At 61.5% G+C, this 57,093-nt stretch carries 56 protein-coding genes and 1 pseudogene (1 of these 57 cut by a window edge); 54 read left to right on the top strand and 3 right to left on the bottom strand.

Features of this window, described 5'->3' with window-relative positions; genetic code table 11:
- The 54 genes and pseudogenes from L9B60_RS05060 to L9B60_RS04795 form a co-directional block, all read left to right on the top strand.
- A protein-coding gene (locus L9B60_RS05060; RefSeq protein WP_249676936.1) for a flagellar hook-associated protein 3 crosses the window boundary here: on the top strand, positions 1-196 show its 3' end. It extends 1,367 nt beyond the left edge of the window; 196 of the gene's 1,563 nt are visible here — the last part of the coding sequence; its start codon lies off the left edge, out of view; its stop codon occupies positions 194-196.
- Between the two features lie 105 nt (positions 197-301).
- Positions 302-3,877, top strand: coding sequence for a glycosyltransferase (locus L9B60_RS05055; protein ID WP_249676934.1), 3,576 nt, complete (start codon positions 302-304; stop codon positions 3,875-3,877).
- Between the two features lie 57 nt (positions 3,878-3,934).
- A complete protein-coding gene (locus tag L9B60_RS05050) occupies positions 3,935-5,782 on the top strand; it encodes a CDP-glycerol glycerophosphotransferase family protein (RefSeq protein WP_249676933.1) in 1,848 nt (615 codons plus the stop codon).
- 20 nt (positions 5,783-5,802) lie between these two features.
- Entirely contained in the window at positions 5,803-6,261 is a 459-nt protein-coding gene (locus tag L9B60_RS05045; protein WP_249676932.1) for an FAD synthase family protein, read from the top strand.
- A gap of 11 nt (positions 6,262-6,272) precedes the next feature.
- Positions 6,273-6,899: an SDR family NAD(P)-dependent oxidoreductase gene (locus L9B60_RS05040; RefSeq protein ID WP_249676931.1), complete on the top strand. Its 627-nt coding sequence runs from the start codon at positions 6,273-6,275 to the stop codon at positions 6,897-6,899.
- Between the two features lie 91 nt (positions 6,900-6,990).
- Positions 6,991-7,992, top strand: a complete 1,002-nt coding sequence (gene pseB, locus L9B60_RS05035) for a UDP-N-acetylglucosamine 4,6-dehydratase (inverting) (protein WP_249676930.1) — start codon at positions 6,991-6,993, stop codon at positions 7,990-7,992.
- Positions 7,989-9,146, top strand: a complete 1,158-nt coding sequence (gene pseC / locus L9B60_RS05030) for a UDP-4-amino-4,6-dideoxy-N-acetyl-beta-L-altrosamine transaminase (protein ID WP_249676929.1) — start codon at positions 7,989-7,991, stop codon at positions 9,144-9,146. Before pseB ends, pseC begins: the two co-directional genes overlap by 4 nt.
- Before the next feature lie 34 nt (positions 9,147-9,180).
- Complete coding sequence (locus tag L9B60_RS05025) at positions 9,181-9,801, top strand: pseudaminic acid biosynthesis-associated methylase (protein WP_249676928.1); 621 nt, start codon at positions 9,181-9,183, stop codon at positions 9,799-9,801.
- Positions 9,798-10,505: a pseudaminic acid cytidylyltransferase gene (pseF, locus tag L9B60_RS05020; protein WP_249676927.1), complete on the top strand. Its 708-nt coding sequence runs from the start codon at positions 9,798-9,800 to the stop codon at positions 10,503-10,505. The genes L9B60_RS05025 and pseF overlap by 4 nt, the downstream gene beginning before the upstream one ends.
- Positions 10,502-11,563 carry a UDP-2,4-diacetamido-2,4,6-trideoxy-beta-L-altropyranose hydrolase gene (gene pseG / locus L9B60_RS05015; RefSeq protein ID WP_249676926.1) on the top strand — a complete coding sequence of 354 codons (1,062 nt, stop codon included), beginning with the start codon at positions 10,502-10,504 and terminating at the stop codon, positions 11,561-11,563. The genes pseF and pseG overlap by 4 nt, the downstream gene beginning before the upstream one ends.
- A 15-nt stretch (positions 11,564-11,578) precedes the next feature.
- Complete coding sequence (pseI, locus tag L9B60_RS05010; RefSeq protein WP_249676925.1) at positions 11,579-12,631, top strand: pseudaminic acid synthase; 1,053 nt, start codon at positions 11,579-11,581, stop codon at positions 12,629-12,631.
- 247 nt (positions 12,632-12,878) lie between these two features.
- Positions 12,879-13,805, top strand: coding sequence for a ketoacyl-ACP synthase III (locus L9B60_RS05005; protein ID WP_249676923.1), 927 nt, complete (start codon positions 12,879-12,881; stop codon positions 13,803-13,805).
- A 136-nt stretch (positions 13,806-13,941) separates the two neighbouring features.
- Entirely contained in the window at positions 13,942-15,234 is a 1,293-nt protein-coding gene (locus L9B60_RS05000; protein ID WP_249676921.1) for a motility associated factor glycosyltransferase family protein, read from the top strand.
- Positions 15,231-15,509, top strand: a complete 279-nt coding sequence (locus tag L9B60_RS04995) for a hypothetical protein (protein ID WP_249676919.1) — start codon at positions 15,231-15,233, stop codon at positions 15,507-15,509. Before L9B60_RS05000 ends, L9B60_RS04995 begins: the two co-directional genes overlap by 4 nt.
- 229 nt (positions 15,510-15,738) lie before the next feature.
- The gene (locus tag L9B60_RS04990; RefSeq protein ID WP_249676918.1) at positions 15,739-16,587 is read left to right on the top strand and encodes a flagellin domain-containing protein; all 849 of its coding nucleotides are present in this window, start codon (positions 15,739-15,741) and stop codon (positions 16,585-16,587) included.
- Positions 16,588-16,661: 74 nt separating this feature from the next.
- Positions 16,662-17,024 carry a flagellar protein FlaG gene (locus L9B60_RS04985; RefSeq protein WP_249679661.1) on the top strand — a complete coding sequence of 121 codons (363 nt, stop codon included), beginning with the start codon at positions 16,662-16,664 and terminating at the stop codon, positions 17,022-17,024.
- A gap of 94 nt (positions 17,025-17,118) precedes the next feature.
- Entirely contained in the window at positions 17,119-18,567 is a 1,449-nt protein-coding gene (fliD, locus tag L9B60_RS04980; RefSeq protein WP_249676917.1) for a flagellar filament capping protein FliD, read from the top strand.
- Positions 18,568-18,727: 160 nt separating this feature from the next.
- Entirely contained in the window at positions 18,728-19,123 is a 396-nt protein-coding gene (gene fliS, locus L9B60_RS04975) for a flagellar export chaperone FliS (protein ID WP_249676916.1), read from the top strand.
- Between the two features lie 23 nt (positions 19,124-19,146).
- Entirely contained in the window at positions 19,147-19,440 is a 294-nt protein-coding gene (gene fliT / locus L9B60_RS04970; RefSeq protein WP_249676915.1) for a flagellar protein FliT, read from the top strand.
- Positions 19,441-19,606: 166 nt separating this feature from the next.
- On the top strand, positions 19,607-21,082 hold the full coding sequence (locus tag L9B60_RS04965; RefSeq protein WP_249676914.1) for a sigma-54 dependent transcriptional regulator: 1,476 nt from the start codon (positions 19,607-19,609) through the stop codon (positions 21,080-21,082).
- 235 nt (positions 21,083-21,317) lie between these two features.
- The gene (locus L9B60_RS04960) at positions 21,318-22,541 is read left to right on the top strand and encodes a sensor histidine kinase (protein ID WP_249676912.1); all 1,224 of its coding nucleotides are present in this window, start codon (positions 21,318-21,320) and stop codon (positions 22,539-22,541) included.
- Positions 22,531-23,931, top strand: coding sequence for a sigma-54-dependent transcriptional regulator (locus L9B60_RS04955; protein ID WP_249676911.1), 1,401 nt, complete (start codon positions 22,531-22,533; stop codon positions 23,929-23,931). The genes L9B60_RS04960 and L9B60_RS04955 overlap by 11 nt, the downstream gene beginning before the upstream one ends.
- A 216-nt stretch (positions 23,932-24,147) precedes the next feature.
- Positions 24,148-24,477 (top strand): flagellar hook-basal body complex protein FliE, encoded by a 330-nt coding sequence (fliE, locus tag L9B60_RS04950; RefSeq protein WP_249676910.1) that lies wholly within the window; start codon positions 24,148-24,150, stop codon positions 24,475-24,477.
- 15 nt (positions 24,478-24,492) lie between these two features.
- Entirely contained in the window at positions 24,493-26,289 is a 1,797-nt protein-coding gene (gene fliF, locus L9B60_RS04945; protein ID WP_249676909.1) for a flagellar basal-body MS-ring/collar protein FliF, read from the top strand.
- The gene (gene fliG, locus L9B60_RS04940; protein ID WP_249676908.1) at positions 26,282-27,301 is read left to right on the top strand and encodes a flagellar motor switch protein FliG; all 1,020 of its coding nucleotides are present in this window, start codon (positions 26,282-26,284) and stop codon (positions 27,299-27,301) included. The genes fliF and fliG overlap by 8 nt, the downstream gene beginning before the upstream one ends.
- Positions 27,302-27,404: 103 nt before the next feature.
- Positions 27,405-28,169: a flagellar assembly protein FliH gene (gene fliH / locus L9B60_RS04935; RefSeq protein ID WP_249676907.1), complete on the top strand. Its 765-nt coding sequence runs from the start codon at positions 27,405-27,407 to the stop codon at positions 28,167-28,169.
- Positions 28,159-29,517 carry a flagellar protein export ATPase FliI gene (gene fliI / locus L9B60_RS04930; RefSeq protein ID WP_249679660.1) on the top strand — a complete coding sequence of 453 codons (1,359 nt, stop codon included), beginning with the start codon at positions 28,159-28,161 and terminating at the stop codon, positions 29,515-29,517. Before fliH ends, fliI begins: the two co-directional genes overlap by 11 nt.
- Before the next feature lie 6 nt (positions 29,518-29,523).
- Positions 29,524-29,973 (top strand): flagellar export protein FliJ, encoded by a 450-nt coding sequence (gene fliJ, locus L9B60_RS04925; protein ID WP_249676906.1) that lies wholly within the window; start codon positions 29,524-29,526, stop codon positions 29,971-29,973.
- Positions 29,974-30,059: 86 nt separating this feature from the next.
- Positions 30,060-30,365, top strand: a complete 306-nt coding sequence (locus L9B60_RS04920; protein WP_249676904.1) for an STAS domain-containing protein — start codon at positions 30,060-30,062, stop codon at positions 30,363-30,365.
- Positions 30,365-32,071, top strand: a complete 1,707-nt coding sequence (locus L9B60_RS04915) for a SpoIIE family protein phosphatase (protein WP_249676890.1) — start codon at positions 30,365-30,367, stop codon at positions 32,069-32,071. The genes L9B60_RS04920 and L9B60_RS04915 overlap by 1 nt, the downstream gene beginning before the upstream one ends.
- 73 nt (positions 32,072-32,144) lie before the next feature.
- Complete coding sequence (locus L9B60_RS04910; RefSeq protein WP_249679659.1) at positions 32,145-32,438, top strand: Hpt domain-containing protein; 294 nt, start codon at positions 32,145-32,147, stop codon at positions 32,436-32,438.
- Between the two features lie 72 nt (positions 32,439-32,510).
- Entirely contained in the window at positions 32,511-33,896 is a 1,386-nt protein-coding gene (locus tag L9B60_RS04905; protein ID WP_249676889.1) for a flagellar hook-length control protein FliK, read from the top strand.
- 131 nt (positions 33,897-34,027) lie between these two features.
- The gene (gene fliL, locus L9B60_RS04900; RefSeq protein ID WP_249676888.1) at positions 34,028-34,522 is read left to right on the top strand and encodes a flagellar basal body-associated protein FliL; all 495 of its coding nucleotides are present in this window, start codon (positions 34,028-34,030) and stop codon (positions 34,520-34,522) included.
- 9 nt (positions 34,523-34,531) lie between these two features.
- Positions 34,532-35,500 carry a flagellar motor switch protein FliM gene (gene fliM, locus L9B60_RS04895; protein WP_249676886.1) on the top strand — a complete coding sequence of 323 codons (969 nt, stop codon included), beginning with the start codon at positions 34,532-34,534 and terminating at the stop codon, positions 35,498-35,500.
- Positions 35,501-35,558: 58 nt separating this feature from the next.
- Positions 35,559-36,029 (top strand): flagellar motor switch protein FliN, encoded by a 471-nt coding sequence (fliN, locus tag L9B60_RS04890; protein ID WP_249676885.1) that lies wholly within the window; start codon positions 35,559-35,561, stop codon positions 36,027-36,029.
- Positions 36,030-36,509, top strand: coding sequence for a flagellar biosynthetic protein FliO (gene fliO / locus L9B60_RS04885; RefSeq protein WP_249676884.1), 480 nt, complete (start codon positions 36,030-36,032; stop codon positions 36,507-36,509).
- Positions 36,509-37,261: a flagellar type III secretion system pore protein FliP gene (gene fliP / locus L9B60_RS04880; protein ID WP_249676883.1), complete on the top strand. Its 753-nt coding sequence runs from the start codon at positions 36,509-36,511 to the stop codon at positions 37,259-37,261. The genes fliO and fliP overlap by 1 nt, the downstream gene beginning before the upstream one ends.
- 24 nt (positions 37,262-37,285) lie before the next feature.
- Positions 37,286-37,555 (top strand): flagellar biosynthesis protein FliQ, encoded by a 270-nt coding sequence (fliQ, locus tag L9B60_RS04875; RefSeq protein ID WP_249676880.1) that lies wholly within the window; start codon positions 37,286-37,288, stop codon positions 37,553-37,555.
- Positions 37,552-38,337 (top strand): flagellar biosynthetic protein FliR, encoded by a 786-nt coding sequence (gene fliR / locus L9B60_RS04870; protein WP_249676878.1) that lies wholly within the window; start codon positions 37,552-37,554, stop codon positions 38,335-38,337. Before fliQ ends, fliR begins: the two co-directional genes overlap by 4 nt.
- Positions 38,338-38,340: 3 nt before the next feature.
- The gene (gene flhB, locus L9B60_RS04865; RefSeq protein ID WP_249676875.1) at positions 38,341-39,477 is read left to right on the top strand and encodes a flagellar biosynthesis protein FlhB; all 1,137 of its coding nucleotides are present in this window, start codon (positions 38,341-38,343) and stop codon (positions 39,475-39,477) included.
- Positions 39,478-39,710: 233 nt separating this feature from the next.
- On the top strand, positions 39,711-41,840 hold the full coding sequence (flhA, locus tag L9B60_RS04860) for a flagellar biosynthesis protein FlhA (RefSeq protein WP_249676873.1): 2,130 nt from the start codon (positions 39,711-39,713) through the stop codon (positions 41,838-41,840).
- An 11-nt stretch (positions 41,841-41,851) separates the two neighbouring features.
- Positions 41,852-43,171: a flagellar biosynthesis GTPase FlhF gene (gene flhF, locus L9B60_RS04855; RefSeq protein ID WP_249676871.1), complete on the top strand. Its 1,320-nt coding sequence runs from the start codon at positions 41,852-41,854 to the stop codon at positions 43,169-43,171.
- 122 nt (positions 43,172-43,293) lie between these two features.
- Entirely contained in the window at positions 43,294-44,127 is an 834-nt protein-coding gene (gene fleN / locus L9B60_RS04850; RefSeq protein ID WP_008374846.1) for a flagellar synthesis regulator FleN, read from the top strand.
- Positions 44,124-44,867, top strand: coding sequence for an RNA polymerase sigma factor FliA (fliA, locus tag L9B60_RS04845; RefSeq protein WP_249676868.1), 744 nt, complete (start codon positions 44,124-44,126; stop codon positions 44,865-44,867). Before fleN ends, fliA begins: the two co-directional genes overlap by 4 nt.
- Before the next feature lie 193 nt (positions 44,868-45,060).
- Positions 45,061-45,435, top strand: coding sequence for a chemotaxis response regulator CheY (locus tag L9B60_RS04840; RefSeq protein WP_249676866.1), 375 nt, complete (start codon positions 45,061-45,063; stop codon positions 45,433-45,435).
- 19 nt (positions 45,436-45,454) lie between these two features.
- Positions 45,455-46,243 carry a protein phosphatase CheZ gene (locus L9B60_RS04835; protein WP_249676864.1) on the top strand — a complete coding sequence of 263 codons (789 nt, stop codon included), beginning with the start codon at positions 45,455-45,457 and terminating at the stop codon, positions 46,241-46,243.
- A 28-nt stretch (positions 46,244-46,271) separates the two neighbouring features.
- Entirely contained in the window at positions 46,272-48,440 is a 2,169-nt protein-coding gene (locus L9B60_RS04830) for a chemotaxis protein CheA (RefSeq protein ID WP_249676861.1), read from the top strand.
- Positions 48,441-48,483: 43 nt separating this feature from the next.
- On the top strand, positions 48,484-49,608 hold the full coding sequence (locus L9B60_RS04825; protein WP_249676859.1) for a protein-glutamate methylesterase/protein-glutamine glutaminase: 1,125 nt from the start codon (positions 48,484-48,486) through the stop codon (positions 49,606-49,608).
- On the top strand, positions 49,608-50,348 hold the full coding sequence (locus L9B60_RS04820) for a flagellar motor protein (protein WP_249676856.1): 741 nt from the start codon (positions 49,608-49,610) through the stop codon (positions 50,346-50,348). Before L9B60_RS04825 ends, L9B60_RS04820 begins: the two co-directional genes overlap by 1 nt.
- A gap of 11 nt (positions 50,349-50,359) precedes the next feature.
- Positions 50,360-51,257, top strand: a pseudogene (gene motD, locus L9B60_RS04815) (flagellar motor protein MotD).
- Between the two features lie 59 nt (positions 51,258-51,316).
- Positions 51,317-52,105 (top strand): ParA family protein, encoded by a 789-nt coding sequence (locus L9B60_RS04810; protein ID WP_249676854.1) that lies wholly within the window; start codon positions 51,317-51,319, stop codon positions 52,103-52,105.
- On the top strand, positions 52,105-52,995 hold the full coding sequence (locus tag L9B60_RS04805; RefSeq protein ID WP_249676851.1) for a CheW domain-containing protein: 891 nt from the start codon (positions 52,105-52,107) through the stop codon (positions 52,993-52,995). Before L9B60_RS04810 ends, L9B60_RS04805 begins: the two co-directional genes overlap by 1 nt.
- A gap of 66 nt (positions 52,996-53,061) precedes the next feature.
- Entirely contained in the window at positions 53,062-53,541 is a 480-nt protein-coding gene (locus L9B60_RS04800; protein WP_027981645.1) for a chemotaxis protein CheW, read from the top strand.
- The gene (locus L9B60_RS04795) at positions 53,542-53,934 is read left to right on the top strand and encodes a DUF2802 domain-containing protein (protein ID WP_249676849.1); all 393 of its coding nucleotides are present in this window, start codon (positions 53,542-53,544) and stop codon (positions 53,932-53,934) included.
- A gap of 691 nt (positions 53,935-54,625) precedes the next feature.
- Here the strand turns inward: L9B60_RS04795 and L9B60_RS04790 are convergent.
- The 3 genes from L9B60_RS04790 to fliK form a co-directional block, all read right to left on the bottom strand.
- Positions 54,626-54,982, bottom strand: a complete 357-nt coding sequence (locus tag L9B60_RS04790) for a thioredoxin family protein (RefSeq protein WP_249676847.1) — start codon at positions 54,980-54,982, stop codon at positions 54,626-54,628.
- A gap of 107 nt (positions 54,983-55,089) precedes the next feature.
- The gene (locus L9B60_RS04785) at positions 55,090-55,407 is read right to left on the bottom strand and encodes an EscU/YscU/HrcU family type III secretion system export apparatus switch protein (RefSeq protein WP_249676845.1); all 318 of its coding nucleotides are present in this window, start codon (positions 55,405-55,407) and stop codon (positions 55,090-55,092) included.
- A complete protein-coding gene (gene fliK / locus L9B60_RS04780) occupies positions 55,404-56,963 on the bottom strand; it encodes a flagellar hook-length control protein FliK (RefSeq protein WP_249676843.1) in 1,560 nt (519 codons plus the stop codon). The genes L9B60_RS04785 and fliK overlap by 4 nt, the downstream gene beginning before the upstream one ends.
- Positions 56,964-57,093: the final 130 nt, after the last annotated feature.

Genomic DNA, 57,093 nt, shown 5'->3' with positions numbered 1-57,093 from the left:
CACCGGCAATGCGATCACTATCCAGACCACCGAGAACACTTCGCTGGGCCTGGCGAACAAGACCACCCAGTCGGACATCGGCGACACCGACATGGCCACGGCCTCGATCAACCTGACCCTTCAGCAGACCATGTTGGAGGCATCCCAGGCTGCCTTCGCCAAGATTGCCCAGTTGAGCCTGTTCAACAAGATCTAAGCCTTTTCGCGGCGCCATTCACGGCCCTTCAGGGGGCTGAGCCTGGCGCCGCTTTTTTATCCGCACCCCGGTTGCCTTTGGCAATCGAACGTCGAGTCCCGTGGCATGAAATCCACCCCCCTAGTCAGCATCGCCATTCCCGCCCACGACCCGAAGAACTTCCCTCGGGCCTTGAAAAGCGCCGTGAACCAGAATTACCCGCACCTGCAAGTGCTGGTGTGCGATGACACGGTGGGCGATGAAGTGCGCGAGGCGGTTGAAAGCGTCCGTGCCGGGCTGGGTACCAATGTCACCCTGCGCTATGTGCGCAACGCCCGGGCGTTGGGGCGCACCGCCAATATCGAGCAGTGCGTGCGCCTAGCCAAGGGTGAGTTCATCAAGGTCTTGTTCGATGAAGACTGGTTGATGCCCGAGCACACGCCGTTGCTGGTGGAGGTTCTGGTGCGTTACCCGGACGTCAGTGTCGCGGCCACCCAGCATTACCTCTCCGATGCCGAAAATCGCATCATGCCCAACCGCATGGAAAACTTCGGCTACGTGTCCGGTGATGCGCGCTTCAATGGTTTCGACCTGTTGTCGATGTTCGAGGTGTGGCCCACCAACTTCATCGGCACCTTGAGCAGCGTGTTGCTGCGCCGGGTCGACGTCGCCCGGTACATGCCGGCGTTGACCAACCCGCAGGCGGCGTTCGAGGCGCTGCTGGACATGACCTTGTACAGCTTGCTGCTGCGCCAGGGCAACCTGGCGATCGTCGACAAATTCCTGGCGGTGGAGCGCCTTTCGCCACTGCGCCACGCCGACATCGCCGACTACGCCACCACCCGTAAGGATGAGCTGGAGGGCATGTTGCAGTTGCTGGCCGGCCGCGACTGCGAGCGTGCGGAAAAGGTCGGTGGCGTACGCCACAGCCTCATGCTCGGTGCAGAGGCCGACCCTGAGTGGAAGGAAGTGGCCCTGGGGCGCATGTTTGGTGTGCAGGCCGATACCATGCGTGAATACGTGGGTGTGGATTGCGATGATTACGACGCAGTTTACGAGCAGTGGCTGGCGTGCCGAGACTTCAGTGCCGATCAACGCCAGCATCTGCCTGCACGGGTTGAGCACTGGGCACGCCAAGCCAAGATCGTTACCATTGTGGTCGACAGCCTGGGTGACCATTCGCTACAGGCGACCCTGGATAGCCTGGCGGCACAAATCTGGTCGACCGAGGCTATCGTGGTGCTGTCGAGCACCGCGCAGGAGCCGACCGTCGTTGGTAACGTGTTGAGCGTACCGCTGCAGTCCGATTGGCCGTTGCAGCTCAACGGCCTGCTGCCGGAACTTGACGGTTATGACTGGTTTTGCCTGTTGCGTGCTGGCGATCGACTAAGCGAGCACGCGTTGCTGCTGCTGGCGGAGCGCATCGCCGAGCGGGCCGACATGCAGGCCTGTTATTGGGACGAGGATGCCCTAGAGGTGGTTGGCCACCGCGCCCCGGTTTTTCGTCCAGGCTTCAACTTGGACCTGCTGCGCAGCTACCCTTATGTCGGGCGAGGCCTGGCTTTTAGCCGTGAGGGCTTGATCGGGCAGGGCGGGTTCGCCGCCGGCCTTTTGGAACTGGGCCCGCACGACCTGATTTTCCGCTTGGTGGAGCAGCACGGCACCGATTGCATCGAACACATCGGTGAGGTGTTGCTGCACGCCGTGCCGCATTTTTCCGCCTGGTTGGCCGAACCTAGCGTACGCGACGGCAATGCTCATCTCGTTGGCTTGCACTTGCAACGCCTGGGCCTTGAGCATGAGATAACGTCAGCCGACATCCGCCTGATCAACAGGGTTAGCTATCGCCATCGCGAGCAGCCTCTGGTGTCCATCGTGATTGCCAGCCAAGGCCGCCTGGGTGCCTTGCAACAGTGTCTGGAAAGTTTGCTGGAGCGTACTGCCTACAGTCAGTACGAAGTGTTGATTGTCAGCAGCGCCAATGAGACTGCCCAGGTAGGTGATTGGCTGCAGGCCATGGCTGCCGTGGGGAGCGCCAAGCTGCGGGTCATTCCGGCACCGGCCGACAGCGCCTTGCCAGCGATGCTGAACCTGGGCGCCGTTCAGGCGCGGGGGCAATTCCTGTTGACCCTGAGCCAGGACTGCACGGTGATCGATGCCGGTTGGTTGCAAGAAATGTTGCAACACGTGCAGCGCAGCGAAGTGGGCGTCGTGGGGGCGCGCTTGCAGGGGCCGGGTGGCACCATCGAACATGCTGGCCTAGTGCTTGGCCTGCGCGGTGCGGTGGGCTCGGTTTTTGTAGGCGAGCCAGTCAATGCGGCAGGCTACATGCACCGCTTGCAGGTGGTGCAAAACTACAGCGCGGTCAGTCTGCAATGCCTGTTGATCGGCACGGCGCTGTTTAGCGAGTTGGGCGGCCTGGCCGAGAGTGATCTCGGCCATGGTTTCGCTGACGTTGATCTGTGCCTGCGGGCAGCAGAGTCAGGCTACCTGACCGTATGGACCCCCTTCGCTCAATTGCAGGTGCAACGTCACGAGTACGCCGCTTCGTCGGCCGAGGTCCAACAGTGGCGGGAATCTCAGCGCGTGGCGTTTAAGCGTTGGTTACCAAAGCTTGCGCGAGACCAGGCCTACAACCAGAACCTGAGCCTGCAAGGTGCCAGCTTTACAATGAACGTGGGCTTGCGCAACGGATGGCAGCCATTCGCTCGGCACACCTTGCCGCATATTTTAGGGCTACCGATCAACAAGGGCGCCGTAGGCCACTATCGATTGATCCAGCCACTGATCGAAATGGAGCGAGCGGGGCTTGCCTCCACCATGATCAACTTCGGTACGCCTTCGATCCTGGAGCTTGAGCGGATCGCGCCGGACACCATTGTCTTCCAAGGGCGCTACAGCGCTGGCCCCGTGGAAGGCATCGCGCAGGTCAAAGAGTTTTCCAAGGCTTTCCGGGTGTTCGAGATCGACGACTACCTGCTTGACGTGCCCGAGCAGAACGAACACCGCCGTTACCTGGCCAAGGATATCCGCGAAACCCTCAAGCGGGGCGTTGGCCTGTGTGACCGATTGGTGGTATCGACCGAATCATTGGGCGAAGCCATGGCAAGCATGCACAGTGACATCGTCGTGGTGCCGAACATGCTTGCCCCGGATCGCTGGGCACACCTTGAGAGCCAGCGCCGCGTGGGGCGCAAGCCTCGCGTCGGCTGGGGCGGTGGCACCAGCCACACCGGCGACCTGTTGCTGATAAAGGACGTGGTCAAGGCATTGGCCGACGAGGTGGAGTGGGTATTCCTGGGCATGTGCCCGCCGGAACTGTACCCCTACGTGCACGAGTACCATCCTTCGGTGCCCTTGGACGTTTACCCGCAGAAAATGGCCAGCCTGAATTTGGATCTGGCGCTGGCGCCGCTGGAGCAGCATATTTTCAACGACTGTAAAAGTAACCTGCGCTTGCTGGAATACGGCGCGTGCGGCTTCCCCGTGGTGTGCACCGACACCCGTAGTTACCGCGGCAACTTCCCCGTGACGCTGGTCAAGACCAACAGCACTCACGAGTGGTTGGAAGCTATACGTATGCACTTGGCCGACCTCGATGCCAGCGCACGACAAGGCAATGCCCTTCGCCAGGTGGTGCATGACAAATTCATGCTGCACGGGGATGCTTTGAAGCAGTGGCTGAACGCATGGCGAGGTTGATTGGCCCTTGCCAGTCAGATGTGCATTCTTTGAACGTATTTGAGTAGGACGCAGGCGATGAGCGAGTCACAACAACACGATGGCAGTGCAAACGATATTTTGCGCCTTATCCCCTTAACAGCCGTCTCGCTGATCGATGTTTCTCGCGAGGCTGGCGCGCAGGCACAAACGCTGACGGCCCAGCGGCCCGAGGTCGAATACTTCGGTGACAACGGCAGCGGCGAGCAGGCCTTTGATCTCGACCAGATCGACGTGCAGTTCTACGTCGAACATCGCCAGCGCGATTGCTGGGTGCTGGGCGATGCGTTGGCACGAGTGCGTGACCCTTGGGCCGTGCTGCAGACGATCGCCGGCGTTCTGCCTGCCGACGGTTGCGTGGTCGCCGTCATTCCCAACGCGCAACACTGGTCATTGCAGGCCAAGCTTGCCATTGGCGATCTGCGTTATGAACAAAGCGGTTTGTTGTCGCGCGAGTACCTGCGCTGGTTCACCCGCGAAACCATGCTTGAACTGTTCGACAGCGCAGGGCTTGAGTTGGTCGAGGGGTGGCCACGCACAGTGGAGGACGAGTTCGGCGCCGGGTTCGTTCAACAAATTGGCGAGATGGCCAAGCTTGCCGGTGTTGATCCGCAAGGTGCGATGAACGACGCCTTGCCACTCGACTACGTCGTACGCGCCTGCCTCAAGGCAGATGCACGAGCTGACCATAAGCGCGGCGCTCAGCTCCCGGTGCTGAGCAAGGAGGAGTTTGCCGCACAGGACGGCTACACGCCCAAGCTCGATACCGCTTGGGCATTTCCGGTGTGCGCGTTCGATCATTTGCTCACCGGTAACGATCGGGCGGTGTTCGAAGCAGTTAAAAACAACCCAGGTATTCGCAAGGTTATCCTCACCCGTAGCCTTCCCGTGGACCTGGGCGGTGTCAACGTGCACGTGCTACCGCTCAATAGTAGGCTTGGGCAGCAGGCGCTGATGGAATGCCGCTACGTGTTCGTCAAGCATTCGCCTACGGTCAACGCCGTTTTTCCGCTCGATAGCAAGCAGCATCGAATCATCAATCTGTGGCATGGCATCGCGCTCAAGCGCATCGGCATCGCTTCGCTGGACAACCAGAATGTCTTAGAGTGGACGACGCGAGAGCACGCCAGCTGCCACAGTGTCATTGCGTCATCGATGGTGGACCGCATGGCGATGGCCTCTGCGTTTTACCCGCTCAATTTCCATAACATCTGGGTGACGGGGTTGCCGCGCAACGACGTGGTGCTGTGCGCCGAAGCGTTGTTGCCACAGGACTTTCAGCAACAGCTGACAGACCTGCGTCAATTGTTGGGCGGGCGACGCCTGGTGCTGTTCGCGCCAACCTTTCGCAATGGCCAGGGCAACAGTTACTACCAGGTCAGCGACGAAGAACGTCAGCGCCTGGCCGATTGCCTGTTCAAGCACGGAGCTGTGCTGGGGGTGCGCGAGCATATGGCTGACAGCGCGCAAAGTTTCTCCAAGCGGCTGCTGGGCGAGGGCATGCCGACCCTCGATTTGGGCCGTCTGCACTTCTCCGAAATAGAGTTGCTGTATCGCGAAGCGGACATGCTGGTAACCGATTATTCCAGCGCCTTTATCGACTTCATGCTGACTGGCAAGCCCCAAATCTGTTTTGCCTACGACCTTGATCGCTATGAAAGTGTTGAGCGCGGGTTGTTCTATCCGCTCGACATGGCTTTTCCCGGCCCCATCTGTGGTGACTTCGACAGTTTCCTGGCGGCGCTGGAGAAGGGCCTGGCCGGCGATGAGCTGGAGGCCCGGAATTTGTATGAGCACAAGCGGCGCATGTTCTTCGACTATGTCGACGCTGGCAGCACAACGCGCCTGCTGAAACTTATTACGCAGGAAACGGGCTTGAGCCTGTAACGATCAGTGGGGAAGAACCTATGAAGACTGTCGTCTACGTGTCGGGAACCTTTGATCTGTTCCATAACAATCATCTAAAGATGATCAGTTATGGCAGGGGGTTGGGCGAAACGTTGATCGTTGGGGTCAGTACGGATGAACTGGTATCGTCTTATAAGAAGCCACCGATCATCCCGTTCGAAGAAAGAATTGCCATTATCGACGGCTTGAAATATCCGGACCTGGTCATACCGCAACGAACGCTGGATCATACCCTCACCGTCAAAAAGTTGAATATAGATATTTTTGTCATCGGTGACGATTGGTACCCGAAGTACGACTACCTGAAAGAGTTGGGGGTCAAGGTGTTCTACTTCCCCTATGGTTCGGGCATCAGTTCCAGCGCGCTCAAGGAGCGTGTGTACGAGCAGTACAAGAAACTGCTGGTCGAGGTGGACAGCCACCCGATTCCAAACCCGGACGAGCATCAACACCAATAAGGGTGAGTGAAATGCGCAAAAGCCTGTTGATCGTGGGTGGCGGCAGCGATATGGCGTCCTATGTACGCGAACGTCTTTCGCAGAGGTACGACATTACTGCGCCGTCTCGCAGCGAATTGGACATCACCTCGCGCAGCGCGCTGGAAGCGTTTTTTGAAACCCGCTCATTCGATATCGTCCTCAATTGCGCAGGCACGCTGTACGAGTGCGAGTTCCTGGCGTCCGACCCCGAGCAGTGGGTCAATGATATTTCCGTGAACCTGATCGGCACCTATTTGCTGGCGCGGGCAGCGTTGTTGAAAAATAATGACGCCCGTCTTTGTCTGCTTTCTTCCACGGCAGCCTTCAATGCCTACACCAACTGGTCATCGTACTGTGTTTCAAAGGCCGGTGTGGTCAAACTGCATGCAACACTGCATAAATCCGGGTTCGATGTGGTGACACTTTGCCCGGGTGCGATCGACACCAAGTTTCGCCATGGCACCGGTGTAGTCAACCCCAACGTGATGTCGATCGAGGAGGGCTGCCGGCCTGTGCTTGATGCGATAGAGGGCGGGTATCAAAAGGGCGATATTGTTTTTTATCGCAAGAATGATGTGCAGCTCAATCCAGACTTCGCGGTAGACAAAGCCGAGTAGTTATTTGTGCTCGCACGGTGGCCCAGATTTTGCTGCGTTGCTGTTTAATGCTGCGCGCGGTCAGAAATGCGTCACCACTCAGGGCACAACAATGTTCAACGGCAAATCCCTCTTCATCACCGGTGGTACCGGCTCGTTCGGTCGCAACTTCATCCAGCGCCTGCTGGAGCAGTACCAGCCCAAGCGCGTGGTGGTGTTCTCGCGCGATGAGCTCAAGCAATACGAAATGCAGCAAACCTTCAATGCCCCGTGCATGCGCTATTTCATCGGTGACGTGCGCGACGCCGAGCGCCTGCGCGTGGCCATGCGTGGCATCGACTACGTGGTACATGCCGCCGCGCTCAAGCAGGTGCCGGCCGCCGAGTACAACCCCACCGAGTGCATCCGCACCAACGTCAATGGCGCCGAGAACGTGATTGCAGCCGCCATCGACAATGGTGTGAAAAAAGTGATCGCGCTGTCCACCGACAAGGCGGCGAGCCCGATCAACCTGTACGGCGCCACCAAGCTGCTGTCGGACAAATTGTTCGTGGCCGCCAACAACATTGCCGGTGAACAGCAGACGCGGTTCTCTGTGGTGCGCTACGGTAACGTCGCCGGCTCGCGCGGCTCGGTCGTGCCGTTCTTCAGTAAGTTGGTGGCGCAAGGCGCTCGCGAGTTGCCGATCACCGATGCACGCATGACCCGCTTCTGGATCACCCTGGACCATGGCGTGCAGTTCGTGCTCGACAACTTTGCGCGCATGCACGGCGGCGAAATCTTCGTGCCGAAAATACCCTCCATTCGCGTGGTCGACCTGGCCCAGGCTATGGCGCCGGCCCTGCCGCACAAGCTGGTGGGCATTCGCCCCGGTGAAAAGCTGCACGAACTGATGGTACCGCTGGACGATGCGCGCATGACCCTGGAGTTCGAAGACCATTTCACCATCCAGCCGTCGATCCGTTTCACCCACACCGACCTCGATTTCGCTGTCGACGGGCTGGGCGAACAAGGCCGTGCGGTGAGCGAAGACTTCGAATATCGCTCCGACACCAACCCGCACTTTCTTGACGTGGGCCAGATCAGCGAGCTGCACGGCGAGCTACCGGCATGATCCCTTACGGTCGCCAAAGCCTCGACCAGGCCGACATCGACGCGGTGCTGCAAGTATTGCACTCAGACTGGCTGACCCAAGGCCCGACCCTGGAGCGCTTCGAGGCCGCGGTGGCCGAGCGTTGCCAGGCGCAGCACGCGGTGGCCGTGTGCAATGCCACCGCGGCGCTGCATATTGCTTGCCTGGCGGCGGGCCTGGGCCCGGGCGACCGTCTGTGGACTAGCCCCAACACGTTCTTGGCGTCGGCCAACTGCGGGCGCTATTGCGGTGCCGAGGTCGATTTCGTCGACATCGACCCGCACACCTGGAACCTCGATGCCGGGCGTCTGGCTGCCAAACTGGAGCAGGCCGAGGCAACCGGTACTTTGCCCAAGGTTGTAGTGGCTGTCGCTTTCGCCGGGCAGAGCTGCGATCTGCACACCATTGCCAAGCTCGGCGAGCGTTACGGCTTTACCCTGATCGAAGACGCGGCCCATGCCTTGGGCGCCGACTATGCCGGTCGGCCGGTGGGCTGTGGTGCCCATGCGGCGATGACGATATTGAGTTTTCACCCGGTGAAAATCATCACCACGGGGGAGGGCGGCATGGTGCTGACCAACCGCCCCGAACTGGCCGAACACCTGCAGCGGCTACGTAGCCATGGTATGACCCGCGACCCTGCGCAAATGGACCAGCCCAGCCACGGCCCGTGGTATTACCAGCAGGTGGAACTGGGTTTCAATTACCGCATGACGGACATCCAGGCGGCTTTGGGCCTGTCGCAATTGGGCAAGCTGGACGCCTTCATCGCGCGCCGGCGCTACCTGGCCGAACGCTATGGCACGCTGTTGGCGGACTTGCCTTTGACCTTGCCGGCCGCGCAGCCGCAGGCACAATCGGCTTGGCACCTATACGTAGTCCGCCTGAAGCTTGAGCGCCTGAACGTCAGCCACCGGGAGGTGTTCGAAGCCTTGCGTGGCGCTGGCATCGGCGTCAACCTGCACTACATTCCAGTACACCTGCAGCCGTATTACCGCGACCAGGGTTTTGCCCCTGGCGACTTTCCCGAGGCCGAGGCTTATTACGCCCAGGCCATCAGCCTGCCGATGTTCCCGGCGCTGAGCGACGAGCAACAGGATCAGGTGATTGCACAACTGCGCCATTTGTTGGCCTGAGCGATTTTCATGTGTAGCTGCAAAGAGAAAGACCATGCGTGAATTGAGCGAACAGGAACACTTCTGGAGTGGCGACTTCGGCGACCAGTACGTGGTTCGCAACCAGAGCGACACGCATATCGCCAGCAACCTGGTGTTGTTCGCCAAGGCCCTGGCCAATACCAGCCCCATCAGTAGCCTGCTGGAGCTGGGCAGCGGCTCGGGCAACGCCCTCAAGGCCTTGCGCCAACTGCTTCCTGGTTGTGATCTATACGGCGCAGAAATCAACGCCAAGGCCTGTCACCACGCGCAGGCGGCGAACGTGGCCCACGTATGGCAGGGCTCTCTGTTCGACTACCCACGCGAGCGCACCTTTGAACTGACGCTGAGCAAGGGTGTGCTGATCCATCTGGCGCCGCAGATGCTGCCGGCGGCCTACGGCCAGCTCTATGAACTGAGCCAGCGCTACATCCTGATCTGCGAGTATTACAACCCCACGCCGGTGGAGGTGAGCTACCGCGGCCACGGCGGCAAGTTGTTCAAGCGTGATTTCGCCGGCGAGATGCTCGACCGCTACAGTGACCTGACATTGTTGGACTACGGGTTTTTCTACCGACGTGACTGCAATTTCCCGATGGATGACACCCACTGGTTCCTCTTGGAGAAACGCTCTTGAAAGCCGTCGCCATCATCCCCGCGCGCGGTGGCAGCAAGCGCATCCCGCGCAAGAACCTCAAGCTGTTCAACGGCACGCCGATGATCGTCGGCTCGATTAGCGCGGCGTTGGCGTCAGGGCTGTTCGAGCGAGTGGTGGTCAGCACGGACGACGAGGAAATCGCTGAGGTGGCCCAGGCCCACGGTGCCCAAGTGCCGTTCCTGCGCCCGGCGGCGTTGGCCGATGACTTCACGGGTACAACGGCGGTCATCCAGCATGCCCTGACGACGTTGCAGGGCGATGGGCATTACTACGATGCCGCCTGCTGCATCTACGCGACGGCACCCCTGTTGCAAGCGCGCTATCTGGGCCAGGGCCTGGCGTTGCTCAAACAGCACCCGGCCCAGTCGTTCGTGTTTTCGGTGTGCGACTTCGCCTTCCCGGTGCAGCGTGCCTTGCTGATCAACGATGAGGGCACCCTCGCGCCGATGTACCCGGAGCACCGCCAAACCCGTTCGCAAGACTTGCCTGCGGCCTATCAGGACGCCGGGCAGTTCTACTGGGGGCGCAGCGAAGCCTGGCTGCGGGGCGATACCGTGTATTCGGAAAAGAGCCTGCCCCTGATCCTGCCGCGCCACCTGGTGCAAGATATCGATACCGAAGCCGACTGGCTTCGGGCCGAGTACCTCTATGCGGCCCTCAAGGCCGGCGGAGAGCTTGAGTGAAGGTGTTGATCCGCGCCGATGCCTCCCAGGCCATTGGCAGCGGGCACGTCGCCCGCTGCCTGACCTTGGCTCGCGCCTTGCGCCAGTCGGGCGCGGCGGTGGCGTTTGCCTGTCGCGAGTTGCCGGGGCATTGCATCGCTACCCTGCAGGCGCAGGGCTGGCCAACCTATTGCCTGCCAAGTCACTACCCTGAGGAAGGCAGCGGGGCAGACATCGAAGCGCCATTGCCCTGGCAGGCAGATATTGGCGCCCTGCAACAACGTCTGCCCGCAGGCGCTGCCTTCGACTGGATCATCGTGGATCACTACGGGCTGGACGCGCAGTGGCAGCGCGCCGCTGGCCAATGGTCCGCGCGTGTCGCGGTGATCGATGACCTGGCCAACCGCCCCCATGCGGCGCAACTGCTGCTGGACCAGAACTACAACGCCAGCGCCGACCGCTACGCGCCGTGGCTTGAGCCCGGTTGCCAAGCGTTGCTGGGGCCGCACTTCGCGCTGATTCGCGAGGAGTTCAATACCGGAGCCATCCTCATTCGTGAACAGGCAGACAGGGTGCTGGTGAATTTCGGCGGCATGGACGCCGCCGGGCAAACGCTCAAGGCGATGCTGGCCCTGGCACCACTGCAGCAACTGAGCGTGGACTTCATCGCAGGCAATGGCAACCCCGATTGGGCCCAGTTGCAGGCCTTGGCCGTCGGCCGTCCGGCGTGGCGCTTGCAGGCTCACAGCCAGCAGTTTGGCCAATTGATGGCCCAGGCCGACCTGTTCGTCGGCGCGGGCGGCGGGACCAGTTGGGAGCGTGCTGCCCTGGGCCTGCCCACGCTGTGCCTGGCAGTGGCGCATAACCAGCAAGCCAATGCCGAGCGCCTGGCCGCTGCCGGCGTGCAGGTTTACCTGGGGCCCTGCGACACCGTCAGCGCCGAACAACTGCGCCAAGCCATCGTCAGCCTGCTGCAAGATCCGGCGGCGCGGCGCGCCCTGGCCACCCATTCCCGGCAGTTGGTCGACGGGCAGGGCGCGCGCCGCGTGGCCGCTACCCTGCTGGCCGCCTGCTCATAATTCAAGGAACAGCCCATGCCTGCATTCAAGATCGGCTCGCGTGCCATCGGCGCCGACTGCCCCCCCTTTGTCATTGCCGAGATGAGCGGCAACCACAACCAATCCCTGGACACGGCGCTGGCAATCGTCGACGCAGCGGCCAAGGCCGGTGCCCATGCGCTGAAGCTGCAGACCTACACTGCCGACACCATGACCCTGGACCTTGACGACGGCGAGTTTCGCATCAGCGACCCGGACAGCCTGTGGGCCGACACTTCGCTGTACGCGCTGTATCAGCAGGCCCATACGCCCTGGGAGTGGCACGCACCGATTTTCGAGCGCGCCCGGGCCCACGGCATGCAGGCTTTCTCTTCGCCCTTCGATGAAAGCGCGGTGGACTTCCTTGAAACCCTCGGCGTGCCGGCCTACAAGATCGCCAGCTTTGAGAACACCGACCTGCCGTTGATTCGGCGCGTGGCCGCCACCGGCAAGCCGATGATCATCTCCACCGGCATGGCCACCGTGGCCGAGCTGGATGAAAGCGTGCGCGCCGCCCGCGCGGCCGGGTGCAAGGACTTGATCTTGCTCAAGTGCACCAGTACCTACCCCGCGTTGCCACTCAATACTCACCTGCGCACCATCCCCCATATGCGCGAACTGTTCGGTTGCCAAGTAGGCCTGTCGGACCACACCATGGGCGTAGGCGCGGCGGTGGCTGCCGTCGCCCTGGGCGCCACGGTCCTAGAAAAGCATTTCACCCTTAGCCGTGCGGATGGCGGTGTCGACGCGAGCTTCTCTCTAGAGCCGCACGAACTGCGCAGCCTGGTGCAGGAAACCGAGCGCGCCTGGCAGGCATTGGGGCAAGTGCACTACGGCCCTACCGACGCCGAGCGCAAATCCTTGGTGTACCGCCGCTCGCTCTACGTCACCCGCGACATGGCCCGGGGCGAGCCTTTCAGCGCCGACAACGTGCGCGCCATCCGCCCTGGCCTGGGCCTGGCACCCAAGCATTTCGACAGCCTGATGGGCCGCAGTGCACGCCAGCCGCTCAAGCGCGGTACACCGCTGGATTGGCCAATGGTCGACTGAGATCGTCACAAGGCATGTCACAAAATATGAAATTGAGGTTAAATCAGCGTGACCTATGAGTCATAACGCGCATCTCCACTGTAATGTATTGGTGGGTGATGATGGCGTTTAGCCCTGTGGGTGGCTTGGTGCAAGCCTCCGGCAACGTCCGCTGGCGCCCCGTTCGGGCGGCAGACGTCCCTGTCAAGTCGGCGCCCCTCGAGCATGCGAGCGGTGATATTTAGCTGTTTATTATTGGGAAGCCATAATGATTGGCATAAAAAGCATAGCGAGTTACGTGCCGTCGGCCGGGCTCGATAACTACGCCCAGGGTGCCAAATTTGCCAAAGATGAAGAATTCATCCTGGGCAAGATCGGCTCCGCCTTCCTGCCGCGCAAAGACGCGGCCCAGGAAACGTCGGACCTGTGCGTGGAAGCCGTCAACGCCTTGTTCGCCAACAATCCGCAGCTCAAGCGCGAATCCATCGATGCGCTGATCGTCGTCACCCAGAACGGTGACGAAGAGGGCTTGCCGCACACTGCTGCCATCGTCCAGGACAAACTCGGCCTGCCAACCCACGTGGCGGCGTTTGACATTTCCCTGGGCTGTTCGGGCTATGTCTATGGCATTTATGCCATGAAAGGCTTCATGGAAGCCGCCGGCCTGAAGAACGGCCTGCTGGTCACGGCTGACCCGTATTCCAAGATCGTCGACCCGGAAGATCGCAACACCACCATGCTGTTCGGTGACGCGGCAACCGCCACCTGGATGGGTGAGGATGCGCCCTGGCAGTTGGGCAAGGCCAAGTTCGGCACCGACGGTTCCGGCGCACCGCACTTGAAGGTTTCCGACGGCGTGTTCTTCATGAACGGCCGTCAGGTGTTCAACTTTGCTTTGCTGAAAGTGCCGGCGCATTTGCACGAATTGCTCGACGAGTCGGGGCTCAAATCCGCCGATATCGACGCGTTCTGCATTCACCAGGGCAGCGCGGCGATCGTCGATGCCGTGGCCCGGCGCTTCGAGGAAGAGCCCGAGAAGTTCATCAAGGACATGGTCGAGACCGGCAATACGGTGTCGTCGAGTATCCCGCTGCTGCTGGAAAAACACGTCATGGACGCCCCGTGGAAGCGCGTCGCGCTGAGCGGTTTCGGCGTTGGCTTGTCGTGGGGCTCGGCGATCATTTACCGCCCTTGATCGCACCCTGGGCCGTGCCTGCAGCTACGCAGGCGCAGCCCATTGCGTGTAATATTCGAGCACGCAGCCCTCAGGCCGCCCCGGCCTTGAGGCGTGGCGGCTGGCGTATCTTGCATCCCTTGTGAGGCCCCCCGCCATGACCGACCACCCCCAGCGCAATGCGCAGATCCTGCAGTCGCGCTGGCCGTCGCTGTACGCTCGCCTGTCTCTGGAACACCCTCAGTCGCTGGATGCGCAATTGGTCGAAGGCCTGGGCTCGACCTTGAGCGTGAACGGCGTGCAACTGACCAGTCGCCACGACCGCACGGCCGAGGCGCATCTGCAGGCGGCGACCTTACAGGTCGATGCCGCCCATGTGCACGTGTATGGCACCGGCCTGGGCGATTTGCAGCTTGCGTTGCTGGCGCGCCCGGCACTGCAACGCCTGACCGTGCACATCCTCAATGCCGCGCTGTTCGCCCTGGTGGTGCAACTGCTCGACCAGGCGCCGTGGCTGCAAGATCCCCGGGTCGAGTTGGTCATGGCCGGGGATCACGGCGAAATCTGCTTGCCATTTTTCGCCTTGCCGGCCGAGACCGTGCTGGCCGACGACTACAACGCCAGGATCCGCGACCGGCTGATCAGCGAAGTGCACCTGGCCTTCAACAATCGCGAATTCGATGCCCGTGATCCGTTCATCCAGCAGCGCCTGCAACAAGCGTTGCCGTTGTTACAGCAGGATCGCGACGTGGCCGGGTTGTTTGGCAGCCAGGCCGGTCGCGAGTTCCTGGTGATTGCCACCGGCCCCAGCCTGGAACGGCATTTCGCCGCCCTCAAGCAGGTCCGCGCAGGCGCCCAGCGGCCATTTTTCATCTGTGTCGACACCGCCTACCGGCCGTTGCTGGCCCACGGTATCGTGCCGGATCTGGTGGTCAGCATCGATCAGCGCATCAGCAGCCTGCATTTGCCGGCCGAGGGTTCTGCAGGCGTCGGCCTGGTCTATCTGCCGTTGCTCGAGCGGGCGCTGTTGGAGACTTGGCAGGGGCCACGGCACGTGGCGTATTCGGCAAGCCCGGTGTACGCCCAATTGCGCGAGCAACAGCCCAAGGGCAGCCTTTACGTGGGCGGCAGCGTGATCCACCCGGCGGTGGACCTGGCCGTCAAGATGGGGGCCGGGCGGGTGACCCTGTTTGGCGCCGACTTTGCGTTCCCCAGCGGCAAGACCCACGCCGGCTGGGGCGATGGCGAGCTTGGCCCGCAATTGCAGGCGGCGCGGCACTGGGTGCTCGATGGGCATGGCCAGCGGGTGCGCACCCAACTCAATTTTCGCAGCTACCTGATCGAACTCGAACGCTACATCGCCGGCCACCCGCAGGTGCCTTTCTTCAACACCAGCCGGGCTGGCGCGCTGATCGCCGGTACCCGCTTCGATCCGCAGTGGTGCCCATGACCGAATTTTCCCCGTACCGACAGCCAGTCGCCGCTTGTGCACAGCTGTTTCGCTTAGGGCGTGACGTCGAGGCGGCGCTGGCGATGGTCGAGCTGATCAGTGCCTTGATGCCGTTGTTCGCGCCTACGCCTGAATCGGTGCGGCAACAATGGTCGGTGTTGTTGGCGCAGGTCTTCGCTTGCCAGCAGAGGCAGGACTGGTTGGCGCTGGCCGACTATCTTGAATATGAAATGCTCGAGTTGATGACGCAGGCGGGGCAGGGGCTGGCGGGCTGAAAATGTGACCTGTGTCACAACCGATACGTTGGGTGGTGGGCGTGAGGTTATCGTGGGCTGGGCTGGAGGGCCCGGTTTACAAGGGGTGGCGCACTGATGGCATTTTTTTCGAAAAAAAACCCTCAAGCAAGTTCCACTCACGACGATAACTATTACGAAGGTTCTCTAGGCCACACCCGGCGGTTGCCAGGGCCGGAAGCCGCTGCACCCACCCAATGAGGAATTCGTCATGGCTTTAACAGTAAACACTAACATTGCTTCGTTGACTGTTCAGAACAACCTGAACAACGCTTCCAGCAACCTGTCTACCGCAATGACTCGTCTGTCTTCCGGCCTGAAAATCAACAGCGCAAAAGACGACGCCGCTGGCCTGCAAATCGCCAGCCGTCTGACCACTCAGATCAACGGCCTGACCATGGCGACCAAAAACGCCAACGACGGTATCTCGATCGCCCAGACCGCTGAAGGCGCTCTGCAAGAGTCCACCAACATTCTGCAGCGTATGCGTGAACTGGCCGTCCAGTCGCGAAACGACTCCAACAGCACCGCTGACCGTACCTCGCTGAACGCCGAATACTCGCAGATGAGCCAGGAACTGACTCGTATCTCGACTTCGACCACTTTCGGCACCGGCATGAAACTGCTGGACGGTTCGGCTTCGACCTTGGAATTCCAAGTTGGCGCGATGACTGGCTCCGACCAGCACATCTCCCTGTCCCTGACCGGCAACTTCTCTGCCAGCGGCCTGGGCCTGGCGAGCACTTCCATTTCGGGTACCAGCAACGACACCGCGCACAGCGCCGTCGACGCCTCGATCTCGGCAATCGACGCCGCTCTGTCGAAAATCAACAGTGCTCGTGCTGACTTGGGTGCCAAGCAAAACCGTTTCTCCAGCACCATCTCCAACCTGAACAACATTGTTTCGAACGCCACCTCCTCGCGTTCGACCATTCAGGATGCTGACTTTGCTGCTGAAACTGCTGAACTGACCAAGCAACAAACTCTGCAGTCGGCTTCCACCGCGATCCTGTCGCAAGCCAACCAACTGCCATCCGCTGTACTGAAGCTGCTTCAGTAATAGCAACGGCTAGTTGAACGGAAGGGTGCCTGAGCGTGCCCTTTCGTTTTTTTCATTTTACCGAGGTCACGGAAATGGACATGAGCGTTAAATTGAACGCGTCGTACCCGCCGCTGACGGCGCAACCGGCGGCCACCAGCAATGCGGCCCCAGCCACCGCCGCCACGAGTGCCGCGACCGCGAGCGATAAAACCAGTGTTACGCGACAGCCGGAAAAGGCAGAATTGGAACAAGCGGTGAAGGACATGCAGGACTTCGTCAACTCGACGCAGCGCAACCTGGAGTTCTCCATCGACGATACGACCCACCAGGTCGTGGTCAAGGTCATCGCCACCGACAGTGGCGAGGTGGTTCGGCAGATTCCGTCCGAAACCGCCTTGAAATTGGCGCAAAGCCTCAAGGACGGCAATAGTACGCTGTTCGATACGCAAGTCTGAGTGGTTGGCACGAGACTTGTTTAACTTTGTAGAAATCAGCTTACGATAGGCGTTTTGTCAAAAAGCCGACAGCCGCCAGAACGGGAGTTCAACCATGACCACTACTACCGCAACGACTTCGGTCAGCAGCTCTGGCGGCATCACCGTCAGCGGCGTGGGTTCGGGTATCGATACCTCGAGTATCGTCGAGGCCTTGGTCAATGCGCAAAAAGCGCCCAAGCAAACCCAGATCACCACCCAGCTATCGACCGTCGCGGCCCAGAAGTCGGCCGTGGATGCGGTGAACACGGCCTTGACCACGTTCACCACGGCGATAGCGGCGCTTAACGACACTACGAAGTTCATCGGTCTGGCGGCAACTTCCGCCAATGAGTCCGTCGCCACAGCGACCTCTTCGAACAAGGCTGCGGCAGGTACTTACGACCTGTTGGTCACTCAGTTGGCGACAGGTTCGAAGGTCACCACCGCAGCGGTTTCGGGCGGCGCAAGCACCGTGATGACCACCGCCGCCACTACCCTGAGTATCTCTCAGGGCACGGGCACCTCGTACAGCGTCTCCCTGGGTGCCAACACCACGCTATCCGGCGTTCGCGATGCCATCAATAGCCAACTGCAGTCCAAGGGCATTACGGCCAACCTGGTGACCGACTCCACTGGTGCCTCGCGCCTGGTGTTGTCCTCCACCACCACCGGTGCCGACACAGGGCTGTCCATGAGCGGTGTCACAGCCTTGGACATTGATGGCAGCATGGCGGGCTCCAATACCGGCGCTGGTTACTTGGGCAAAATCCCGCAGGATGCCAAATACAGCATCGACGGCCTGGACATGACCAGTGCCAGCAACACGCTGGACTCGGCCATCAGTGGTGTGACCATCAACCTGACCGGTGCTTCGACGGGTACCACACCCACCGTGATCACAGTGGGTTCCAGCACCGACGATTTGAAGACTTCGGTGCAGAGTTTTGTCACGGCTTATAACGCACTGATGACAACCATCAATGCGCAGACAGCGGTTACCGCCTCGGGGGCCACGGCCAGTACCAGTACCTCGGCAACCACTACCGCTGGCGCGTTGACCGGTGATGCTGGTATCCGCAACTTGCTGGCTTCGATCCAGGGGCAGTTGACCAAGTCCGGGTCCAGCGGCAGCCTGAGCATCATTTCCCAGTTGGGCGTCAGTACTCAAAGCGACGGTAGCCTTGAGCTGGACGATACCAAGTGGACCGCTGCAATGACCAACAGCGCTGGCGACGTCGCTGGCTTGTTCGTCGGCGATTCGGGGTTGCTCAGCCGCCTGACGTCGGTGATCACGCCCTACACTCAGACGGGCGGCATCCTGCAAACACGCATCAAAAGCTACGATGCATCCACCACCGACTTGAACAACCAGCAAACTGACCTGGACAGCCGGATGGACACCCTTACCACCACGCTCACCGCCAAGTATTCGGCGATGGATACACTGGTAGCCCAGCTCAACGCGACCAGTACCAGCGTTATGACTACGCTTAACTCCCTGAACACCAAATCTTCAGACTGATTGGCAGGAAAGCTGCCGGAGGCCCGGGCCCGTCGCGGAATCGACGGCCCGGGCCTTGTCGTTTCAGGCCGGCGCCAAAGCGCCCTAAAGTTATTTGCGGGCCAGTCGACATAATGGTCATGCAAGGCACATCACTGTTGACGTGTAACGAGGAAGCAACATGAACCCCATGAAAGCCCTTCGCCAATATCAGAAGGTCAGCTCCGTAGCGCAGACCTCCGAGGCGAGCCCGCACCGCTTGGTGCAGATGCTCATGGAAGGTGGGCTCGACCGCCTGGCGCAGGCCAAGGGTGCGTTGAGCCGCGGCCAGATTGCACAGAAGGGCATCATGCTGAGCAAGGCCATCGAGATCATCGGCGGTTTGCGCGCCGGTATTGATCCTGAAAAAAACGGTATCGATCCCGAAGGCCTGCAACAGGTCGACGCGTTGTATGCTTACATGATGCAGCGCCTGGGCGAGGCCAACCGCACCAACGATCCGGAAATGATCGATGAGGTGGCCAAGCTGTTGATTACCGTGAAGAGTGGCTGGGACGCCATCGCGACCAACGAGTAAGGCCAATGTCCGAGGAAGTTGACATGAGTGCACTGCAGCGTATTGAAGACACCAGCCACGCCCTGACCGATGCCCTGGCGGCGCGGGATTGGGAAGCCATTCGCGAACTCGACCGCCAATGCCGGGCTTGCGTCGACGCGCTGTCAGTGGAAGACCGGGCCGACGAAACGCAATTACGCGACAAGCTGGAGGGGTTGTTGGCTGTGTATCGCCAACTGCTGGACGTCAGCCGAGGGGAACGGGCGGCAATTGTCGACGAGATGTCGCAACTGAAACATGCGCACAATGCCGCAAAGGTTTACCATCTGTTCCGTTAAACGCTCGGTTGATGAAAAGTGATGCGCCATAAATTTGACTGTGTACGCTTTTTTGACTTAACTAGTAGCTGTTCGCTTTCTCCTGGCGTCTATTAGCCACATCGGGCCAAATTACGTCGAGCTTGCCCTTCGAGGGCATCGAGTTGACTAGGGAAGTTGCTATTGCATGTGGCGTGAAACCAAAATTCTGCTAATCGATGACGATAGCGTTCGCCGCCGCGACCTGGCGGTGATTCTCAATTTTCTCGGCGAAGACAACCTGTCCTGCGCCAGCTCCGACTGGCAGCAGACGGTCGATTCCCTGTCCTCCAGCCGCGAAGTGCTTTGCGTGCTGGTGGGCGCTGTCAGCTCGCCGGGCGCTCTGCCTGGGCTTCTTAAGACAGTGTCGGGCTGGGATGAGTTCCTTCCGGTGCTACTTTTAGGTGAAACGTCTTCTGCCGAGTTGCCAGATGACTTGCGCCGCCGCGTATTGTCCAACCTCGAGATGCCGCCCAGCTACAGCAAGCTGCTGGATTCCCTGCACCGTGCCCAGGTGTATCGCGAAATGTACGATCAGGCGCGTGAGCGCGGTCGCCAGCGTGAGCCCAACCTGTTCCGCAGCCTGGTAGGCACCAGCCGCGCCATCCAGCATGTGCGCCAGATGATGCAACAGGTTGCCGACACCGACGCCAGCGTGTTGATCCTGGGCGAGTCGGGCACCGGCAAAGAGGTGGTTGCGCGCAACCTGCATTACCACTCCAAGCGCCGCGACGCGCCATTCGTGCCGGTCAACTGCGGGGCTATCCCGGCCGAGTTGCTGGAAAGCGAACTGTTCGGCCATGAAAAGGGCGCCTTCACCGGGGCGATCACCAGCCGCGCCGGGCGTTTCGAGTTGGCCAACGGCGGTACCTTGTTCCTCGACGAAATCGGCGACATGCCGCTGCCGATGCAGGTCAAGCTGCTGCGCGTGCTGCAGGAGCGTACCTTCGAGCGCGTGGGCAGCAACAAGACCCAGAGCATCGACGTGCGCATCATTGCCGCCACGCACAAGAACCTGGAAAACATGATCGAGGTCGGGACCTTCCGCGAAGACCTGTACTACCGCCTCAATGTATTCCCCATCGAGATGGCGCCGCTGCGCGAGCGCGTCGAAGATATTCCGTTGCTGATGAACGAATTGATCTCGCGCATGGAGCACGAAAAGCGCGGCTCGATCCGTTTCAACTCTGCCGCCATCATGTCGCTGTGCCGGCATGGCTGGCCGGGTAACGTCCGCGAACTGGCCAACCTGGTGGAGCGCATGGCGATCATGCATCCCTATGGCGTGATCGGCGTTGCAGAGCTGCCGAAAAAATTCCGCTACGTGGACGACGAAGACGAGCAACTGGTCGACAGCCTGCGTTCGGACCTGGAAGAGCGCGTGGCCATCAACGGCCATACGCCCGACTTCACCACCAGTGCCATGCTGCCCCCCGAAGGCCTGGACCTCAAGGACTACCTCGGTGGGCTGGAGCAGGGCTTGATCCAGCAGGCGCTCGATGATGCCAACGGTATCGTCGCGCGCGCCGCCGAACGCCTGCGCATTCGCCGTACCACTCTGGTGGAAAAAATGCGCAAGTACGGCATGAGCCGCCGGGAAGGTGACGATCAGGCAGATGATTGACGCCTGATTTTTGCTGATTGGCGAACGGAAGCGCCAATCCGCGGTCTGTTACAGTTTTTTTAGCATTTTCGAAACACTCCGCAGGCCTTGTCTGGCGTGCCTCCCCCGTCTTTGTAACAACCCTGATGCCAATCCCTTGAGCCCCTTGCGGCTGTACTGAAATGTTTCGGCACGGTGATTGCTATGTCTGCTGGCAGATACCTTTTTATGACGGTTCGCCACGGAGATAGCCCCCATGCCCCAGGCCGCCCCCCAGTCCTGTGCCCCTGAACCTGAGGGCCACCCCTGCGTCGAGCAGGCCAGCCGACTTGGCCTGGAGCAGGCGTTCGCGTTGTTCAACCAGATGTCGACGCAGCTCAGCGATTCCTACGGCATGCTCGAGGCCCGCGTTGCGGAGCTCAAGGGCGAGTTGGCGATCGTCAGTGCCCAGCGCATGGCTGAGCTTGCCGAGAAAGAGCGCCTGGCCAACCGCCTGCAAAACCTGCTGGACTTGCTGCCGGGCGGGGTCATCGTGATCGACGCCCAAGGCGTTGTGCGGGAAGCCAACCCCACGGCGCTCGAACTGCTGGGCGAGCCGCTGGAGGGCGAGATGTGGCGCCACGTGATCGCTCGCTGTTTTGCCCCGCGTGAAGACGACGGCCATGAAATCTCCCTCAAGGATGGCCGGCGCCTGTCCATCGCCACCCGTTCGCTGGATGCCGAGCCTGGCCAGTTGGTGTTGCTCAACGACCTGACGGAAACCCGTCGCCTGCAAGGGCAATTGGCCCGTCACGAGCGCCTCTCTTCGCTGGGGCGCATGGTGGCCTCGCTCGCTCACCAGATTCGCACGCCGCTGTCGGCCGCCTTGCTGTACGCCAGCCATTTGACCGAGCAGGCGTTGCCCGTGGAAACCCAGCAGCGCTTTGCCGGGCGCCTGAAAGAACGCCTACACGAGCTTGAGCACCAGGTGCGCGACATGCTGGTGTTTGCCCGCGGCGAACTGCCGCTCAATGATCGCGTGGCGCCGGCCGAGCTGTTCAGGGCACTGCAGGCCGCCGCTCATACCCAAGTGCAGGAGCACCCTGTGCGCTGGCAGTGCGACAGCCACCACGGCGAGTTGCTGTGCAACCGCGACACCTTGGTCGGTACCTTGCTCAACCTGGTGGAGAACGCCCTGCAGGCCAGTCGCGAGAAGGTCCGCCTGAAGGTGCACATGTTTACCCGCGACAACGCCGTGCACCTGTGTGTCAGCGACAACGGCAGCGGCATCGCCCCGCAGATCCTGTCGCGCTTGGGGGAGCCGTTTTTCACCACCAAGACCACCGGCACTGGCCTGGGCCTGGCAGTGGTCAAGGCCGTGGCTCGGGCGCACCGGGGTGAATTGAATTTGCGCTCGCGCGTCGGTCGCGGTACCTGCGCGCGGGTAGTGCTGCCATTGCTTGCCGGGCCCACCATGGAGGAGCCAAGCCATGCCCATTAATGTGCTGCTGGTCGAGGACGACCGCGCCCTGCGTGAAGCGCTGGGTGACACCCTGGAATTGGGCGGCTACGCCTACCGTGCCGTAGGCTCGGCCGAAGAGGCATTGGAGCTGGTCGGCAAGGAACCCTTCAGCCTGGTCATCAGTGACGTCAACATGCCGGGCATGTGTGGCCATCAGTTGCTTGGCCAACTGCGCGCCCGCCTGCCGCAGTTGCCCGTGCTGTTGATGACTGCCCACGGCGCGGTAGAGCGGGCCGTGGATGCCATGCGGCAAGGCGCGGTGGACTACCTGGTCAAGCCGTTCCTGCCCAAGGCGCTGCTCGATCTGGTGGCACGGCATGCCGCTGGCAGCCTGGCCTCGCTGGACAAGCAAGGGCCGGTGGCCATCGAGCCGGCCAGCCAGCAGTTGCTGGAGTTGGCAGCCCGGGTTGCACGCAGTGACTCTACCGTATTGATCTCAGGCGAGTCGGGCACGGGCAAGGAAGTGTTGGCGCGCTTCATTCATCAGCAGTCCGGGCGTGCCAGTGGCCCCTTCATTGCCATCAACTGCGCAGCCATCCCCGACAACATGCTCGAGGCCACGCTGTTTGGCCATGAAAAAGGCTCGTTCACCGGCGCCATCGCTGCCCAGGCCGGCAAGTTCGAGCAGGCCGACGGCGGTACGTTGCTGCTCGATGAAATTTCTGAAATGCCGTTGGGCCTGCAAGCCAAATTACTTCGGGTATTGCAGGAGCGCGAAGTAGAGCGGGTGGGTGCGCGCAAACCCATCGCCTTGGACATCCGCGTGGTGGCCACCACCAACCGCGACCTGGCTGGCGAAGTGGCGGCCGGGCGCTTCCGTGAAGACCTCTATTACAGGCTCTCGGTTTTCCCGTTGGCCTGGCGGCCGCTGCGTCAACGGACCGCCGATATCTTGCCGTTGGCCGAGCGGCTGTTGGCCAAACACGTCAATAAAATGAAGCATGCCCCCGTGCGCCTGGCACCCGTGGCCCAGGCATGCCTGGTGAGTTACCCGTGGCCCGGCAATGTGCGCGAGCTGGACAACGCAATCCAGCGTGCGCTGATCCTGCAACAGGGCGGGCTTATCCAGGCCGAAGACTTCTGCCTGGCAGGGCCCATAGGCAGCCTGCCGGTGGCCGCCCTCTCGCCGGTGGTGCCGATCCGGGCACAGCCGGCGCCCGTCGAAACCGACGGTGAAGGTGCCGGTGCGCTGGGCGACGACCTGCGCCGGCGCGAATACCAGATGATCATCGACACCCTGCGCACCGAGCGGGGCCGGCGCAAGGAGGCGGCAGAACGCCTGGGCATCAGCCCCCGCACCCTGCGGTACAAACTGGCACAGATGCGCGACGCCGGGATGGATGTCGAAGGGTGTTTGTACGCGAGCTGATTCAATAGCTTGCTAACTAATTGCGCGGCATTTTTGGGTGAACAGTCCCGTGCCTACGGTCTGTAGGGCGGATTGATCCGCGAAGATGAGTGACCGGCCAAAACGTTTGTATGAATTTTGTGATGGATTCACGGTCAGCTGGCACCCTTGTTGCTACCTGCTGTGTATTCGTTGAAACAGTGTCAAAAATTTGCGTGCCGCTGGAGAGAGTGATCCATGAGCCAAGGTGTTGAATTCAATCGTTTGATAATGGACATGCGGGCCATGCAGGCCGACGCCATGGGCCAGTCGAAAAGCATCGCCGCGACGCCTGAGGCTTCCGGCGGCAGCTTTGCCGACCTGCTGGGCCAGGCTGTCAACAAAGTGGCTGATACCCAGAAAGCCTCTGACCAATTGGCCAATGCCTTCGAGATCGGCACCAGCGGCGTGGACCTCACCGACGTGATGGTTGCCTCGCAGAAAGCCAGTGTGTCGTTCCAGGCACTGACACAGGTACGTAACAAGCTGACACAGGCGTACCAAGACATCATGCAGATGCCGGTATAAGGACGAGATTGAGTCATGGCAGAAGCAGTCGTGGATAACGTGCCGGCCAAGAGCGGTGCCCCAGCAGGTGGCAAGCCACCGCTGTTGGGCCTGTCTTTCCTGGAAAACCTTTCCCAGATGACGGTGCTGCGTCAGGTTGGCCTGTTGGTGGGGCTGGCGGCCAGTGTCGCGATTGGTTTTGCCGTGGTGCTGTGGTCCCAGCAGCCCGACTACCGGCCGTTGTACGGCAGCCTGTCGGGCATGGACACCAAGCAGGTCATGGAAACCCTGGGCGCCGCCGACATCCCCTACACCGTGGAGCCGAACTCCGGTGCCTTGCTGGTCAAGTCCGATGACATCGCCCGTGCCCGCATGAAGCTCGCCGCCGCCGGCGTGGCGCCTAGCGACGGCAACGTTGGCTACGAAATCATGGACAAGGACCAAGGCCTGGGTACCAGCCAGTTCATGGAAGCCACCCGCTACCGCCGTGGCCTGGAAGGCGAACTGGCGCGCACCATTTCCAGCCTGAACAACGTCAAGGGTGCCCGCGTGCACCTGGCCATTCCGAAAAGCTCGGTGTTCGTGCGCGACGATCGCAAGCCCACCGCTTCGGTGCTGGTCGAGATGTTCCCGGGTCGCAACCTGGAACCAGGCCAAGTGCTGGCCATTATCAACCTGGTCGCCACCAGCGTCCCGGAACTGGAAAAATCCGGCGTCTCGGTCGTGGACCAGAAGGGCAACCTGCTGTCTGACCAGGCACAGGATTCCGAACTGACCATGGCCGGCAAGCAGTTCGACTACAGCCGCAAGATGGAAAGCATGCTTACCCAGCGCGTGCACAACATCCTGGAGCCGGTGCTGGGCAATGACCGCTACAAGGCCGAAGTATCGGCCGACGTAGACTTCAGTGCCGTGGAGTCCACCTCCGAGCAGTTCAACCCCGACCAGCCAGCCCTGCGCAGCGAGCAGTCGGTCACCGAGCAGCGCTCCAGCGGCAGCGGGCCCAGTGGCGTGCCCGGTGCCCTCAGCAACCAGCCGCCAGGCCCGGCCACCGCGCCGCAGAAAACCGGCCAGGCCGCCGCGCCCGGTGCGCCGACTGCCGTGCCGCCAGGTCAGCCGTTGCTGGACGCCAATGGTCAGCAGATCATGGACCCGGCCACCGGCCAGCCGATGCTGGCGCCATACCCGGCCGACAAGCGTAACCAGTCGACCAAGAACTTCGAGCTGGACCGTTCCATCAGCCACACCAAGCAGCAGCAGGGTCGCCTGACTCGCCTGTCGGTCGCGGTGGTGGTGGATGACCAGGTCAAGACCAACGCCGCCAATGGCGAGGTTACCCGTACCCCGTGGAACGCCGACGAATTGGCGCGCTTTACCCGTCTGGTACAAGACGCCGTGGGCTTCGACGCCAGCCGTGGCGACAGCGTGACGGTCATCAATGCACCGTTCTCGGCTGAGCGTGGCGAGGTGATTCCGGAAATCGCCTTCTACCAGCAGCCGTGGTTCTGGGACATCGTCAAGCAAGTGCTGGGCGTGCTGTTTATCCTGCTGTTGGTGTTCGGGGTACTGCGCCCTGTGCTTAACAACATCACCGGCAATGGCAAGGGCAAGCAACTGGCCGGCCTGGACGGCGACGTCGAGCTGGGCGGCATGGGTGGCCTTGATGGCGAACTGGCCAACGACCGCGTCAGCCTGGGCGGGCCGCAGAGTATTCTGTTGCCAAGCCCGAGCGAAGGCTACGACGCTCAGTTGAACGCCATCAAGAGTCTGGTGGCAGAAGACCCGGGTCGCGTGGCCCAGGTCGTGAAAGAGTGGATCAACGCCGATGAGTAATAACCAAGCGCTTGCCGCCAAACTGACCAAGGTCGACAAGGCCGCCATCCTGCTGCTGTCCCTGGGCGAGACCGATGCTGCCCAGGTGCTGCGGCACATGGGGCCCAAGGAAGTGCAGCGGGTGGGCGTGGCCATGGCGCAAATGCGCAACGTGCACCGCGAGCAGGTCGAGCAGGTAATGAGCGAGTTCGTCGAGATCGTCGGCGACCAGACCAGCCTGGGCGTCGGCTCCGACACTTACATCCGCAAGATGCTCACCTCGGCATTGGGTGAAGACAAGGCCAACGGCCTGATCGACCGCATCCTGCTGGGTGGCAACACCAGCGGCCTGGACAGCCTCAAGTGGATGGAACCGCGTGCCGTGGCCGATGTGATCCGCTTCGAGCACCCACAGATCCAGGCGATCGTGGTGGCTTATCTTGATGCCGACCAGGCCGGTGAAGTGCTCGGGCACTTCGACCACAAGGTGCGCCTGGACATCATCCTGCGCGTCTCGTCGTTGAATACCGTGCAGCCGGCCGCTCTGAAAGAGCTGAACACCATTCTGGAGAAGCAGTTCTCGGGCAACTCCAATGCCGCACGTACCACCTTGGGCGGCATCAAGCGCGCGGCAGACATCATGAACTTCCTCGACAGTTCGGTCGAAGGTGCGCTCATGGACTCCATCCGCGAGATCGACGAAGACCTGTCCGGTCAGATCGAAGACCTTATGTTCGTGTTCAACAACCTGGCCGATGTCGACGACCGCGGTATCCAGGCACTGTTGCGCGAGGTGTCCTCCGACGTGCTGGTGCTGGCACTCAAGGGCTCGGACGAAGGCGTCAAGGAAAAGATCTTCAAGAACATGTCCAAGCGTGCGGCCGAGTTGTTGCGCGACGACCTGGAAGCCAAGGGGCCGGTGCGCGTCAGCGACGTCGAAACCGCGCAGAAGGAAATCCTCACCATTGCCCGCCGCATGGCCGAGGCCGGCGAAATCGTGCTGGGCGGCAAGGGCGGCGAAGAGATGATCTAACGGGGTCAGATTTTCATGAACCCTTCGCGGGTAAATTCGCTCCTACAGCCGTCAGGAGCGCATTTAACCGCGAAACGGCCCCCACCGATTCCAGGAAGTGCCCATGTCCCGCGCCAACCAAGAACCCGCCAGCGAACTGATCCGTGCCGAAGACCTCAAGGCCGTCGACCTGTGGGCGCTACCCAGTTTCGACCCGCAAGTTCCGGAGCCTGAGCCAGAGCCTGAGCCCATCGTCGAGGAAATCGAGGAGGTGCCGCTCGATGAAGTGCAGCCGCTGACCCTCGAAGAGCTCGAAAGCATTCGCCAGGAAGCCTACAACGAAGGCTTCAGTGCCGGCGAAAAGGACGGTTTCCACAGCACTCAGCTCAAGGTACGCCAGGAGGCCGAGGCCGCTTTGGCAGTAAAACTGCAAGGCCTTGAAGTGCTGATGGGCCACCTGATGCAACCGATTGCCGACCAGGACAGCCAGATTGAAAAGTCCTTGGTGGAACTGGTGGGGCATATCAGCCGCCAGGTAATCCAGCGTGAACTGAAAATGGATTCCAGCCAGATCGAACAAGTGCTGCGCGAAGCGTTGAAGCTGCTGCCCATGGGCGCCGGCAATGTGCGGATTTTCATCAACCCGCAAGACTTCGAACTGGTCAAGGCCCTGCGCGACAAGCACGAGGAAACGTGGCGTATCGTCGAGGACGACGCCCTGCAGCCTGGCGGTTGCCGCGTGGAGTCGGAGCACAGCCGTATCGATGCGACCATGGAAACCCGCATTACCCAGGCCATCGGCCAGTTGTTCGACCAACTGCATGAACAGGCGCTGCACCCGGCCGAGCCGGATGTCAGTGTTGAACTGGGCGCCGCCGATGCGCCTTGACCGCACCAGTTTCGGCAAGCGCCTGGGCACCTATGCCGAGGCGATCAACCTGCCAGTGCAACCGGTGCTGGAAGGGCGCCTGCTGCGCATGGTCGGCCTGACCCTGGAGGCCGAAGGCTTGCGCGCGGCCATGGGCAGCCGTTGCGTGGTGATCAACGACGACAGCTATCACCCGGTACAGGTAGAGGCCGAAGTCATGGGCTTTTCCGGTACCAAGGTGTTTTTGATGCCGGTCGGCAGCGTGGCCGGTATTGCGCCCGGCGCCCGGGTGGTGCCACTGGCCGATACCGGGCGGCTGCCCATGGGCATGAGCATGCTTGGGCGGATTCTTGACGGTGCCGGCCGCGCCTTGGACGGCAAGGGCGGCATGAAGGCCGAGGATTGGGTGCCGATGGACGGCCCGGCCATCAACCCGCTCAAGCGCGACCCGATCAGCCAGCCGCTGGACGTGGGCATCCGTTGCATCAATGGCCTGTTGACCGTGGGTCGCGGCCAGCGCCTGGGCCTGTTCGCCGGTACCGGCGTGGGCAAGAGCGTGTTGCTGGGCATGATGACCCGTTTTACCGAGGCCGACATCATTGTGGTCGGGCTGATCGGTGAGCGGGGGCGCGAGGTCAAGGAGTTCATCGAGCACATTCTCGGTGAGGAGGGCCTGAAGCGCTCGGTGGTGGTGGCATCCCCCGCCGACGAAGCGCCACTGATGCGCTTGCGTGCGGCCATGTACTGCACGCGTATCGCTGAATACTTTCGCGACAAGGGCAAGAACGTCCTGTTGCTGATGGACTCGCTCACCCGTTTCGCCCAGGCCCAGCGTGAAATCGCCCTGGCCATTGGCGAGCCGCCGGCCACCAAGGGTTACCCGCCTTCAGTGTTCGCCAAGCTGCCCAAGCTGGTGGAACGTGCGGGCAATGCCGAGGCCGGTGGTGGCTCGATCACCGCGTTCTATACCGTGTTGTCCGAGGGCGATGACCAGCAGGACCCCATCGCCGACTCGGCCCGGGGCGTGCTCGACGGTCACATCGTGTTGTCGCGGCGGCTGGCGGAGGAGGGGCATTACCCGGCGATCGATATCGAGGCTTCCATCAGCCGGGTCATGCCACAGGTGGTCAGCCCCGAGCACATGGTCCAGGCCCAGCAGTTCAAGCAATTGTGGTCGCGCTACCAGCAAAGCCGCGACCTGATCAGCGTGGGTGCCTATGTGCCAGGCGGCGATCGCGAGACGGACCTGGCCATCAACCTGCAACCCAAGCTGGTGCGTTACCTGCGCCAAGGGCTCAACGACAACGAGAGCCTGCAGCGCAGCAGCGACCATCTGGCCGCAATTTTCACCCCTGTGGCGCCGGGTTGATTGGCCATGGCCCAGTCCCGTTCGGCGCGCCTGGCGCCTGTAGTTGAAATGGCAGAAAAAGTCGAGCGCACGGCGGTGCAGCGCTTGGGTCATTTTCAGGGCCAGGTACGCCTGGCCGAAGCCAAACTGGCGGAGTTGGACCGCTTTCGCCACGATTACCAGCAGCAGTGGATTTCCTACGGCAGCAAGGGCGTGTCCGGGCAGTGGCTGATGAACTACCAGCGCTTCCTCAACCAATTGGAAACCGCCGTGGCGCAGCAGAAGCAAAGCCTGGCCTGGCACCAGAACAACCTGGAAAACGCCCGCGGCGTCTGGCAACAGGCCTACGCGCGCGTCGAAGGCCTGCGCAAGTTGGTGCAGCGCTACATCGACGAAGCGCGGCAGTTGGAAGACAAGCGTGAGCAGAAGTTGCTGGACGAGTTGTCCCAGCGTTTGCCACGGCACGCGGCGTTCTAATCTATATTTTGTTACAGGCCAGGTTGTAACACGCTTTGCGCGGTGCTAAACCTTGTCTGGGATCGTTCACTCAAGGAGCTTCAAACATGGCCGTAAAAGCAGATCTGTCTTCGGATGGGAAGGAATTGACCATCAAGATCAACGGTCGTTTCGACTTTGGTGCCCATCAGAATTTTCGTGAAGCCTACGAGCGCGTGGACGGCTCGCCCAAGTCCTACATCATCGATTTGAAAGACACCACTTACCTGGACAGTTCTGCCTTGGGCATGTTGCTGCTGCTGCGTGACCACGCCGGCGGCGACCATGCGCAGATCAAGCTGTCCAACAGCAACGCCGACGTGAAGAAAATCCTCGCCATCTCCAATTTCGAAAAACTCTTCGAGCTCAACTGATGCTGCGCGCCAGCGAGTCGCTGACGGTACTGATCGCTGACGACAACATGACCGACCGCATGCTGCTCTCCGGTATCGTGCGCCGCCAAGGCCATCAGGTGCTCACGGCCAGCAATGGCCAGGAGGCCGTCGAGGCGTTTGCCCGCGAACGACCGCAATTGGTCTTGCTGGACGCGCTGATGCCGGTACTCGATGGTTTTGGCGCGGCGCGGCAGATTAAGCAATTGGCTGGCGAAGAGCATGTGCCGATCATTTTCCTGACGTCGCTGACCGAAGAAGAGGCGCTGGTGCGTTGCCTGGAGGCGGGGGGTGACGACTTCCTCGCCAAACCCTATAACCAGGTGATATTGGCGGCGAAGATCAAGGCGATGGACCGCCTGCGACGCCTGCAGGCGACCGTGCTTGAGCAGCGCGACCAGATCGCCCGCCACCACGGCTACCTGCTTAACGAGCAGCGGGTGGCCAAGGCGGTGTTTGACCAGGTGGCCCATTCCGGTTGCCTCAGTTCACCGAATATCCGCTACCTGCAGTCGCCTTACGCGCTGTTCAACGGTGACCTGTTGCTGGCCGCGTTCACCCCCTCGGGCGACATTCACTTGATGCTTGGCGACTTCACCGGCCATGGCTTGCCGGCGGCAGTCGGTGCCATGCCCTTGGCGGAAGTGTTTTATGGCATGACCGCCAAAGGCTACGGCCTGACCGAAATCCTGCGGGAGATGAATGCCAAGCTCAAGCGCATCCTGCCGGTGGACATGTTCTGTTGCGCCACTATTCTCAGCCTGAGCTTCCAGCGCCGCAGCGTCGAGGTGTGGAACGGCGGCATGCCGGACGGCTACCTGCACCGCGTCGGCTGCGGCGAGCGCGTGCCGCTGGTGTCGCGGCACCTGCCGCTGGGGGTGTTGGCGCCCGAGCGCTTCGACGACAAGACCGAGGTCTACCCGGTTGGCTTGGGCGATCAGCTGTTCTTGCTGTCCGATGGGGTGATCGACACCGCCGACGGCGATGAACAGCTTTTTGGGGTGGAACGCTTGCAGCAGGTGTTTGCCCATAACGCTCACCCAGACCAGTTGTTCGACGACATTCTGCAAGCGCTGAAGGATTTTCGCGGCGAGTCACGCGATGATGTCAGCATGGTCCAGGTCGGCGTGGTCGAGCCCGATTGCCTGGTGCAGCCAGCCTTGGTGTATTCGGACAGCGGCGAGTCGAGTCCGCTGGACTGGTCGCTGAGCTTTGAATTTCGCGACGACACCCTCAAACGCTTCAATCCGTTGCCTTACTTGCTGCAGTTGCTGCAGGAAATCCATGGCTTGCGGGCCCAGAGCGGGGCGCTCTACAGTGTACTGTCGGAGCTTTATTCCAATGCCCTGGAGCATGGCGTGCTCGGCCTGGACTCAAGTTTAAAGCGCGATGCGCCCGGATTTGCGCAATACTACGAGCAGCGCAACACCCGTTTGAGCGCCTTGCGCGGCGGTTATGTACGCCTGCGCCTGCAGGTCAGGCCCGTGGGCGACGGCGGTCGGCTGACGATCGAAGTCGAAGACAGCGGTCATGGTTTCGATGCGCGCCGGGTACTGGCCAGGCCGTTGGTGGTACAAGGTCTGTCCGGGCGAGGTCTCAGGCTTATCCGGCAATTGAGCCATGACGCTCGGTGGTCGGATGATGGGCGCAGCGCCTGCGTGGAATTTTCCTGGGGGGCTCAGGCATAATCCCGCTTGATCAAGGAGTGAACAAGTGAAACAGCATCTCGATTACGACGTACTCAGTGCATTGCAGGAAGTCATGGAAAGCGACTACCCGTTGTTGCTGGATACGTTTATCAACGATTCCGAAACCCGCTTGGGCGAACTGCGCAACGCCACCCATGCCGGCGCGTTGGCCTTGGCAGCCCATAGCTTCAAGGGCAGCAGCAGCAACATGGGTGCCTTGCAACTGGCCGAGTTGTGCCATGAGCTTGAGGAGCGCGCCAAGCGCCCCCCGTTGCTGGATATCGAAGAGCTGATCAATCGAATCGACGGCGAATTTGCCACGGTTCGCCGACTTTATCGTGACGAACGGCAACGCTTTCCTTGCTGATTCAGCTGTTGGCCTGACTTTTGCTGTATCTCCTGCACTGTACCCACGTTCCCAGTGCAGCGGAGACCGTTCATGCCAGTTGTTACCAACCCCTTGTTGCAAGCCACCTCGGTAAGCAAGGCGCAAGCCAGCACCTCAAGCACCTTGGCCAAAGCCTCGCAAGTCAGCAAGGACACGTCTTCGCAGTTCTCGCAGGTGTACGCCAAGCAGGCCACGGCCGCCCCGGCGAAGGTTGCCAAGGCGACCGACAGCGGGCTGAAGGCTGGCGACGATAAACCGTCGGTGGCGGCCAAAAGCAAGGCCGGCGACGACAAGAACTCTGCCGCCAGCAAGCCGGCCGTTGCCGATAGCGGCAAAAGCTTGCCAGCCCATTCGGCGACCAAGGCCGACAAGGCCAACGCCAAGGCCGACGACGACAGCAAGGACGACAAAGACCCAGCGGCCGTCAACGCTGTGACGGACGCCAGTGACGCGCCCGCTCCAGTGCTCGACCCGCAACCGGTGGTCGCCCAGGCAGACCCTGCGGCAACCCCGCCGGTAGACCCTGCGCTCGTCCAGCCTGACCCGGCGTTGACCGCCGCGACTACCCCGGCCGCGCAGCCCGCTGCGCAACCGGCGGCCGAAACCTTCGACCCGGCTACCGATGACGCGCTGGCCGGCTTGCCGGTCATACGCATGGCCCTTGAGCAAAATGCCAAGGCCCAGGGCACCACCTCTGCCCACGCGAGCACCGAGACCGGCAACGGCAGCCAGAAAACTGGCAATAACCAGAACAACCTGACTGCTGATCAGAGTTTTGCCAGCGGCCTTGCCGCCATCGTTGACCAGCAACAGCCGGCCGGTACCGATGGCGAGCCCGATGGCAAGGCCTTTACCGGCCAGATCGAGGCGGGCCTCAAAGACATCAAGAGCGCCGACAGCGATACCCGCATCGACGACTTTGCCAACCGCTTGAGCGCACTGACCCAGGCGGCCACGCCAAAAACCGCCAATGCGGTGGCGGTGCCCACCCAGCCGCTGGCCATGACCCAGGCCGGCTGGAGCGAGGGCCTGGTGAACCGGGTGATGTACATGTCGAGCCAAAACCTCAAGTCGGCCGATATCCAGCTGACCCCGGCAGAATTGGGGCGTCTGGACATCCGCGTCAACATGGCGACGGACCAGGCCACTCAAATCACCTTTACCAGTGCCCATGTCGGCGTGCGCGAAGCGCTGGAGAGCCAGCAAGGCAAGCTGCGTGACATGTTCGCCGAGCAGGGCATGGGCCAGCTCGACGTGAACGTGTCTGACCAGTCGCGCAATTCGCAGAACCAGCAACAGACTCAACAAGGTCAGAGTACCTCGGGCAGCCGTTTCAGCCTGGATGGCAGCGATGACAACACCCTCACCCCCGTGGCCCAGGCGGCCAACGTGCAGCAAGTGATGATCGGCACCAGCGCGATCGATTACTACGCTTGAGTCCTGTACCCCGTGGCGCGGATTTATCCGTTCCCACGGGGCGTGTTCGCTCCCCCGACCCAATCTGGCATAACACTTGCTCTTGCCATGGCAGGCGACTGTGAAAACCCGATTAGTGACGGATTATTGGCATGGCGAATACCGAAGCAGTGAAAGACCCCGCAAGCAAAGGCAAACTCAAGCTGATCATTATTTTCGTGGTGGCCTTGCTGCTGGCGATCGGCTTGTCCGTGGGCGCTACCTGGTTCTTCATGCACCGGGCCGAAAGCAAACCCGCCGAAGTGCCTGCCGCAGATGCGGGCAAGCAGCCAGCGCTGTATGAACCACTCAACCCAGCCTTCGTGGTCAATTTCAAGCAGGATGGCCGCGATCGCTACATGCAGGTCAGCGTGACCCTCCAGGCCCGCGACAAGGCCGACCTGGAAGCCTTGAAAGTGCACATGCCGGTGATTCGCAACAATCTGGTGATGATGTTCTCCGGTCAGGATTTCACCGCCCTCGCAACGCCGGTCGGGATCGAAATGCTGCGGCAGAAAGCGACCGCCAGCGTACAGGAAGTGGCTCAGAAAGAAGTCGGCAAGCCGGTTATCGATCAGTTGCTTTTCACTAACTTCGTATTGCAGTAGGAACACGACATGGCCGTGCAAGACCTGCTGTCCCAGGATGAAATCGACGCGCTGCTGCATGGCGTCGACGATGGGCTGGTTCAGACTGAAAGCAACGGTGAGCCGGGCAGCGTCAAAAGTTATGACCTGACCAGCCAGGACCGCATCGTGCGCGGCCGCATGCCGACGTTGGAAATGATCAACGAGCGGTTTGCCCGTTACACCCGTATCAGCATGTTCAACATGTTGCGTCGTTCGGCGGACGTGGCGGTGGGTGGCGTACAGGTGATGAAATTCGGCGAGTACGTACACTCGCTGTACGTGCCCACCAGCCTCAACCTGGTCAAGATCAAGCCGTTGCGCGGCACCGGCCTGTTTATCCTGGACGCCAAGCTGGTGTTCAAGCTGGTCGACAACTTCTTCGGCGGCGATGGCCGCCACGCCAAGATCGAGGGGCGTGAATTCACCCCTACCGAGTTGCGTGTGGTGCGCATGGTGCTTGACCAGGCGTTCATCGACCTGAAAGAGGCCTGGCAGGCGATCATGGAAGTGAACTTCGAGTACATCAACTCCGAAGTGAACCCGGCCATGGCCAACATCGTCGGCCCGAGCGAAGCGGTGGTGGTGTCCACCTTCCACATCGAACTCGATGGCGGTGGCGGTGACCTGCACGTGACCATGCCTTACTCGATGATCGAGCCGGTGCGCGAGATGCTCGACGCCGGTTTCCAGTCCGACCTGGACGACCAGGACGAGCGCTGGAGCAAGGCCCTGCGCGAAGACGTGCTGGACGTCAGCGTGCCGTTGACCGCTACCGTGGCCCGCCGACAGTTGTGCCTGCGCGACATCCTGCACATGCAGCCGGGCGATGTGATCCCGGTGGAGTTGCCGGAAGAATTGATCATGCGCGCCAACGGCGTGCCGGCCTTCAAGGCCAAGCTCGGTTCCCACAAGGGCCACCTGGCACTGCAAGTGATCGAGCCGATCGAGCGCCGTTGAGCGGCGTTTCATTGAACAAGCCCCAACCCTGATTTAATTGCCCGTCGAGGAAACCCTGATGGCTGACGAACACGAAATAACTTCTGCTGAAGACCAGGCCCTGGCCGATGAATGGGCCGCGGCCCTGGGTGAGAGCGGTGACGGTGGCCAGGATGATATCGACGCGCTGCTGGCGGCAGATGCTGGCGCTTCGTCGTCGGGCTCGCGCCTGGCAATGGAAGAGTTTGGCGCATCGCCCAAGCAGAACGACAAGCACGTCACCCTGGAAGGCCCCAACCTGGATGTGATCCTGGACATCCCGGTGACCATTTCCATGGAGGTGGGCGCCACCGACATTAACATTCGCAACCTGCTGCAACTCAACCAGGGTTCGGTCATCGAGCTCGATCGCCTGGCGGGTGAGCCGCTGGACGTGCTGGTCAACGGCACGCTGATCGCCCACGGCGAGGTGGTGGTGGTCAACGAAAAGTTTGGCATCCGCCTGACTGACGTGATCAGCCCAAGCGAACGCATCAAGAAGCTGCGCTGAGTGAACAGGTACCTCGCCGTGTTGTTGGCCTTGCCGGCCGAAGTGCTGGCCGCCGACCCCGCGTTGTCGCCGCCATCCGGTGCCGCCCCCGCGCCTTCGGCCGCGGTTGGCTCGGCGGTGGCGCCGACCCTGGGCAGCGGCATGGCCGGGCAGTTGACGCAACTGGTACTGGGCCTGTTGCTGGTGATCGGGCTGATTTTCCTGTTGGCCTGGTTGATGCGCCGCGTGCAGTCGGCCGGGCCACGCAGTGGTCAGGTGATCGAGCTGCTGGGTTCGCGCGCCCTGGGCCCGCGTGATCGGCTGGTGCTGGTGCAGGTGGGCAACGAGCAGATCCTGCTGGGCTTGAGCCCTGGCCGCATCGCGCCGCTGCATGTGCTCAAGGAGCCGATCGTGGTGCCTGAAAAAGCCACCCCGGCCACCCCCGAATTTGCCCAGCGCCTGATGGAGCTGATGGGCAAGGACCATAAGGATAAGCACTGATGGGCGCGCTGCGCATTGTCTTGACGCTGCTGCTGGCGTTCGCCGCACCCTTGGCGCTGGCGGCCGACCCGCTGTCGATCCCGGCGATTTCGCTGGGCACCGGTGCCAACGGCCAGCAGGAATACTCGGTCAGCCTGCAGATCCTGCTGATCATGACCGCGCTGAGTTTCATCCCGGCATTCGTCATGCTGATGACCAGCTTTACCCGCATCATCATCGTGTTCTCGATCCTGCGTCAGGCCCTGGGCCTGCAGTCCACGCCGTCCAACCAGATCCTCACGGGCATGGCACTGTTCCTCACCATGTTCATCATGGCGCCGGTGTTCGACAAGGTGAACCAGCAAGCCCTGCAACCGTACCTGGCCGAGAAGATGACGGCCCAGGATGCGGTGCTCAAGGCCGAAGGGCCGATCAAGGACTTCATGTTGGCGCAAACCCGGCAAAGCGACCTGGACCTGTTTATCCGCCTGTCCAAGCGCACCGACATCGCCGGGCCCGACCAGACGCCGCTGACCATCGTGGTGCCGGCCTTCGTCACCTCGGAGTTGAAGACGGCCTTCCAGATCGGCTTCATGATCTTCATCCCGTTCCTGATCATCGACCTGGTGGTTGCCAGCGTGCTGATGGCGATGGGTATGATGATGCTTTCGCCGCTGATCATTTCGCTGCCGTTCAAGATCATGCTGTTCGTGCTGGTGGACGGTTGGGCGCTGATCATCGGCACCCTGGCCAGCAGTTTCGGTGGGGTATGAGTGCCCCTATGAGGGAGGTTCGTCATGACGCCTGAAGTCGCCGTCGATCTGTTTCGCGATGCCCTGTGGCTGACCACCATGATGGTGGCCATCCTGGTGGTGCCGAGCTTGTTGGTGGGCCTGCTGGTGGCGATGTTTCAGGCCGCCACGCAAATCAACGAACAAACCTTGAGTTTCCTGCCGCGCCTGCTGGTGATGCTCATTACCCTGATCGTGATCGGGCCTTGGCTGGTCCGGGTGTTCATGGAGTACATCACCAACCTGTACACCAGTATCCCGCAGCTGATCGGATGAACCCTCTCCTGCAACTCACCGACGCCCAGATCGGTGCCTGGGTGGCCAGCTTCGTGCTGCCACTGTTCCGGGTCATGGCCGTGTTGATGACCATGCCGATCTTCGGTACCACCCTGGTACCCAAGCGCGTGCGCCTGTATATGGCCCTGGCGATCACCGTGGTGATCGTGCCCGGGCTGCCGCCCATGCCGGTGGTGGATGCGTTGAACCTGAGGGCGCTGTTGCTGGTGGGCGAGCAGATCATCATCGGCGCGTTGCTGGGGTTCTCGCTACAGTTGTTGTTCCAGGCGTTCGTGGTGGCCGGGCAGATCATCGCGGTGCAGATGGGCATGGGCTTCGCGTCCATGGTCGACCCTACCAATGGCGTGTCGGTGGCGGTGGTGGGGCAATTCTTCACCATGCTGGTGACCTTGCTGTTTTTGGGCATGAACGCCCACCTGGTGGTGTTTGAAGTATTGACTGAGAGCTTCACCACGCTGCCGGTGGGCAATGCCTTGCTGGTCAATCATTTCTGGGAGCTGGTCACCCACATGGGTTGGGTGTTCGGCGCCGCGGTGCTGCTGGTATTGCCGGCCATCACGGCCTTGCTAGTGGTCAACGTGGCTTTTGGCGTGATGACCCGCGCGGCGCCGCAATTGAATATCTTTTCCATCGGCTTCCCCTTGACCCTGGTATTGGGCATGGTGATCCTGTGGATCAGCATGGCGGACATTCTCAACCAGTATCAGCCACTGGCCTCCCAGGCCTTGCAGTGGCTGCGTGAATTGGCACGGGCGCGCTGAACCATGGCAGAAAGCGAGAGCGGTCAGGACAAGACAGAAGACCCCACGGACAAACGTCGGCGCGAATCACGGGAAAAGGGTGAGGTCGCGCGGTCCAAGGAGTTGAACACCTTCATCGTGATGCTGGCCGGCACCGGCGGGCTGTTGGCGTATGGCGGCCACCTGGCCGAGACGCTGCTGGAACTCATGCGCATGAACTTCTCGCTGACCCGCGAAGTGATCACCGATGAAAAGCAGATGGGTGTGTTCCTGCTGATCTCCGGCAAGATGGCGATCATGGCCGTGCAGCCGATTTTGCTGGTGCTGGTGATCGCCGCGCTGGTGGGGCCGATCTCGCTGGGCGGCTGGCTGTTTGCCGCAGGCTCGTTGGCGCCCAAGTTCAGCCGCATGAACCCCTTGAGCGGCTTGAAACGCATGTTCTCCACCCATGCCCTGGCGGAGTTGCTCAAAGCCTTCGCCAAGTTCCTGGTGACGCTGGCCGTGGCGCTAGTGGTGCTGAACAAGGACCGTGATGACCTGTTGCGCATCGCCCAGGAACCGCTGGAAAGCGCCATCATCCATAGCGTGCAAGTGGTGGGCTGGAGCGCATTGTGGATGGCCGTGGGCCTGCTGCTGATCGCTGCGGTGGACGTACCGATCCAGATGTACCAGGGCCGCCAGAAGCTGTTGATGACCAAGCAGGAAGTGCGCGACGAGCACAAGGACAGCGAAGGCCGGCCCGAGGTCAAGCAACGCATTCGCCAACTGCAGCGCGAAATGTCCCAGCGGCGCATGATGGCGGCCATCCCCACGGCCGACGTGATCATCACCAACCCGACGCACTACGCCGTTGCGCTCAAGTATGACCCGCAGAAGGGCGGCGCGCCGATGCTGCTGGCCAAGGGCGCCGATTTCATCGCGTTGAAAATCCGCGAGATCGCCAACGAGCACAAAATCCAGGTACTCGAGTCGCCGGCCCTGGCGCGTTCGATCTACTACTCCACCGAACTTGAGCAGCAGATCCCGGCCGGCTTGTACCTGGCCGTGGCGCAAGTACTGGCCTACGTCTATCAGATCCGCCAGTACCGCAAGGGTATGGCCAAGCGGCCAACGCCGCTGGGTGACTTGCCGATACCGCCTGATTTACGTCGCGATCAATAACCGGTGTTTTTGCTGGCCCTACATGGCAACTCGGCCGCGTAGTCGCGGATTAATCCGCGAAAAAAGCGCCGCGAAAACATCAGGTAGGCCGCAGCACGCCTTTCGCGTATGAACCGTGGCACCGGGCCGCCGCTCCTACGACCTCGATTAGCAAAGTTGGACAGCTTTTTGCAAAGGCATGCCCAAGGCGCGTTTTGGCGTCAAAAGTTTGCTTGAGATCACGAGGGATATCGGTGGATCGTTCACAGTTAATCAACACCGCTCGCAGTAACCTGGTCGGCCTGGGCCGAGGCAACCTGGGTGTGCCGCTGTTGCTGTTGGTCATGCTGGCAATGATGATGTTGCCAGTGCCGCCGTTTTTGCTCGACGTGTTCTTCACCTTCAACATTGCCTTGTCGATCGTGGTGCTGTTGGTGTGCGTGTACGCCCTGCGGCCGCTGGACTTTGCCGTATTCCCGACCATCCTGCTGGTGGCCACGCTGATGCGCCTGGCGCTGAACGTGGCGTCCACGCGGGTGGTCATGCTGCATGGCCAGGAAGGCCATGCCGCGGCAGGCAAGGTGATCCAGGCGTTCGGCGAGGTGGTGATCGGCGGCAACTACGTGGTCGGCGTGGTGGTGTTCGCCATCCTCATGATCATCAACTTCGTGGTGGTCACCAAGGGTGCCGGGCGTATCTCCGAAGTGAGCGCGCGTTTCACCCTCGACGCCATGCCCGGCAAGCAGATGGCCATCGACGCCGACCTCAACGCCGGCCTCATCGATCAGGCCCAGGCCAAGCTGCGCCGTGCCGAAGTGGCTCAGGAAGCCGAGTTCTACGGCTCCATGGACGGTGCCAGCAAGTTCGTGCGTGGCGACGCCATCGCCGGCCTGTTGATCCTGTTTATCAACCTGCTGGGCGGCATGGCCATCGGCATCTTCCAGCACAACCTGAGCTTCAGCGAAGCCGGCAAGATCTACGCCTTGCTGACCATCGGTGACGGTTTGGTGGCGCAATTGCCATCACTGCTGTTGTCCACGGCGGCGGCGATCATGGTGACCCGCGCATCGGGCTCCGAAGAGATGGGCAAGCAGATCAGCCGGCAAATGTTTGCCTCGCCCAAGGCCCTGGCCGTATCGGCCGGCTTGATGGCGGTGATGGGCCTGGTACCGGGCATGCCCCATGTGTCGTTCCTCAGCCTGGCGCTGATGGCAGGTGGCGCGGCTTACCTGGTGTTCAAGAAGCAAAATCAGATCAAGGCCGTGGCCCTCGCCGAAGTGCAGCGCCAGCAAGACCTGCTGCCGTCGCCAACCCGCGCCCAGGACACCAAGGAGCTGGGCTGGGACGATGTCACGCCGATCGACATGATCGGCCTTGAGGTCGGCTACCGCCTGATCCCGCTGGTGGACCGCAACCAGGGTGGGCAATTGCTGGCGCGGATCAAGGGGGTGCGCAAGAAGCTCTCCCAGGACCTGGGCTTCCTGATGCCCACCGTGCATATACGCGACAACCTCGACCTGGCCCCCAGTGCCTACCGGCTCACCCTGATGGGGGTGATCCTGGCGGAGGCCGAGATTTACCCTGACCGAGAGTTGGCGATCAACCCGGGCCAGGTGTTTGGCACCTTGCAGGGCATTACCGCCAAGGATCCGGCTTTTGGCCTGGAGGCGGTGTGGATCGAACTCAGCCACCGGTCCCAGGCCCAGTCGCTGGGCTACACGGTGGTGGATGCCAGTACGGTTGTCGCCACGCACTTGAACCAGATCCTGCAAAAGCACGCCCACGAACTGATCGGCCACGAGGAAGTCCAGCAATTGCTGGCGGTATTGGCAAAAGGCTCGCCAAAGCTTGCCGAAGAGTTGGTGCCCGGCGTGCTGTCGCTGTCCAATTTGCTTAAGGTGTTGCAGGCGCTGCTGGCCGAACAGGTGCCGGTGCGCGACATCCGCAGCATTGCCGAAGCCATCGCCAACAATGCCGTCAAGAGTCAAGATACTGCCGCGCTGGTGCAGGCCGTTCGGGTCGGTTTGTCCCGCGCCATCGTCCAAAGCATTGTAGGCGTTGAGTCTGAGCTGCCTGTGATCACCTTGGAGCCAAGGTTGGAACAGATTTTGCTCAGTAGTTTGCAGAAGGGTGGTCAAGGTCAGGAAGAAGGCGTTCTACTCGAGCCAAGCATGGCCGAGAAGCTCCAGCGTTCACTGATCGACGCGGCCCAGCGCCAAGAAATGCAAGGCCAGCCGGTGATCCTGCTGGTGGCCGGTCCGATCCGCGCGATGTTGTCGCGGTTTGGTCGCCTGGCGGTACCGAATTTACATGTATTGGCTTATCAGGAAATCCCTGATAACAAGCAAGTCACCATCGTGGCGACAGTAGGGCCCAACGGCTGAGGTAGTGGGTTATGCAAGTTAAGCGTTTTTTCGCCGCCGATATGCGTCAGGCCATGAAACTGGTCCGCGATGAGCTGGGCGCCGATGCCGCGATCATCGGCAACCGTCGGATCGCCGGCGGTGTCGAGCTCACGGCTGCGCTGGACTACAAACTGTCCGCGCTGGCGCCACGGGTACCAAACATCGAACTCGAGGATGAGCTGCGCAAGACCCAGTCGCGCATCGTCACTGCGCAAGCAGGCCTGGGTGCCGGCAGCGAAAGCGAAGCCACTACCAATCGCCAGTTGTTCGCCGGCTTGCCGCTGACGGCGTCGGAGCCTTTGGTGGAGCCACACTTCGAGGAGCCTGCGCGCCCTTACGTCGCGCCACCGGCGCAGGCGACGGTAGACCAGCGGCTGTTCGACTCCATGCGCTCGGAACTCAATGGTTTGCGCGAGCTGCTGGAAGTGCAATTGGGCTCCCTGGCCTGGACGCAACTGCAAGGCAGCAAGCCGCAGCAGGCCAACCTGTGGCGTCGCCTGCAGCGCATCGGCCTGTCGGGCCCGCTGTCACGCGAGCTGCTGGCCATGGTGGGCGACATCGAAGAGCCGCGCCAAGCGTGGCGGATGCTTCTGGCGCACTTGGCGCGTATGATTATGACCCCCGAGGCAGAGCCTTTGGAGGAGGGCGGGGTGATCGCCATGGTCGGCCCGGCAGGCATGGGCAAGACCACGACGCTGGCCAAGCTGGCTGCCCGTTACGTACTCAAGTACGGTGCGCAGAACATCGCACTGGTGAGCATGGACAGCTTTCGCATTGGTGCCCAGGAGCAACTCAAGACCCTGGGGCGTATTCTCAATGTGTCGGTGACCCATGTAGACCCCGGCCAGTCACTGGCCCAGGCGCTGGAGCCGTTGCTGCGCAAGCGTGTGGTGTTGATCGACACCGCGGGCTTGCAAGCCAGCGACCCGGCCCTGCGCATGCAGCTGGAAAGCCTGGCAGGCCGGGGCATCCGCGCACGCAATTACCTGGTACTGGCTACAACCAGTCAAAAGCAGGTATTGACCGCGGCGTATCACAGTTACAAGCGTTGCGGCCTGGCTGGATGTATTCTGACCAAGCTGGATGAAAGTGCCAGCCTCGGCGAAGTGCTGAGCCTGGCGATCAGTCATGAATTACCAGTGGCCTATCTCACCGATGGGCCACGTATTCCGGACGATTTGCACCTGCCGCGCCGGCATCAGTTGGTCAGCCGTGCGGTCAACGTGCAAATGCAGGATGAGCCCAGTGAAGAGGCCATGGCCGATATGTTCGCTGATCTCTACCACAGCCCGAGTAAACGTGTTGGCTGAGGTGAGTGGTAACAAGACGTTGCAATCTACCTACATTGATGGACTGCCAAGTATTTTTCAGTTGATGAAAGCGCAGCAAATCGTGTGGCCTCGGTCTAAGTAAGACAAGGTAAAGAACAAACATGGGCAGCATGCATCCCGTACAGGTGATCGCGGTGACCGGCGGCAAAGGTGGCGTCGGCAAGACTAACGTGTCAGTGAACTTGTCCCTGGCCCTGGCAGAGCTTGGCCGTCGGGTCATGCTGCTGGACGCCGACCTGGGGCTGGCGAACGTCGACGTCCTGCTGGGCCTGACGCCCAAGCGAACCCTGGCCGACGTGATCGAAGGGCGCTGCGAGCTGCGCGACGTACTGTTGCAGGGGCCGGGTGGCATCCGCATCGTGCCGGCCGCTTCCGGTACCCAGAGCATGGTGCACCTCACGCCGGCGCAGCACGCAGGCCTGATCCAGGCGTTCAGCGACATTGGCGACAACCTCGATGTGCTGGTGATCGACACCGCTGCCGGCATTGGTGACTCGGTGGTCAGTTTCGTCCGCGCCGCGCAAGAAGTATTGCTGGTGGTGTGCGATGAGCCCACGTCCATCACCGACGCCTACGCGTTGATCAAGTTGCTTAACCGCGACTACGGCATGAACCGTTTCCGGGTGCTGGCCAACATGGCGCAGAGCCCGCAGGAAGGTCGCAACCTGTTCGCCAAGTTGACCAAGGTTACCGACCGCTTCCTCGACGTTGCCCTGCAGTACGTGGGCGCCGTGCCTTATGACGAGTGCGTGCGCAAGGCGGTGCAAAAGCAGCGCGCCGTGTACGAGGCGTTCCCGCGTTCCAAATGCGCCCTGGCGTTCAAGGCCATCGCGCAGAAGGTCGACACCTGGCCGTTGCCAGCCAACCCACGTGGGCATCTGGAGTTCTTTGTCGAACGCCTGGTGCAGCAAACCAGCGCAGGGCCCGTCTCATGAGCGCCAGCGGCTACCGGATGTACAGCAAGGCCTCCCGCGAGTCTCAGCAGTACGAATTGATCGAGCGCTATGCGCCCCTGGTCAAGCGCATTGCCTACCACTTGCTGGCGCGCTTGCCAGCCAGCGTCCAGGTCGAAGACCTGATCCAGGCGGGCATGATCGGCTTGCTCGAAGTGTCGACCAAGTACGACTCCACCAAGGGCGCGAGCTTTGAGACCTATGCCGGCATTCGTATCCGCGGGGCCATGCTCGATGAAGTGCGCAAGGGCGATTGGGCACCGCGCTCGGTGCACCGCAATACGCGCATGGTCAGTGACGCAATCCGGGCAATCGAGTCAAAAACCGGGCGTGACGCTAAAGATCACGAGGTTGCGGCCGAACTCCAATTAAGCCTGGATGATTATTACGGGATTTTGAACGACACCTTGGGCAGCCGCCTTTTCAGTTTCGACGACCTGTTGCAGGACGGCGAGCACGAAGGCCTGCATGAGGATGGTGCCAGCGCGGGCCTGGAGCCCTCGCGGGACCTGGAAGACGAGCGCTTCCAGGCAGCCTTGGCCGACGCGATCGCCAACCTTCCGGAGCGTGAGCGCCTGGTATTGGCCCTCTATTACGACGAGGAGCTGAACCTCAAGGAGATTGGCGAAGTGCTGGGCGTGAGTGAGTCTCGCGTCAGCCAGTTGCACAGCCAGTGTGCTGCGCGGTTGCGAGGGCGCCTGGGGGAATGGCGCGCGCGCTGAGCAGGTTGCGGTTGTGCAGAAGCGGGCTCTGTAGGAGCCCGCTGTTGTGTGTGCAGGGTCATAGAGTTTAGGGGCGTGGCGTGCGCTGTTCGGTGCGCTGCGAGTGGTGTGGGGCGCAAGCCAGATTTGATTGAGTGCCCGTCCGCAGTTCGGACGGGTTAAAGACTGCTTGGAGGTCTAATTGGACAAGAACATGAAAATCCTCATCGTTGACGACTTCTCGACGATGCGGCGGATCATCAAGAACCTGTTGCGTGACCTGGGCTTCACCAATACCCAGGAAGCCGACGATGGCAACACCGCGCTGCCAATGCTGCACAGCGGTGCCTTCGACTTCCTGGTGACCGACTGGAACATGCCAGGCATGTCGGGTATCGACCTGCTGCGCCAAGTGCGTGCCGACGATCGCCTCAAGCACCTCCCGGTGTTGATGGTGACTGCTGAAGCCAAGCGCGAGCAAATCATCGAAGCGGCCCAGGCCGGCGTCAACGGCTACGTGGTCAAGCCATTCACCGCACAAGTGCTGAAAGAGAAGATCGAAAAGATCTTTGAGCGCGTCAATAGCTGATGTCCGCCACGGGGGTGCTATGGAGCATAACAATTCATCTTTGGGCGACTTTGAGTCGACCCTGAAGAAACACGCCCAGCAGTTGGTCGAAAGCCTTGAAAAAGGCAAGTTCGGCGACGCTGTGCAACTGATCCATGAGCTGAACCAGACCCGTGATCGTGGCCTGTATCAGGAAGTCGGCAAGCTGACCCGCGAGCTGCACAGTGCGATCGTCAATTTTCAGATTGACCCGCACATGCCGCAAGCCGAGGAAGTCTCGCAGATCACCGATGCCACCGAGCGCCTGTCCTACGTGGTCAGGCTCACCGAGGGTGCGGCCAACCGCACCATGGACCTGGTCGAGCAAAGCACGCCGGTGGTCAATGAGCTCAGCGCCGAGGCCATGAGCCTGCGGGTCGACTGGCAGCGCTTCATGCGCAAGGAAATCGCTGCGCCGGAGTTTCGCGAACTGGTGCAACGGGTCGACAGTTTCCTGGTCAAGAGCGAGCAGGGCAACCGTCAGGTGTCCGGCGCGCTGAACGATATCCTGCTGGCCCAGGACTACCAGGACCTCACCGGCCAGGTGATCAAGCGCGTGACGCAGTTGGTGACCGAAGTGGAGAGCAACCTGCTCAAGCTGGTGCTCATGGCCAGCCAGGTAGACCGCTTTGCCGGTATCGAACACGACCACGCACAGCTGCGCGAAGAAAAAAATCAGGAAAAACATCCAACTCGGGGTGAAGGTCCGCAGATTCATGCCGATAAGCGTGAAGACGTTGTGTCCGGTCAGGACGATGTCGACGATCTGCTATCCAGTCTTGGTTTCTAAAGACGTTCTTGGTTTTTAAGGGGCACATATGAGCTTCGGCGCCGACGAAGAAATCCTTCAGGATTTTCTGGTAGAAGCCGGTGAAATTCTTGAGTTGCTGTCCGAGCAACTGGTCGAGCTGGAAAGCCGCCCAGATGACGCCGACCTGCTCAATGCAATTTTTCGCGGTTTTCACACTGTAAAAGGGGGCGCCGGCTTCCTCCAGCTCAATGAGCTGGTGGAGTGCTGCCACATCGCCGAGAACGTGTTCGACATCCTGCGCAAGGGTGAGCGTCGCGTCGATGCGGAGCTGATGGACGTGGTGCTCGAGGCACTCGACGCGGTGAACGGCATGTTCAGCGAAGTCCGTGAGCGCACCGACATCACCCCGGCCACCCCCCAGTTGCTTGCCGCCCTTTCGCGCCTGGCAGAGCCTGCCAGCGCCGAAGACGTACCCGCACCTGTGGCCATGGCCGAGCCAGCGCCAGTGGCTGACTCCGGCGACATCACCGACAGCGAGTTCGAGCAGTTGCTCGACTCGTTGAACGCGGTCAAGGCGCAGGCACAAGCGCCAGAACCTGCCGCCGTTGCAGGCGATGAAATCACCGACGACGAATTCGAATCGCTGCTCGATCAATTGCACGGCAAAGGCCAGTTCACCACCGAGGCCGTGGCGCCGGTGGCGGCTGTCGCGGTGTCGAGCGGTGCGCCAGCCAGCGATGAAATCACCGACGACGAATTCGAAGCCCTGCTCGACCAGTTGCACGGCAAGGGCAGCTTTGCCGCCGACGCAGTGGCCCCTGCCAAGCCAGCGGTTGCAGCGGCGCCTGCCAGCAGCGATCACATCACCGACGACGAGTTCGAATCCCTGCTGGATGATCTGCACGGCAAGGGTAAGTTCAGCGAAGCGCCGGCCGCGGCCACTGCGGTTGCAGCCGCCCCGGCGGCCGTCGCCAAACCGGCACCGGCCCCTGTCGCCAAGCCTGCTGAGCGCGCGGCACCCGCCCGAGCGGCAGCCCCGGCAGCAGAAAAGCCGCCTGCCAGCGAAGCAGAAACCACCGTGCGGGTCGATACCGCGCGCTTGGACGAAATCATGAACATGGTCGGCGAACTGGTGCTGGTGCGTAACCGCCTGGTACGCCTGGGGGCCAACAGCGCCGACGAAGCCATGTCCAAGGCGGTGTCCAACCTCGACGTGGTTACCGCCGACCTGCAGACCGCGGTCATGAAGACCCGCATGCAGCCGATCAAGAAGGTCTTCGGGCGCTTCCCGCGCCAGGTTCGCGACCTGGCCCGCCAGCTCAAGAAAGAGATCAACCTGGAGCTGGTCGGCGAAGAGACCGACCTTGATAAAAACCTGGTCGAGGCCCTCGCCGACCCGCTGGTGCACTTGGTGCGCAACGCAGTCGACCACGGCATCGAAACCCCTGAAGAGCGCGAAGCCAGTGGCAAGTCGCGCAACGGCAAGGTAGTCCTCTCGGCCGAACAGGAAGGCGACCACATCTTGCTGTCGATCTCTGACGACGGCAAGGGCATGGACCCCAACGTGTTGCGCGCCAAGGCCGTGGAAAAAGGCCTGATGGACAAGGACGCCGCCGACCGCCTGAGCGAAACCGACTGCTACAACCTCATCTTCGCCCCGGGCTTTTCGACCAAGACCGAGATCAGCGACGTGTCGGGCCGTGGTGTCGGCATGGACGTGGTCAAGACCAAGATCTCCCAGCTCAACGGCTCTATCAACATCTACTCGGTCAAGGGCCAGGGCTCGAAGATCGTCATCAAGGTGCCTTTGACCCTGGCGATCATGCCCACCCTGATGGTGATGCTGGGCAACCAGGCGTTCGCCTTCCCGCTGGTCAACGTCAACGAGATCTTCCACCTGGACCTGTCGCGCACCAACGTGGTCGACGGCCAGGAAGTGGTGATCGTGCGCGACAAGGCGCTGCCGTTGTTCTATCTCAAGCGCTGGCTGGTCAGTTCGGCTGCCCACGAAGAGCAGCGCGAAGGCCACGTGGTGATCCTCTCGGTGGGCACCCAGCGCATCGGTTTCGTGGTCGACCAGTTGGTGGGCCAGGAAGAAGTGGTGATCAAGCCTTTGGGCAAGATGCTCCAGGGTACGCCAGGCATGTCGGGCGCCACCATTACCGGTGACGGTCGCATCGCACTGATTCTCGATGTTCCGAGCATGCTCAAGCGCTACGCGGCGCGGCGTATCTGATCTTTGGCGGTGCGCCTGGTGCGCACCGCTTAATGGAGTGTTTATGGCAGTCAAGGTCCTGGTGGTGGATGATTCGGGTTTCTTCCGCCGCCGCGTTTCGGAAATCCTTTCCTCGGATCCGAATATTCAGGTAGTCGGTACCGCGACCAATGGCAAGGAGGCGATTGACCTGGCTCAATCGCTCAAGCCGGACGTGATCACCATGGACTACGAAATGCCCATGATGGACGGCATCACGGCCGTGCGGCACATCATGCAGCGTTGCCCGACGCCGGTGCTGATGTTCTCCTCGCTCACCCATGAAGGCGCCCGGGTTACCCTGGATGCGCTGGACGCCGGTGCCGTGGATTACCTGCCGAAGAATTTCGAAGACATCTCGCGCAACCCCGAGAAGGTCAAGCAGATGCTCTGCGAGAAGGTTCACACCATCTCGCGCAGCAACCGCCGCCTGAGCTCCTACGCAGCCCCTGCGCCGGCTGCGCATGCACCGGCGTCAGCCCCAGCGGCCAGTGGGCTGCAAGCGCCGGCCCGCACCCTGGCGGCGCGCGCGCCGGCAGCAGCTCCCGCGCACGCCCCGGCCAGCCATTCGCCGGCGCCCAAGCGCAAGCACTACAAATTGGTCGCCATAGGCACGTCCACCGGTGGCCCAGTGGCGCTGCAGCGGGTGCTGACCCAATTGCCGGCCAACTTTGCGGCACCGATCGTGCTGATCCAGCACATGCCGGCGGCCTTCACCAAGGCCTTCGCCGAGCGCCTGGACAAGCTGTGCCGCATCAGTGTCAAAGAAGCCGAGGACGGCGATGTGCTGCGCCCGGGCCTGGCACTGTTGGCGCCAGGTGGCAAACAGATGATGGTGGACGGGCGGGGCACGGTGAAAATCCTGCCTGGCGACGAGCGCCTCAATTACAAGCCCTGCGTGGACATTACCTTTGGTTCGGCGGCCAAGTCCTATGGCGACAAAGTGCTGGCCGTGGTGCTGACCGGCATGGGCGCCGACGGGCGTGAAGGCGCGCGCCTGCTCAAGCAGGGCGGCAGCCAGATCTGGGCCCAGGATGAGGCCAGCTGTGTCATCTACGGTATGCCCATGGCCATCGTCAAAGCCAACCTCGCCGACGCGGTGTATGGCCTGGATGACATCGGCCGTCACCTGGTGGAGGCGTGTGTCTGATGGATGTATTGAGCCTGATAGGGATCATCCTGGCTTTTGTCGCCATCATTGGCGGTAACTTCCTGGAGGGCGGGCATTTGTCCGCGCTGCTCAATGGCCCGGCGGCGCTGATCGTGATCGGCGGCACCTTGGCCGCCTGCCTGTTGCAGTCGCCCATCAGCGCGTTCAAGCGGGCCATGCAGATCGCCGTGTGGATTCTGTTCCCGCCGCGCATCGACCTGGCCGGCGGCATCGACCGGGTGGTCAACTGGAGCCTCACGGCGCGCAAGGAGGGCCTGCTGGGCCTGGAAAGCGTGGCCGATACCGAGCCTGACACCTATGCCCGCAAAGGTTTGCAGTTGCTGGTGGACGGCGCCGAGCCCGAGGCCATCCGCAGCATTCTCGAAGTGGATTTCGTGACCCAGGAAAGCCGCGATATCCAGGCCGCCAAGGTGTTCGAGTGCATGGGCGGCTACGCGCCCACCATCGGTATCATCGGTGCGGTGATGGGCCTTATCCATGTGATGGGTAACCTGGCCGACCCCTCGCAACTGGGCGGTGGCATTGCCGTGGCCTTCGTTGCCACCATCTACGGCGTGGCCACGGCCAACCTGATCCTGCTGCCGGTGGCCAACAAGCTCAAGGCCATCGCCATTCGCCAGTCCCGCTACCGGGAAATGCTGCTGGAGGGGATCTTGTCGATCGCCGAAGGCGAGAACCCGCGTTCAATCGAATTGAAGCTGCAAGGCTTCATGGATTGATGGAGTAGACCATGGCCCGTCGTCATCGCCGCCAGCAACACGAAGAGCATGAAAACCACGAGCGCTGGCTGGTGTCCTATGCCGACTTCATCACCCTGCTGTTCGCCTTTTTCGTGGTGATGTATTCCATCTCCTCGATCAACGAAGGCAAGTACAAGGTGCTGTCCCAGGCGCTGATCGGGGTGTTCAATGACCCCGACAAATAGCTTGCGGCCGATCCCGATCGGCGACGAAAAGCCGCTCACGGTCAAGCCTTCCGAGCCCCTGGTCAAGGACAGCGAGGAGGTCGATGCCGGTATCGCGCAAAACGCCGACAACCCGCTGCAAACCATTGCCAACGAGGTGCGCGACGGTTTCGGCGACCTGATCAAGTCCAACCAGTTGACCGTGCGCGGCAACGAGTTGTGGATCGAGATAGAACTCAAGTCCGGCCTGCTGTTCGGCAGCGGCGATGCCATCCCCAGCGACAAGGCGTTCTCGATCATCGAAAAAGTGGCGAAGATCCTCAAGCCCTACGCCAACCCAGTGCACGTCGAAGGGTTTACCGACGACCAGCCGATCCGCACCGCGCAGTACCCCACCAACTGGGAGCTGTCTTCGGCGCGGGCGTCGAGCATCGTGCGCATGCTGGCCATGGAAGGGATCAACCCAGGGCGCATGGCGTCGGTGGGCTACGGCGAGTTTCAGCCGGTGGCCACCAACGCAACCGCCGAGGGGCGTGCGCACAACCGTCGGGTGGTGCTGGTGATTTCGCGCAACCTGGAGGTGCGGCGCAGTTTGACCGGTGCTGGAAGTGCCAATGCTACGCCGGACGCGGCAATGAGGCGTGCTGGCACACAAAGTGCACCGTCGCCCGTAACGCAGTCGGTGGGGGCCAATGCCGTCAATTCCCCGTCACCGGCCTTATAACTTAGTGAGTCGCATGCCACGGTAAGTCCCGTTTGCCGTGCCGCGAGGAATATCACCCTATGAGAGTCTGGGCAGTAGCCAACCAAAAAGGTGGGGTCGGCAAGACCACCACTTCGATCGCCCTGGCCGGCTTGCTGGCCGAGGCGGGCAAGCGCGTGGTCGTGGTCGACCTGGACCCCCACGGCTCCATGACCAGTTATTTCGGGCACAACCCCGATGCCCTGGAACACAGCTGCTACGACCTGTTTTTGCACAAGGGCCTGGTGCCCGAAGGCCTGCCGGGTCAATTGCTGTTGCCCACCAGCGATGAGCGCATTTCGCTGCTGCCTTCGAGCACGGCGTTGGCCACCCTGGAGCGTCAATCGCCCGGCCAAAGTGGCCTTGGGTTGGTGATAGCCAAAACTCTGGCGCAGCTGTGGCAGGATTTCGATTACGCCATCATCGACAGCCCGCCGTTGCTCGGCGTGTTGATGGTCAATGCCCTGGCTGCCAGCCAGCAGTTGGTGATCCCGGTGCAAACCGAGTACCTGGCGGTCAAAGGCCTGGAACGCATGGTCAGCACGTTGGCAATGATCAATCGCTCGCGCAAGCAGGCCTTGCCGTTCAGCATCGTGCCCACCCTGTTCGACCGCCGCACCCAGGCCTCCCTGGGCACCTTGCGAGTGTTGAAGGATGGTTACCCCGAGCACCTCTGGCAGGGCTACATACCCGTCGACACGCGCCTGCGCGATGCCAGCCGGGCCGGGCAGACGCCCTCGCAGTTTGATCCCAAGAGCCGCGGCGTGGTCGCCTATCGCGCCTTGCTCAAGCACTTGCTGGCACAACAACTCGTTAGCCAGGTGGCCTGATGAATCGTCCCGTCGATATCGCCACCAAGCCCCATGTGGCCTTGCAGTCCTACCTGGACGGCTTGTTGCAGGAAGCCACCGAGGAGCTGGATGCCGGCAATGACCTGCTGGACGGTCTGGATGACTTCCAGGCGGCCGTACTCGAGGAGCAGGCCCGCGATGCGGCGGTGCAGCAGGTCGTGAGGCTGGCGCCGGTGCCGGTGCCGGTGCCAGTGGCAGTGGCAACGCCCGTGCCGCTGCCGGTCGTGGCCCCCGAGCCCGAGCCCGAACCTGCACCTGTCGCGCCGCCAGTGCCGGAGCCCATGGTGGCGTTGGCCGAGCCGTTGGTGGACGTACACTTGCCAGCGCCCGTGGGCGCGCAGCCACCCGCGGTCACCAGCGATGGCCGCCCGCACTGGGCCGCTGAACCCTTCGAATGCCTGCTGTTCGATGTCGCCGGTTTGACCTTGGCCGTACCGTTGGTGTGCCTGGGTTCGATCTATTCCTTGGCCGGCCAGGAGCTGACCCCATTGTTTGGTCAGCCCAACTGGTTCCTTGGCATCCTGCCAAGCCAGGCCGGTAACCTGAAGGTACTGGACACCGCGCGCTGGGTGATGCCCGACCGCTACCGCGACGACTTCCAGCAGGGCCTGCAATACGTTATTTCGGTGCAGGGCTACGAGTGGGGGTTGGCCGTGCATCAGGTCAGCCGCTCGTTGCGTCTGGACCCCAATGAAATCAAATGGCGCAGCCACCGGGGCCAGCGGCCTTGGCTGGCAGGCACCGTGATCGAACACATGTGTGCGTTGCTGGACGTGGCCGAACTTGCCGAGCTGATTGCCAGCGGCGCGGTCAAGCACATGCAGCACACACAGGCATCTGCCAAACCATCGGCCCAGCCGAAAAAATGAAGAGTGGCGCTTGCGCGCCCTTGTAACGCACACACCGTCGTCGACGGTTCTCGAGGGGTTAGGGGTATGAAGAAGTCGTCTGCACAAGGTTCCGAAGATCCTATTCTGCAGTGGGTAACCTTTCGCCTGGACAATGAGTCTTACGGCATCAACGTGATGCAGGTACAGGAAGTGCTGCGCTACACCGAAATCGCTCCGGTACCGGGTGCGCCGAGCTACGTGCTGGGTATCATCAACCTGCGCGGCAACGTGGTTACCGTGATCGACACCCGCCAGCGCTTCGGCCTGATGCCGGCCGATGTCAGCGACAACACCCGTATCGTCATCATCGAGGCTGACAAGCAAGTGGTCGGCATCCTGGTCGACAGCGTGGCCGAAGTGGTCTACCTGCGTCAGTCGGAAGTGGAAACCGCACCGAACGTCGGCAACGAGGAATCGGCCAAGTTCATCCAGGGCGTGTGCAACAAGAACGGCGAACTGCTGATCCTGGTTGAACTGGACAAGATGATGACCGAGGAAGAATGGTCCGAGCTGGAGAGCATCTGATTGATTCTCGAGGTAGCGGTCATTGTGCTGGCGATCCTGTGGGTAGCCACCTTGGGTATGTTCATGGTCTACACCCGTGGCCAGCGGCAGATCGCGCAGCAGCAGGCCCAAGGCGATGCGCTGCGTGACCAGCGCATCAAGGAGTTGGCGCGCAGGGTCGAGGACTACCAGAACGGCACCGTGCGCATGGGGGAAGACCTGCACGAGTTGCGCGCGGTGGTAGCGCCGTTGCCCGACAAGTTGGCGCAGATCGAGCAGCGCGACCCTTCCAGCCTGTCGTTTGCCCAGGCTGCGCGCCTGGTGGGCATGGGTGCCAGCGTCGACGAGTTGACCCAGTCCTGCGGCCTGACCCAGGCCGAGGCCGAGTTGATGAGCAAGCTGCACCGCGGCTAGCCGCACTGCCGTAGGAGCGGATTTATCCGCGAAAAGATCGCTGCGGGGCTTCTGGTATACCGCGGTGCATTCTTCGCGGATGTATCCGCTCCTACAGAATGCGATGGCCTGTAGGAGCGGATTTATCCGCGAAAAGATCGCTGCGGGGCTGCTGATATACTGCGGTGCATTCTTCGCGGATGAATCCGCTCCTACAGAATGCGATGGCCTGTAGGAGCGGATTTATCCGCGAAAAGATCGCTGCGAGGCTTCTGGTATACCGCAGTGCATTCTTCGCGGATGAATCCGCTCCTACAGAATGCGATGGCCTGTAGGAGCGGATTTATCCGCGAAAAGATCGCTGCGGGGCTTCTGGCATACCGCGGTGCATTCTTCGCGGATGAATCCGCTCCTACAGAATGCGATGGCCTGTAGGAGCGGATTTATCCGCGAAAAGATCGCTGCGGGGCTTCTGGTATACCGCGGTGCGTTCTTCGCGGATGAATCCGCTCCTACAGAATGCGATGGCCTGTAGGATCGGATTTATCCGCGAAAAGATCGCTGCGGGGCTTCTGGTATACCGCGGTGCATTGTTCGCGGATGAATCCGCTCCTACAGAATGCGATGGCCTGTAGGAGCGGATTTATCCGCGAAAAGATCGCTGCGGGGCTTCTGGTATACCGCGGTGCGTTCTTCGCGGATGAATCCGCTCCTACAGGGAGCGACTCAACTCCCGCAGGGCAATGTTATTGGGTTCACTTTCGCCACCGACGACCTCGGTCATTGAGCCATTCTTGTCGATAAATAACTGGGTGGGCACTGCCGTGATTCCCAGGGGTCGCAAAAATGCCCCGTTACCCTCAGTGTTCAAGATATAGACGTCGATATTTTGATGCTCGCTTGCCCACCTCTCGAGGGTTTTCTGCATATCGCGGCAATTGCTGCAGCCCTCGGACTTGAGCATCACCACCCGGGGTTTGCCGGGCTTGAAGGTTAGTGAAGCGCCGTCGAACCCGGCCTTTTGCGTGAAATCTTCAAGTGTGGTGAGCGCGGTAACGCATGCGTCCATGGTGCTGCTCCTGTGCAGTGAATATCCATGGACTATTCAACTCTCATTGTTCTGGCAGTGTAACTGTCAGAAATACCAGTTCTGCTCAATGGGCGGCCTGCGCGTTTTCAACTGCCGGGGGTGATGTCGCGTTCCACCGGCGCCGGCGAGGGGTCGAACCCTTGCGGGTATTTCCCCTTCAGATTCCACGCAAACGCGATGATCTCGGCAATGGTCAGGTACAGCTCCTGCGGGATGCTGTCACCCAGTTCCAGCTTGGCCAACATCTTCACCAACTCGGCGTTTTCGTAGATCGGTACTTCGTACTGGCGGGCAATGGCCAAAATGGCCTCGGCCAGTTCGTCGTCGCCCTTGGCGGACAGTGTCGGTGCTTGTTGGCCATCGTAGGTCAGGGCGATGGCCTGGCGGGGCGCTTTGTGCTTCATGCTGTTTCGTCCACCCAGCGTTGTTCAACCGACGTGCGCGGGCCTTGCGGCGGCGTGCCCAGGTGGCAGTTCAATTCACCCACGTTCAAGCCCGAAGCCAGCAGGCGCTCGCGCAGGCTGCCCAATTGGCTTTCGATCAGGCTGGCGGTGCTGGCGCGCTCGGCCCACAACTGGCTGGTCAGGCTGCCGGCCAGCAGTTGCGCCTGAACTTGCAACGGGCCCAAGGGCTCGAGGTTGAAGGCCAGCTCCACGCGCCAGAGCTTTTCTTTCTGCTCGCGGGCTTCTTCACGCTCGGTGTCTTGTTGCTGTTGGGTGTCTTCGCGTTGCACCTTGACCTGCAACGGCACGATGTCCTGGTGGTTGCGCATGGGGATTTCCAGTTGCCAGGTGGTCTGCAGGCGGCCATCAGGGGTGGTGCCGGTTTGCTCAAGGCTCGCCAGTTGATGGCTTTGCAGGCGCGAGACCGCGGCGGCGGCCAGGCGCAGCAGGTGGTCCAGGTCGTTTTCGCCGTCAAACCCTGGCAGTGCCTTGCCGGCCAGTGGAAAGCTGCTGGCCTGGGGCTTTTCGCCGACCTGGCCAAGCATGCCCAAGGCGTTGCGCACGTAGCCTGGCAGCGATTGGCCCAACGTCGTGGCGGCGAGTGCCGGGTTGAACACGGTGTTGCTGGGCACCAGTTGGGCAATCAGGCGCAGCAGGCTGGTCTTCAGGTCTGGGCTGGCCTGCGGGTCGGCATCGGTCAGTAAGTTGGCTTCCAGGAACAGGCCGCTGTTGTTCAGCGCCAGGGCCACGGCCTTGGGGTCGGCCAGTTGGCGGATGTCTGGCAGCCCGGCCAGCAGGGCGTTGGCGCTGGCCCGCAGGTCGTCCGCTACCTGGGGGTTGCCGGCCAACGTCTGCAGGGCGCTGAACAGCCCTTGCAAAGAAGCCTGGCGCGCTTGTTGGGCGTTGAACTGCTGGCTGACTTCCAGTTGATCGAGACGGCCGCTCAAGGGCACGACATTCAATTGCTGCGCGCCTTGCACCTGGGCGGTCAGCAGGCTGCCGGGGCGCAGCGGTTGCGGGCTGTCCAGGGTCAGGGTACTGCCGGCCTGCACCGTGTTGAGTAAGGTCACCAGTGCCCGATAGACCGGCGGCAATGTGCCGCCCTGGCTCATTACCTGGCTGCTGACTACCTTGCCTTGCACCAGGGTGCCCACGGGCAGCTTTTGCGTGTCGATCTGGGTCAGGGTGGCCACGCCAGTGGCCTTGGCCTGTTGCACCACCACGGCCAGGGTACCGGCGGGCAATTGCGTGACACTGACCTGCGTGCCTTGGGGCAAGGCCTGGTTGCTGCTGGCCTGCACGGTGGTTTGCTGGCCGTTGGCCAAGGTCAGCTTGAGCGCCAGTTGGAAATCCTGGGGCGTTTGCTTGATGGCCACGACCTCGGCCTTGGCGCTGTCGCCAATGTCCAGCAGGCTGTCGAGCGGGGTCAGCAATTTCAGCACCTCGCCGCTGCTCACCGCGGCGCGCGTGGGCGCGGTGGGGAGCTGGGGGACGATACTGTTGATCTCACCGGTCATCGCTGTACAACCTATCGAAATTGCCATGATGGTCGCCGGACCTGGCATGTATAATGCCGATCCAACTTTGCCCAAGTCTTGTATACATTCAACACTGCGGGCGTTGCTCAGTATAACGGCCAGAACACAG

The organism is Pseudomonas abieticivorans (genome assembly GCF_023509015.1).
GTDB lineage: Bacteria > Pseudomonadota > Gammaproteobacteria > Pseudomonadales > Pseudomonadaceae > Aquipseudomonas > Aquipseudomonas abieticivorans.
Note: the sequence above shows the minus strand (reverse complement) of the source record. Positions and strands in the feature narration are given on the sequence as shown.

What these genes read in the sequence shown, in the direction of transcription:
- L9B60_RS05040 (WP_249676931.1), top strand. Translation starts at nt 6,273, where the DNA reads ATGCGCAAAAGCCTGTTGATCGTGGGTGGCGGCAGCGATATGGCGTCC.
- L9B60_RS05000 (WP_249676921.1), top strand. Translation starts at nt 13,942, where the DNA reads ATGACCGACCACCCCCAGCGCAATGCGCAGATCCTGCAGTCGCGCTGG.
- fliL (WP_249676888.1), top strand. Translation starts at nt 34,028, where the DNA reads ATGGCGAATACCGAAGCAGTGAAAGACCCCGCAAGCAAAGGCAAACTC.
- L9B60_RS04995 (WP_249676919.1), top strand. Translation starts at nt 15,231, where the DNA reads ATGACCGAATTTTCCCCGTACCGACAGCCAGTCGCCGCTTGTGCACAG.
- L9B60_RS04805 (WP_249676851.1), top strand. Translation starts at nt 52,105, where the DNA reads ATGAATCGTCCCGTCGATATCGCCACCAAGCCCCATGTGGCCTTGCAG.
- flhB (WP_249676875.1), top strand. Translation starts at nt 38,341, where the DNA reads ATGGCAGAAAGCGAGAGCGGTCAGGACAAGACAGAAGACCCCACGGAC.
- L9B60_RS04985 (WP_249679661.1), top strand. Translation starts at nt 16,662, where the DNA reads ATGGACATGAGCGTTAAATTGAACGCGTCGTACCCGCCGCTGACGGCG.
- pseI (WP_249676925.1), top strand. Translation starts at nt 11,579, where the DNA reads ATGCCTGCATTCAAGATCGGCTCGCGTGCCATCGGCGCCGACTGCCCC.
- fliG (WP_249676908.1), top strand. Translation starts at nt 26,282, where the DNA reads ATGAGTAATAACCAAGCGCTTGCCGCCAAACTGACCAAGGTCGACAAG.
- L9B60_RS04955 (WP_249676911.1), top strand. Translation starts at nt 22,531, where the DNA reads ATGCCCATTAATGTGCTGCTGGTCGAGGACGACCGCGCCCTGCGTGAA.
- fliM (WP_249676886.1), top strand. Translation starts at nt 34,532, where the DNA reads ATGGCCGTGCAAGACCTGCTGTCCCAGGATGAAATCGACGCGCTGCTG.
- fliH (WP_249676907.1), top strand. Translation starts at nt 27,405, where the DNA reads ATGTCCCGCGCCAACCAAGAACCCGCCAGCGAACTGATCCGTGCCGAA.
- L9B60_RS04785 (WP_249676845.1), bottom strand. Translation starts at nt 55,407, where the DNA reads ATGAAGCACAAAGCGCCCCGCCAGGCCATCGCCCTGACCTACGATGGC.
- pseC (WP_249676929.1), top strand. Translation starts at nt 7,989, where the DNA reads ATGATCCCTTACGGTCGCCAAAGCCTCGACCAGGCCGACATCGACGCG.
- fliA (WP_249676868.1), top strand. Translation starts at nt 44,124, where the DNA reads ATGAGCGCCAGCGGCTACCGGATGTACAGCAAGGCCTCCCGCGAGTCT.
- fliI (WP_249679660.1), top strand. Translation starts at nt 28,159, where the DNA reads ATGCGCCTTGACCGCACCAGTTTCGGCAAGCGCCTGGGCACCTATGCC.
- fleN (WP_008374846.1), top strand. Translation starts at nt 43,294, where the DNA reads ATGGGCAGCATGCATCCCGTACAGGTGATCGCGGTGACCGGCGGCAAA.
- L9B60_RS04830 (WP_249676861.1), top strand. Translation starts at nt 46,272, where the DNA reads ATGAGCTTCGGCGCCGACGAAGAAATCCTTCAGGATTTTCTGGTAGAA.
- flhF (WP_249676871.1), top strand. Translation starts at nt 41,852, where the DNA reads ATGCAAGTTAAGCGTTTTTTCGCCGCCGATATGCGTCAGGCCATGAAA.
- L9B60_RS05045 (WP_249676932.1), top strand. Translation starts at nt 5,803, where the DNA reads ATGAAGACTGTCGTCTACGTGTCGGGAACCTTTGATCTGTTCCATAAC.
- L9B60_RS04800 (WP_027981645.1), top strand. Translation starts at nt 53,062, where the DNA reads ATGAAGAAGTCGTCTGCACAAGGTTCCGAAGATCCTATTCTGCAGTGG.
- fliD (WP_249676917.1), top strand. Translation starts at nt 17,119, where the DNA reads ATGACCACTACTACCGCAACGACTTCGGTCAGCAGCTCTGGCGGCATC.
- fliS (WP_249676916.1), top strand. Translation starts at nt 18,728, where the DNA reads ATGAACCCCATGAAAGCCCTTCGCCAATATCAGAAGGTCAGCTCCGTA.
- fliJ (WP_249676906.1), top strand. Translation starts at nt 29,524, where the DNA reads ATGGCCCAGTCCCGTTCGGCGCGCCTGGCGCCTGTAGTTGAAATGGCA.
- fliQ (WP_249676880.1), top strand. Translation starts at nt 37,286, where the DNA reads ATGACGCCTGAAGTCGCCGTCGATCTGTTTCGCGATGCCCTGTGGCTG.
- L9B60_RS04990 (WP_249676918.1), top strand. Translation starts at nt 15,739, where the DNA reads ATGGCTTTAACAGTAAACACTAACATTGCTTCGTTGACTGTTCAGAAC.
- pseB (WP_249676930.1), top strand. Translation starts at nt 6,991, where the DNA reads ATGTTCAACGGCAAATCCCTCTTCATCACCGGTGGTACCGGCTCGTTC.
- L9B60_RS04825 (WP_249676859.1), top strand. Translation starts at nt 48,484, where the DNA reads ATGGCAGTCAAGGTCCTGGTGGTGGATGATTCGGGTTTCTTCCGCCGC.
- L9B60_RS04915 (WP_249676890.1), top strand. Translation starts at nt 30,365, where the DNA reads ATGCTGCGCGCCAGCGAGTCGCTGACGGTACTGATCGCTGACGACAAC.
- L9B60_RS04920 (WP_249676904.1), top strand. Translation starts at nt 30,060, where the DNA reads ATGGCCGTAAAAGCAGATCTGTCTTCGGATGGGAAGGAATTGACCATC.
- L9B60_RS04910 (WP_249679659.1), top strand. Translation starts at nt 32,145, where the DNA reads ATGGAAAGCGACTACCCGTTGTTGCTGGATACGTTTATCAACGATTCC.
- L9B60_RS04965 (WP_249676914.1), top strand. Translation starts at nt 19,607, where the DNA reads ATGTGGCGTGAAACCAAAATTCTGCTAATCGATGACGATAGCGTTCGC.
- fliE (WP_249676910.1), top strand. Translation starts at nt 24,148, where the DNA reads ATGAGCCAAGGTGTTGAATTCAATCGTTTGATAATGGACATGCGGGCC.
- L9B60_RS04790 (WP_249676847.1), bottom strand. Translation starts at nt 54,982, where the DNA reads ATGGACGCATGCGTTACCGCGCTCACCACACTTGAAGATTTCACGCAA.
- L9B60_RS05055 (WP_249676934.1), top strand. Translation starts at nt 302, where the DNA reads ATGAAATCCACCCCCCTAGTCAGCATCGCCATTCCCGCCCACGACCCG.
- L9B60_RS05050 (WP_249676933.1), top strand. Translation starts at nt 3,935, where the DNA reads ATGAGCGAGTCACAACAACACGATGGCAGTGCAAACGATATTTTGCGC.
- fliK (WP_249676843.1), bottom strand. Translation starts at nt 56,963, where the DNA reads ATGACCGGTGAGATCAACAGTATCGTCCCCCAGCTCCCCACCGCGCCC.
- L9B60_RS05025 (WP_249676928.1), top strand. Translation starts at nt 9,181, where the DNA reads ATGCGTGAATTGAGCGAACAGGAACACTTCTGGAGTGGCGACTTCGGC.
- L9B60_RS04810 (WP_249676854.1), top strand. Translation starts at nt 51,317, where the DNA reads ATGAGAGTCTGGGCAGTAGCCAACCAAAAAGGTGGGGTCGGCAAGACC.
- L9B60_RS04905 (WP_249676889.1), top strand. Translation starts at nt 32,511, where the DNA reads ATGCCAGTTGTTACCAACCCCTTGTTGCAAGCCACCTCGGTAAGCAAG.
- fliN (WP_249676885.1), top strand. Translation starts at nt 35,559, where the DNA reads ATGGCTGACGAACACGAAATAACTTCTGCTGAAGACCAGGCCCTGGCC.
- L9B60_RS04835 (WP_249676864.1), top strand. Translation starts at nt 45,455, where the DNA reads ATGGAGCATAACAATTCATCTTTGGGCGACTTTGAGTCGACCCTGAAG.
- fliR (WP_249676878.1), top strand. Translation starts at nt 37,552, where the DNA reads ATGAACCCTCTCCTGCAACTCACCGACGCCCAGATCGGTGCCTGGGTG.
- L9B60_RS04960 (WP_249676912.1), top strand. Translation starts at nt 21,318, where the DNA reads ATGCCCCAGGCCGCCCCCCAGTCCTGTGCCCCTGAACCTGAGGGCCAC.
- L9B60_RS04840 (WP_249676866.1), top strand. Translation starts at nt 45,061, where the DNA reads ATGAAAATCCTCATCGTTGACGACTTCTCGACGATGCGGCGGATCATC.
- fliP (WP_249676883.1), top strand. Translation starts at nt 36,509, where the DNA reads ATGGGCGCGCTGCGCATTGTCTTGACGCTGCTGCTGGCGTTCGCCGCA.
- fliT (WP_249676915.1), top strand. Translation starts at nt 19,147, where the DNA reads ATGAGTGCACTGCAGCGTATTGAAGACACCAGCCACGCCCTGACCGAT.
- L9B60_RS05005 (WP_249676923.1), top strand. Translation starts at nt 12,879, where the DNA reads ATGATTGGCATAAAAAGCATAGCGAGTTACGTGCCGTCGGCCGGGCTC.
- L9B60_RS04820 (WP_249676856.1), top strand. Translation starts at nt 49,608, where the DNA reads ATGGATGTATTGAGCCTGATAGGGATCATCCTGGCTTTTGTCGCCATC.
- fliF (WP_249676909.1), top strand. Translation starts at nt 24,493, where the DNA reads ATGGCAGAAGCAGTCGTGGATAACGTGCCGGCCAAGAGCGGTGCCCCA.